This window comes from Stenotrophomonas sp. BIO128-Bstrain (genome assembly GCF_030128875.1).
GTDB lineage: Bacteria > Pseudomonadota > Gammaproteobacteria > Xanthomonadales > Xanthomonadaceae > Stenotrophomonas > Stenotrophomonas bentonitica_A.
In genome coordinates this window covers 3,358,875-3,415,096 of record NZ_CP124620.1, presented here as the reverse complement: position 1 = coordinate 3,415,096, position 56,222 = coordinate 3,358,875, and the positions used below count along the sequence as shown (strand labels likewise).

General features: G+C 66.3%; 51 protein-coding genes and 1 riboswitch (1 of these 52 only partly in view). Of the genes, 35 read left to right on the top strand and 16 right to left on the bottom strand.

Annotation, left to right across the window (positions count from 1 at the left end):
* Positions 1-183: 183 nt before the first annotated feature.
* On the top strand, positions 184-2,169 hold the full coding sequence (locus tag POS15_RS15605; RefSeq protein ID WP_284128440.1) for a PAS domain-containing sensor histidine kinase: 1,986 nt from the start codon (positions 184-186) through the stop codon (positions 2,167-2,169).
* 81 nt (positions 2,170-2,250) lie between these two features.
* The gene (locus POS15_RS15600) at positions 2,251-2,541 is read left to right on the top strand and encodes a DUF3247 family protein (protein ID WP_284128439.1); all 291 of its coding nucleotides are present in this window, start codon (positions 2,251-2,253) and stop codon (positions 2,539-2,541) included.
* 28 nt (positions 2,542-2,569) lie between these two features.
* Here the strand turns inward: POS15_RS15600 and POS15_RS15595 are convergent, their stop codons facing one another.
* On the bottom strand, positions 2,570-2,833 hold the full coding sequence (locus tag POS15_RS15595) for a hypothetical protein (RefSeq protein WP_019185760.1): 264 nt from the start codon (positions 2,831-2,833) through the stop codon (positions 2,570-2,572).
* 142 nt (positions 2,834-2,975) lie between these two features.
* Here POS15_RS15595 and POS15_RS15590 point away from each other — a divergent pair, with 142 nt between their 5' ends.
* From POS15_RS15590 to POS15_RS15580, 3 genes are read left to right on the top strand one after another with little or no spacing between them, the layout of a single operon-like run.
* Entirely contained in the window at positions 2,976-4,097 is a 1,122-nt protein-coding gene (locus tag POS15_RS15590) for a class I SAM-dependent methyltransferase (RefSeq protein WP_266086246.1), read from the top strand.
* On the top strand, positions 4,094-4,798 hold the full coding sequence (locus POS15_RS15585) for a pseudouridine synthase (RefSeq protein WP_046272915.1): 705 nt from the start codon (positions 4,094-4,096) through the stop codon (positions 4,796-4,798). Before POS15_RS15590 ends, POS15_RS15585 begins: the two co-directional genes overlap by 4 nt.
* The gene (locus POS15_RS15580; protein ID WP_046272916.1) at positions 4,795-5,478 is read left to right on the top strand and encodes an HAD family phosphatase; all 684 of its coding nucleotides are present in this window, start codon (positions 4,795-4,797) and stop codon (positions 5,476-5,478) included. Before POS15_RS15585 ends, POS15_RS15580 begins: the two co-directional genes overlap by 4 nt.
* Positions 5,479-5,584: 106 nt before the next feature.
* Here the strand turns inward: POS15_RS15580 and fabB are convergent, their stop codons facing one another.
* Together fabB and fabA are read right to left on the bottom strand one after the other, a co-directional pair.
* Positions 5,585-6,793 carry a beta-ketoacyl-ACP synthase I gene (gene fabB / locus POS15_RS15575; RefSeq protein ID WP_019185764.1) on the bottom strand — a complete coding sequence of 403 codons (1,209 nt, stop codon included), beginning with the start codon at positions 6,791-6,793 and terminating at the stop codon, positions 5,585-5,587.
* Positions 6,793-7,308, bottom strand: a complete 516-nt coding sequence (fabA, locus tag POS15_RS15570) for a 3-hydroxyacyl-[acyl-carrier-protein] dehydratase FabA (RefSeq protein WP_019185765.1) — start codon at positions 7,306-7,308, stop codon at positions 6,793-6,795. Before fabA ends, fabB begins: the two co-directional genes overlap by 1 nt.
* 231 nt (positions 7,309-7,539) lie before the next feature.
* Between fabA and dinB the strand changes: the two genes are divergently transcribed.
* The gene (gene dinB, locus POS15_RS15565) at positions 7,540-8,622 is read left to right on the top strand and encodes a DNA polymerase IV (protein ID WP_284128438.1); all 1,083 of its coding nucleotides are present in this window, start codon (positions 7,540-7,542) and stop codon (positions 8,620-8,622) included.
* A 301-nt stretch (positions 8,623-8,923) separates the two neighbouring features.
* Here dinB and POS15_RS15560 read toward each other — a convergent pair whose 3' ends face one another.
* Positions 8,924-9,838 (bottom strand): MBL fold metallo-hydrolase, encoded by a 915-nt coding sequence (locus POS15_RS15560; RefSeq protein WP_284128437.1) that lies wholly within the window; start codon positions 9,836-9,838, stop codon positions 8,924-8,926.
* A gap of 143 nt (positions 9,839-9,981) precedes the next feature.
* Positions 9,982-10,620, bottom strand: a complete 639-nt coding sequence (locus tag POS15_RS15555) for an NAD(P)H-binding protein (protein ID WP_046273807.1) — start codon at positions 10,618-10,620, stop codon at positions 9,982-9,984.
* 96 nt (positions 10,621-10,716) lie between these two features.
* On the opposite strand from POS15_RS15555, the gene POS15_RS15550 reads away from it, so the two are divergent.
* The 3 genes from POS15_RS15550 to gph all read left to right on the top strand — a co-directional run bounded on the left by POS15_RS15550 (position 10,717) and on the right by gph (position 12,770).
* Positions 10,717-11,619, top strand: coding sequence for a LysR family transcriptional regulator (locus POS15_RS15550; RefSeq protein WP_284128436.1), 903 nt, complete (start codon positions 10,717-10,719; stop codon positions 11,617-11,619).
* An 11-nt stretch (positions 11,620-11,630) separates the two neighbouring features.
* A complete protein-coding gene (locus tag POS15_RS15545; RefSeq protein WP_284128435.1) occupies positions 11,631-12,032 on the top strand; it encodes a hypothetical protein in 402 nt (133 codons plus the stop codon).
* 87 nt (positions 12,033-12,119) lie between these two features.
* On the top strand, positions 12,120-12,770 hold the full coding sequence (gph, locus tag POS15_RS15540; RefSeq protein WP_284128434.1) for a phosphoglycolate phosphatase: 651 nt from the start codon (positions 12,120-12,122) through the stop codon (positions 12,768-12,770).
* A gap of 109 nt (positions 12,771-12,879) precedes the next feature.
* On the opposite strand, the gene btuB is transcribed toward gph, so the two are convergent.
* Positions 12,880-14,721 (bottom strand): TonB-dependent vitamin B12 receptor, encoded by a 1,842-nt coding sequence (gene btuB, locus POS15_RS15535; protein ID WP_284128433.1) that lies wholly within the window; start codon positions 14,719-14,721, stop codon positions 12,880-12,882.
* A gap of 122 nt (positions 14,722-14,843) precedes the next feature.
* A riboswitch (cobalamin riboswitch) is annotated at positions 14,844-15,076 on the bottom strand.
* Positions 15,077-15,228: 152 nt separating this feature from the next.
* Between btuB and POS15_RS15530 the strand changes: the two genes are divergently transcribed.
* Positions 15,229-15,807: a histidine phosphatase family protein gene (locus tag POS15_RS15530; protein ID WP_284128432.1), complete on the top strand. Its 579-nt coding sequence runs from the start codon at positions 15,229-15,231 to the stop codon at positions 15,805-15,807.
* A gap of 36 nt (positions 15,808-15,843) precedes the next feature.
* Here the strand turns inward: POS15_RS15530 and POS15_RS15525 are convergent, their stop codons facing one another.
* Both POS15_RS15525 and POS15_RS15520 read right to left on the bottom strand, forming a co-directional pair.
* Positions 15,844-16,215 (bottom strand): TfoX/Sxy family protein, encoded by a 372-nt coding sequence (locus tag POS15_RS15525; RefSeq protein ID WP_284128431.1) that lies wholly within the window; start codon positions 16,213-16,215, stop codon positions 15,844-15,846.
* The gene (locus POS15_RS15520; RefSeq protein WP_046273812.1) at positions 16,212-16,694 is read right to left on the bottom strand and encodes a GAF domain-containing protein; all 483 of its coding nucleotides are present in this window, start codon (positions 16,692-16,694) and stop codon (positions 16,212-16,214) included. Before POS15_RS15520 ends, POS15_RS15525 begins: the two co-directional genes overlap by 4 nt.
* A 119-nt stretch (positions 16,695-16,813) precedes the next feature.
* On the opposite strand from POS15_RS15520, the gene bioD reads away from it, so the two are divergent.
* The gene (gene bioD / locus POS15_RS15515) at positions 16,814-17,497 is read left to right on the top strand and encodes a dethiobiotin synthase (RefSeq protein ID WP_046273813.1); all 684 of its coding nucleotides are present in this window, start codon (positions 16,814-16,816) and stop codon (positions 17,495-17,497) included.
* 3 nt (positions 17,498-17,500) lie between these two features.
* Here bioD and POS15_RS15510 read toward each other — a convergent pair whose 3' ends face one another.
* The 4 genes from POS15_RS15510 to msrB form a co-directional block, all read right to left on the bottom strand.
* Positions 17,501-18,931 carry a PLP-dependent aminotransferase family protein gene (locus POS15_RS15510; RefSeq protein ID WP_284128430.1) on the bottom strand — a complete coding sequence of 477 codons (1,431 nt, stop codon included), beginning with the start codon at positions 18,929-18,931 and terminating at the stop codon, positions 17,501-17,503.
* Positions 18,932-19,085: 154 nt separating this feature from the next.
* Entirely contained in the window at positions 19,086-19,829 is a 744-nt protein-coding gene (gene msrA, locus POS15_RS15505; protein WP_284128429.1) for a peptide-methionine (S)-S-oxide reductase MsrA, read from the bottom strand.
* An 11-nt stretch (positions 19,830-19,840) separates the two neighbouring features.
* Positions 19,841-21,598 (bottom strand): cytochrome c biogenesis protein DipZ, encoded by a 1,758-nt coding sequence (locus POS15_RS15500; protein ID WP_284128428.1) that lies wholly within the window; start codon positions 21,596-21,598, stop codon positions 19,841-19,843.
* Between the two features lie 35 nt (positions 21,599-21,633).
* Positions 21,634-22,140: a peptide-methionine (R)-S-oxide reductase MsrB gene (msrB, locus tag POS15_RS15495; protein WP_046273816.1), complete on the bottom strand. Its 507-nt coding sequence runs from the start codon at positions 22,138-22,140 to the stop codon at positions 21,634-21,636.
* Between the two features lie 145 nt (positions 22,141-22,285).
* Here msrB and POS15_RS15490 point away from each other — a divergent pair, with 145 nt between their 5' ends.
* Entirely contained in the window at positions 22,286-23,008 is a 723-nt protein-coding gene (locus POS15_RS15490; protein WP_046273817.1) for a response regulator transcription factor, read from the top strand.
* The gene (locus POS15_RS15485; protein WP_284128427.1) at positions 23,005-24,471 is read left to right on the top strand and encodes a HAMP domain-containing sensor histidine kinase; all 1,467 of its coding nucleotides are present in this window, start codon (positions 23,005-23,007) and stop codon (positions 24,469-24,471) included. The genes POS15_RS15490 and POS15_RS15485 overlap by 4 nt, the downstream gene beginning before the upstream one ends.
* Before the next feature lie 94 nt (positions 24,472-24,565).
* Here the strand turns inward: POS15_RS15485 and POS15_RS15480 are convergent, their stop codons facing one another.
* Positions 24,566-24,931 (bottom strand): phasin family protein, encoded by a 366-nt coding sequence (locus POS15_RS15480; protein WP_046273819.1) that lies wholly within the window; start codon positions 24,929-24,931, stop codon positions 24,566-24,568.
* A gap of 129 nt (positions 24,932-25,060) precedes the next feature.
* Positions 25,061-25,414 (bottom strand): 6-carboxytetrahydropterin synthase QueD, encoded by a 354-nt coding sequence (queD, locus tag POS15_RS15475; RefSeq protein ID WP_046273820.1) that lies wholly within the window; start codon positions 25,412-25,414, stop codon positions 25,061-25,063.
* 188 nt (positions 25,415-25,602) lie between these two features.
* Between queD and POS15_RS15470 the strand changes: the two genes are divergently transcribed.
* From POS15_RS15470 to POS15_RS15455, 4 genes are all read left to right on the top strand, one after another.
* Positions 25,603-28,248, top strand: a complete 2,646-nt coding sequence (locus tag POS15_RS15470) for a TonB-dependent receptor (RefSeq protein ID WP_284129657.1) — start codon at positions 25,603-25,605, stop codon at positions 28,246-28,248.
* 124 nt (positions 28,249-28,372) lie between these two features.
* The gene (locus tag POS15_RS15465) at positions 28,373-30,937 is read left to right on the top strand and encodes a M14 family zinc carboxypeptidase (RefSeq protein WP_284128426.1); all 2,565 of its coding nucleotides are present in this window, start codon (positions 28,373-28,375) and stop codon (positions 30,935-30,937) included.
* A gap of 288 nt (positions 30,938-31,225) precedes the next feature.
* Entirely contained in the window at positions 31,226-32,077 is an 852-nt protein-coding gene (locus tag POS15_RS15460) for an EF-hand domain-containing protein (protein ID WP_284128425.1), read from the top strand.
* A gap of 174 nt (positions 32,078-32,251) precedes the next feature.
* Positions 32,252-34,555, top strand: a complete 2,304-nt coding sequence (locus POS15_RS15455) for a TonB-dependent hemoglobin/transferrin/lactoferrin family receptor (protein WP_284128424.1) — start codon at positions 32,252-32,254, stop codon at positions 34,553-34,555.
* Positions 34,556-34,695: 140 nt separating this feature from the next.
* Here the strand turns inward: POS15_RS15455 and POS15_RS15450 are convergent, their stop codons facing one another.
* Complete coding sequence (locus POS15_RS15450) at positions 34,696-36,084, bottom strand: DEAD/DEAH box helicase (protein WP_070426556.1); 1,389 nt, start codon at positions 36,082-36,084, stop codon at positions 34,696-34,698.
* Positions 36,085-36,528: 444 nt separating this feature from the next.
* On the opposite strand from POS15_RS15450, the gene POS15_RS15445 reads away from it, so the two are divergent.
* Together POS15_RS15445 and maiA are read left to right on the top strand one after the other, a co-directional pair.
* Complete coding sequence (locus tag POS15_RS15445; RefSeq protein WP_284128423.1) at positions 36,529-37,518, top strand: fumarylacetoacetate hydrolase family protein; 990 nt, start codon at positions 36,529-36,531, stop codon at positions 37,516-37,518.
* A gap of 20 nt (positions 37,519-37,538) precedes the next feature.
* Positions 37,539-38,192, top strand: coding sequence for a maleylacetoacetate isomerase (gene maiA / locus POS15_RS15440; RefSeq protein WP_284128422.1), 654 nt, complete (start codon positions 37,539-37,541; stop codon positions 38,190-38,192).
* Between the two features lie 95 nt (positions 38,193-38,287).
* Here the strand turns inward: maiA and POS15_RS15435 are convergent, their stop codons facing one another.
* Positions 38,288-39,415 carry a PilT/PilU family type 4a pilus ATPase gene (locus POS15_RS15435; RefSeq protein ID WP_046273783.1) on the bottom strand — a complete coding sequence of 376 codons (1,128 nt, stop codon included), beginning with the start codon at positions 39,413-39,415 and terminating at the stop codon, positions 38,288-38,290.
* Positions 39,416-39,512: 97 nt separating this feature from the next.
* On the opposite strand from POS15_RS15435, the gene POS15_RS15430 reads away from it, so the two are divergent.
* The 16 genes from POS15_RS15430 to POS15_RS15355 all read left to right on the top strand — a co-directional run.
* The gene (locus POS15_RS15430; RefSeq protein ID WP_037553012.1) at positions 39,513-39,896 is read left to right on the top strand and encodes a DUF4398 domain-containing protein; all 384 of its coding nucleotides are present in this window, start codon (positions 39,513-39,515) and stop codon (positions 39,894-39,896) included.
* Positions 39,897-39,958: 62 nt separating this feature from the next.
* Complete coding sequence (locus POS15_RS15425) at positions 39,959-40,792, top strand: hypothetical protein (protein WP_237393598.1); 834 nt, start codon at positions 39,959-39,961, stop codon at positions 40,790-40,792.
* Between the two features lie 364 nt (positions 40,793-41,156).
* A complete protein-coding gene (locus POS15_RS15420) occupies positions 41,157-41,375 on the top strand; it encodes a YdcH family protein (RefSeq protein WP_019182593.1) in 219 nt (72 codons plus the stop codon).
* Positions 41,376-41,566: 191 nt separating this feature from the next.
* Positions 41,567-42,937, top strand: coding sequence for a pyridoxal-phosphate dependent enzyme (locus POS15_RS15415; protein WP_019182592.1), 1,371 nt, complete (start codon positions 41,567-41,569; stop codon positions 42,935-42,937).
* 119 nt (positions 42,938-43,056) lie between these two features.
* Positions 43,057-44,247: a cystathionine gamma-synthase gene (locus tag POS15_RS15410; protein ID WP_284128421.1), complete on the top strand. Its 1,191-nt coding sequence runs from the start codon at positions 43,057-43,059 to the stop codon at positions 44,245-44,247.
* A complete protein-coding gene (locus POS15_RS15405) occupies positions 44,240-45,670 on the top strand; it encodes a glycosyltransferase family 4 protein (protein ID WP_284128420.1) in 1,431 nt (476 codons plus the stop codon). The genes POS15_RS15410 and POS15_RS15405 overlap by 8 nt, the downstream gene beginning before the upstream one ends.
* Positions 45,667-46,461 carry an ABC transporter permease gene (locus POS15_RS15400; RefSeq protein ID WP_284128419.1) on the top strand — a complete coding sequence of 265 codons (795 nt, stop codon included), beginning with the start codon at positions 45,667-45,669 and terminating at the stop codon, positions 46,459-46,461. The genes POS15_RS15405 and POS15_RS15400 overlap by 4 nt, the downstream gene beginning before the upstream one ends.
* Positions 46,458-47,702 carry an ABC transporter ATP-binding protein gene (locus POS15_RS15395; protein WP_284128418.1) on the top strand — a complete coding sequence of 415 codons (1,245 nt, stop codon included), beginning with the start codon at positions 46,458-46,460 and terminating at the stop codon, positions 47,700-47,702. The genes POS15_RS15400 and POS15_RS15395 overlap by 4 nt, the downstream gene beginning before the upstream one ends.
* A gap of 17 nt (positions 47,703-47,719) precedes the next feature.
* The gene (locus POS15_RS15390; RefSeq protein ID WP_284128417.1) at positions 47,720-49,162 is read left to right on the top strand and encodes an FkbM family methyltransferase; all 1,443 of its coding nucleotides are present in this window, start codon (positions 47,720-47,722) and stop codon (positions 49,160-49,162) included.
* A gap of 2 nt (positions 49,163-49,164) precedes the next feature.
* Entirely contained in the window at positions 49,165-51,684 is a 2,520-nt protein-coding gene (locus POS15_RS15385) for a glycosyltransferase family 1 protein (RefSeq protein WP_284128416.1), read from the top strand.
* A 113-nt stretch (positions 51,685-51,797) separates the two neighbouring features.
* Positions 51,798-52,838 (top strand): GDP-mannose 4,6-dehydratase, encoded by a 1,041-nt coding sequence (gene gmd, locus POS15_RS15380; protein ID WP_284128415.1) that lies wholly within the window; start codon positions 51,798-51,800, stop codon positions 52,836-52,838.
* Positions 52,816-53,769, top strand: coding sequence for an NAD-dependent epimerase/dehydratase family protein (locus POS15_RS15375; protein ID WP_284128414.1), 954 nt, complete (start codon positions 52,816-52,818; stop codon positions 53,767-53,769). The genes gmd and POS15_RS15375 overlap by 23 nt, the downstream gene beginning before the upstream one ends.
* Positions 53,770-53,893: 124 nt before the next feature.
* Positions 53,894-54,844 (top strand): UDP-glucuronic acid decarboxylase family protein, encoded by a 951-nt coding sequence (locus POS15_RS15370; RefSeq protein ID WP_284128413.1) that lies wholly within the window; start codon positions 53,894-53,896, stop codon positions 54,842-54,844.
* Positions 54,845-54,855: 11 nt separating this feature from the next.
* Positions 54,856-55,794, top strand: coding sequence for a glycosyltransferase (locus POS15_RS15365; protein WP_284128412.1), 939 nt, complete (start codon positions 54,856-54,858; stop codon positions 55,792-55,794).
* Positions 55,778-56,176 (top strand): GtrA family protein, encoded by a 399-nt coding sequence (locus POS15_RS15360; protein ID WP_284128411.1) that lies wholly within the window; start codon positions 55,778-55,780, stop codon positions 56,174-56,176. The genes POS15_RS15365 and POS15_RS15360 overlap by 17 nt, the downstream gene beginning before the upstream one ends.
* A protein-coding gene (locus POS15_RS15355) for a hypothetical protein (RefSeq protein ID WP_284128410.1) crosses the window boundary here: on the top strand, positions 56,173-56,222 show its 5' portion. Its footprint extends 550 nt past the window's final position; only the first 50 of its 600 coding nucleotides appear in the window; its start codon is at positions 56,173-56,175; the stop codon falls past the right edge of the window. The genes POS15_RS15360 and POS15_RS15355 overlap by 4 nt, the downstream gene beginning before the upstream one ends.

The window sequence follows — 56,222 nt, the reverse complement described above, 5'->3', positions numbered from 1 at the left end:
CCGATCCGGGTGGCGGACAATCCACGCGTGTATGCTCCGCGTCTGCGGTTGGCGCCAATTCACCCAGGCCCGCCCCAGACCCCCGGCGCTTGACGCTGCGAATACGCGCGTTGGCCGATCCTGTCCTCCTCTGTTTCGCCAGTTGCCTCATTGAAGCCCTTGCCCAGCCTGCCCACTTCGACGTTGGAACGCGCCTCTTTCCTGGCTTCATCGCCGGATCCGGCCCTGTATCGCACGGTCCTTGAGCGCCTGAATGCGGGGTTCTGCATCATCGAGGTGATCTTCGACGATGCCGGGGTGGGCGTGGATTACCGGTTCGTGGAGGTCAACGAGGCGTTTTCGCGCAATACCGGCTTGAGCAATGTCTGCGGGCAGCGGATGACCAGCCTGCAGCCCGGCCATGAGACGGACTGGTACAGCACCTATGGCGAGGTGGCACTGAGCGGCCAGGCCCGGCAGTTCGAGATGGAAGCACGCGCGCTGAACCGGTGGTATTCGGTCGAGGCGGTCAGCGTTGGCGAACCGGACGAGCATCTGGTGGCCGTGGTGTTCTTCGACATCACCAACCGCAAGCACATCGAGGTGGAGCTGGCCGAAAGCGAGGCGCGCTTCAGTGCGCTGGCCGATGGCCTGCCGATGCCGGTGTGGGTCCTGGATGAGCGCGGGCATTCGCGCTTCGTCAACAGTGCCTTCAGCGAGTTCTTCGGCGGCGACGAGCAGCGCGTACCGGACGATGTCTGGTGTGGCCTGGTGCATCCCGACGATGCTTCCGTGTTCGATTACGAACTGCAGGAGGCACTGAAGTCGCAGCGCTCCATGCATGCGCTGGTGCGCGGTCGTCGCGCCGATGGCCAATGGCGCTGGCTGGAAATGAACGCGCGGCCCCGCTTTTCCAGGATGGGCCGTTTCATCGGCCTGGCCGGCAGCAGCCCGGATGTGACCGAGCGTCGCGAAATCGAAATGGCGCGCGAAGAACTGCTGCAGTCCGAGCGTGCCGCGCGCAGCGCCGCCGAGAACATGGCGCGGCTCAAGGACGAGTTCCTGGCCACGCTGTCGCACGAACTGCGCACCCCGCTGACCACCATCCTGGGCTGGAGCGAACTGCTGCTGCAGCGCATCGACAACACCAGCCCGATGTACAAGGGGCTGGGCGTGATCGCCAACAGTGCGATGGCGCAGAAGCGGCTGATCTCGGACATGCTGGACCTGAGCAGCATGCTGCTGGGCAAGGTCCAGCTGGAAGTGGAAATGCTGGATCTGCGTGCGCAGCTGGAAGAGGCCATGCGTGCACAGGAGCTGGTCGCCGAAGGCAAAGCGCTCTCGATGGAACTGGTGATGCCCGACGAGCCGTGCCTGGTGCTCGGCGATGCCACGCGCCTGCAGCAGGTGCTGTGGAACCTGCTGTCCAACGCCATCAAATTCACCCCGGCCGAAGGGCGCGTGGTGCTCACCCTGGCCGCCGATGGCGGGCACTGGTCGATCACCGTGACCGACTCCGGCGACGGCATCGCGCCGGAGTTCCTGCGCCATCTGTTCAGCCGCTTCCGCCAGGCCGACGGCACCACCACGCGTCGCCATGGCGGCCTGGGGCTGGGGCTGGCGATCGTCCAGCAGCTGGTGGAACTGCATGGTGGCGTGGTTGCGGCCAGCAGCGAAGGCCACGGCCAGGGCGCCAGCTTCAACGTGCGCCTGCCGCGCTATCAGCCGCAGGCCGATGGCCGCCCGCTGCGCGAAGTGTTCAGTGGGCCGATCACCGAACAGATCATCGAGCCGTATCCGCTCAAGGGCCTGCACCTGCTGGCCGTGGAAGACCAGCCCGAAGTGCTGGAGTACCTGCGGCGGCTGTTGGAAGAGCAGGGCGCTTCGGTCACCACGGCATCCTCCGCCGGCGAAGCACTGGCACTGCTCAACGAAAACGGCCACAGCGGTATCGATGCCCTGCTGACCGACATCGGCATGCCGGGCATGGATGGGTACGGCCTGGTACGCACATTGCGCGACAACATGGGCGTCGAGCCAGAGGCGTTGCCGGCGGTGGCGGTGACCGCGCTGGCACGTGCGGACGACCGCAAGCGCGCATTGGCGTCAGGCTTCCAGGAGCATGTGGCCAAGCCGTATTCGGTCGCCCAGCTGGTGGCCGCGGTGCGGGGCGTACTCGCCAGCCGCTGAGCCGGCGCCGCTGCGGGCAGCCGTTGGCAATGTGTTGACGCCGCGGCGGGCACACTGAGGGCGTACGCCACAGGAGTTGCCATGTCACGTTACGCCCCCCGCATCCACACCGATCCGGCCGCCATCGCGGCCTTGGAAGCGCTGCTGCCGCAGCTGCACGGCCAGACCCAGGTCGAGCTTACGCTTGATGACGGCAGCCGCCTGCTGGGCACCGTGGCAGTGCAGCCGACGCTGCAGCAGTACCGCGATGCCGACGAACATGAAGGCAGCAACGGCCAGTTGCGATTGGACGATCTGGATACGCCGGTCCAGCAGCACCTCATCTGGCTCGATCAGATCAGGGCCATCCGGCAGCTGCCCTACCACGAGTGATCGCGGCGGGCAGCGCCTTGGCGTCGGCTCAGTGGGTGAATTCGCTGGGCTCGGCTTCGAAGCGACGCGCGTAGGCTCGCTCATCGGCGATGCGCGCCACCTCTTCATCGGCCATGTCCGGCGCCCCATAGACCGCATAGGCCACGTTGCCATCGGAGGTCTTGCCGATCTGGTGCAGGCGGTAGCGCGAATGGCCGCCGCCGGTGTCTTCGGGGTAGTGCACCGGTGGTTGGCTGCCCTCCATGTCCATTTCGCTGTTGTCGACTACGCCACCGACGAACAATGCACGCATGAGCCATCTCCACGGGAAGTGAGGCTCCACCCTGCCGGTTTGGATGTTGTCAGGGCATCAACAGGACGTTGAATAAACGCAAATCCGGGTCCGGCGGGGCGAACCGGTAGAATGGCGGCCTCTTTTCAAGATGTGCCCCCGCATGGCTGCCCAGCACGACGCTCCCCTGGAAACCCTGTTCCTGCCCTTCGCCAGTGGCGCACTGTCCTGGCCGGCCGGCCCCGTGCTGTTCCTGCGCGCCCGCGACGGCGCGCCGCTGCGCGAGCACGCCCAGCCGGCCCAGCTGGTCTGCGAGCAGAGCTTCCGCCCGTTCGCCGATGCGCTGGAAGCCAGTGGCTGGACCGTACGCGACGAGCAGCAGCTGGCCAGCGACGCCACCCGCTACGCCGTGGTGCTGGTCCTGCCGCCGCGCCAGCGCGAGGAGGCCAAGGCCCTGTTCGCCCGTGCGCTGGCGCTGGCCGCGCCCGGCGGCATCGTGGTGGCCTGCCAGCACAACAACGAAGGTGCCCGCTCCGGCGAAGGCGACCTGCAGCAGTTGGCCGGCCTGGGCGGCAAGCTGACCAAGAACCACTGCCGCGCCTACTGGACCGCGCCGCTCAATGGCCAGCACGACGCCGCGCTGGCGCAGCGCTGGGCGTCGCTGGACGCGCCGCGCGCGATTCTGGGCGGCCGCTTCCAGAGCCGCCCCGGCATCTTCGCCTGGGACCGCATCGACCCGGCCTCGGCGCTGCTGGTGGAGCAGCTGCCGGCCGACCTGGCCGGCCGTGGCGCTGACCTGGGGGCCGGCTTCGGCTACCTGTCCGCTGAAGTGCTGGCCCGCTGCCCGAACGTGAGCGCGCTGGACCTGTACGAGGCCGAAGGCCGCGCCCTGGCCCTGGCCCGCGAGAACCTTGCCGCGCTGGGCAAGCCGGCGGCGCTGGGCTTCCACTGGCAGGACGTCACCGCCGGGATCGAGGGCGAGTACGACTTCATCGTGACCAACCCGCCGTTCCACACGCCCTCGCGTGCCGACCGTCCCGACATCGGCCAGCGCTTCATCGCCGTGGCCGCGCAGGCGCTGCGCCCGGGCGGGCGGATGTGGCTGGTGGCCAACCGCCATCTGCCGTACGAGCAGATCCTCAACGAAAGCTTCGGCCAGGTCCGCGTGGCCGCCGAGCGCGATGGCTTCAAGCTGATCGAAGCGACCAAGGCGAGCAAGAGCGCCACCCCGGCCCGTGCCCCGCGCAGCACCGAGCCGAAGTGGGGCCGCGGAGGCCGCGCATGAAGCTGGTCAAGCTGTTGGCCAACCTGGGCTATGGCAGCCGCAAGCAGGTGCAGGGGATGTTCCGCGCTGGCCTGATCACCGATGCCGACGGCGAGGTGCTGTACGCCGACGACGCGGTCGCGCATGAGGCGATCCGGGTCGAGGGCGAGCCGCTGGACCCGCCGCAGGGGCTGACCCTGATGCTGCACAAGCCGCGCGGCTACACCTGTTCGACCAAGGACAAAGGCCGGCTGATCTACGACCTGCTGCCGCCGCGTTACCGCGAGCGTGCGCCGGTGCTGTCCTCGGTGGGCCGCCTGGACCGCGACACCAGCGGCCTGCTGCTGATGACCGATGACGGCGCGCTGCTGCACCGGATCGTGTCGCCGAAATCGCGCCTGGACAAGGCCTACGAGGTCACCCTGGCCGAGGACCTGCGCGGCGATGAAACCGCGCGTTTCGCCAGCGGCGGGCTGCTGCTGGAATCGGACGACAAGCCGTTGCTGCCGGCCGAGCTGCACGTGAACGGCCCGCGCCAGGCGCAGCTGGTCCTGCACGAGGGCCGCTACCACCAGGCGCGCCGGATGTTCGCGGCGGTCGGCAACCACGTCGAGGCGCTGCACCGCAGCCGCATCGGCGGGCTCTCGCTGGGCGATCTGCCGGAAGGCGAGTGGCGCACGCTGGACGCGGCCGATCTCGAGACACTGTTCAACGTCCCATGAGTGCTTTCGCCGCGCTGCCGTTCCTGCCCGATGCCGTCATCTTCGACATGGACGGCCTGATGATCGACAGCGAGCGGGTCTCGATCGCGTGCTGGTCGCAGGCGGCGCAGGAACTGGCGCTGCCGTTCCCGGAGGGGTTCTGGCTGCGCATGGTGGGCCTGGGTGACCGCGACTGCGAGCGCCTGCTGCTGCAGACGGTGAATGCCGAGCAGGTCGCTGCGCTGTTCGCGCGCTGCCATGACCTGTATGAAGCGCGCACGCAGCAGGGCCTGCCGCTGCGCCCGGGCATCCTGGAGATCCTGCAGCTGCTGCACGATCACGGTGTGCCGCGCGCGGTCGCAACCTCCACGCGCCAGCCGCGCGCCTCGCGCAAGTTGGCCGCCGCCGGCCTGCTGCCGTTCTTCGAGGTGGTGGTGACCAGCAGTGACGTGTCGCGTCCCAAGCCGGCGCCGGACATCTACCTGCTCGCGGCGCAGAAGCTGGGCAAGGACCCGGCGCGCTGCCTGGCGCTGGAAGATTCCCCGGCCGGCATCCGCGCGGCGGTGGGTGCGGGCATGACCGCGATCCAGGTGCCGGACCTGGTGCACCCGGATGAGGAACTGCGTGCGCTGGGGCATCGCATCGTGGGTTCGCTGCTGGATGCGCGGGCGTTGTTGATGCCGTTGCTGCCTCCTCCTTGAGTTTGCCCAACGGCCTGCCAGCGGCAGCGGGGCTCGGCTCGCCGATACACCGGCATAAAAAAGCCCGGCACATGGCCGGGCTTTTTCGTGTACGTCGCCGCTGCAATCAGATGCGGCTGAACACCAGCGCTGCGTTCGTGCCACCAAAGCCGAAGCTGTTGGACATCACGGTGTTCAGCTGTGCCGGCTGCGTCTCGCGCACGATCGGGAAGCCTTCCACCAGCGGGTCCAGCTCGCCGATGTTGGCCGAGCCGGCGATGAAGCCGTCACGCATCATCAGCAGGCAGTAGATCGCTTCGTGCACGCTTGCCGCGCCCAGCGAGTGGCCGGACAGCGCCTTGGTCGAGGACAGCGGCGGGATGGTCTCGCCGAACACTTCACGGACCGCCTTCAGCTCGGTGACATCGCCCAGTGGGGTCGAGGTGCCGTGCGTGTTGAGGTAGTCGATCGGGCCGGTGAGGTGCTCCATCGCCATGTTCATGCAGCGCACCGCGCCTTCACCGGACGGGGCGACCATGTCGGCACCGTCGGAGGTGACGCCGTAGCCGACCAGTTCGGCGTAGATGCGCGCGCCACGGGCCACGGCGTGGTCGTAGTCTTCCAGCACCAGCATGCCGCCGCCACCGGCGATGACGAAACCGTCGCGGTCCTTGTCGTACGGGCGCGACGCCGAGGCCGGGGTCTCGTTGAAACGGGTCGACAGCGCGCCCATCGCATCGAACATCACGCTCATCGACCAGTGCAGGTCTTCACCACCACCGGCAAACATCACGTCCTGTGCGCCGTGGCGGATCAGGTCGGCGGCGGCGCCGATGCAGTGCGCCGAGGTAGCGCAGGCGGCCGACAGCGAGTAGCTCAGGCCCTTGATCTGGAACGCGGTGGCCAGGCAGGCCGACACGGTGGAGCACATCGTGCGCGGCACCATGTACGGGCCGACCTTGCGCACGCCACGGGCGCGCAGGATGTCGGCCGATTCCACCTGCCACTGGCTGGAGCCGCCACCGGAGCCGGCGATCAGGCCGGTACGCGGGTTGGCGACCTGCGCCTCGTCCAGGCCGGCATCGGCGATGGCGTCGCGCATGGCGATGTAGGCGTAGGCCGAGGCATCGCTCATGAAGCGCTTCACCTTGCGGTCGATCTGCGCATCCAGGTCCAGTTCGATGTTGCCGCCGACGTGGCTGCGCAGGCCGGCTTCGGCGTGGTCCGGCAGGTGGCGGATGCCGGCGCGGCCTTCACGCAGTGCCGAGGACACGGTGTCCAGATCGTTGCCCAGGCACGAGGTGATGCCCATTCCGGTAATGACTACGCGACGCATCAGAAGTTCTCAGTGGAAGTGAACAGACCTACACGCAGGTCTTTGGCAGCGTAGATTTCGCGGCCATCGACGAGCATGCGGGCGTCGGACTGGGCCATCACCAGCTTGCGGTTGATGACGCGGGAGATATCGATTTCGTAAGTGACCAGCTTGGCGTTCGGCAGCACCTGCCCGGTGAACTTCACTTCACCGCAACCCAGGGCGCGGCCACGGCCGGGCGCACCGATCCAGGTCAGGAAGAAGCCGGTCAGCTGCCACATGGCATCCAGGCCGAGGCAGCCGGGCATGACCGGGTCGCCGAGGAAATGGCAGTCGAAGAACCACAGGTCAGGGCGGATATCCAGTTCGGCGCGTACCATGCCTTTGCCGTGCGGGCCGCCGTCCTCGCGGATATCGGTGATGCGATCGAACATCAGCATCGGATCATTGGGCAGGCGACCGCTGCCCGGGCCGAACAGTTCACCGCGGGCGCTGGCCAGCAGCTGGTCGCGCGAGAACGCGTTGAGACGAGTCATGGAAAACGCAATCCTGAAGAAGTTGTCGTCGGGGTGAGCCGACCACAGGTCGACTGCTCTTGCATGAAGCAAGTGCTCAAGAGTGCATGAGAAAAAGTGATTCAATCAAACGTTTTAACCGTACGCCGCCGTAGTGTTTTCAGGTTCAAAAACGCATGTTGTTGTTATCCAACAACCATACTGCGGCGTGTGGCTGTAATCTTGTTCATCTGAATCCGAGTGCCCACGCCCGTGTCCCGCCCCCGCAAGATCATTCACGTCGACATGGATGCGTTTTACGCGTCCGTGGAGCAGCGCGACGATCCCTCGTTGCGGGGCAAACCGGTGGTGGTGGCGTGGCGCGGCATGCGCTCGGTGGTGTGCGCGGCCTCCTACGAAGCGCGCGTGTTCGGCGTGCGCTCGGCGATGCCCGCGGTACGCGCGGAGCGGCTGTGTCCGGATGCGGTGTTCGTGCCCCCGGATTTCGTCCGTTACAAGGCGGTGTCCCGCCAGGTGCGCGAGATTTTCCTGCGGCATACGGAGCTGGTGGAGCCGTTGTCGCTGGATGAGGCGTATCTCGATGTGACCGAGCACAAGGGCGGCATGACGGTGGCGACGGAGATTGCACAGATCATCCGCGCGCAGATCCGCGAGGAGACGCAGCTGACGGCGTCGGCGGGGATCGCGCCGAACAAGTTTCTGGCCAAGATCGCCTCGGATTGGCGCAAGCCGGATGGGCAGTTCGTGGTGCCGCCGCATCGCATCGAGCAGTTCCTGACGCCGTTGCCGGTGAACCGCGTGCCGGGCGTGGGCAAGGTGATGGCGGCCAAGCTGGCCGAGCTGGGCATCGCCACGGTGGGCGATCTGCGTTCGCTGCCGCTGGAGGAACTGGAGGCGCGCTTCGGGACGTTCGGCGGGCGCTTGTTCAATCGTGCGCGCGGCATCGATGAGCGACCGGTGGAGCCGGATCAGCCGGTGCAGTCGATTTCGTCGGAAGACACGTTCGCGGAGGATCTGCTGCTGGAGGATCTGGCGCCGGCGATCGTGCAGCTGGCGGAGAAGACGTGGCAGGCGACGCGCAAGACCGACCGGGTGGGGCATACGGTGGTGCTGAAGTTGAAGACCTCGCAGTTCCGGATCATTACGCGCAGTTTCACGCCGGAGTCGCCGCCGGATTCGATGGAGGAACTGCGGGATATTGCGCTGGGGTTGCGGGCGCGGGTGGAGCTGCCGCTGGAGACGCGGTATCGGTTGGTGGGGGTGGGGTTGGGGGGATTCCGGGAGCGGGAGGTGGTGCGCCAGCCGGGGTTGTTTGATCATCTGGGCGATGTGTAGTTGGTCGTTTTTTTGGCCTTTTTCAAGATCGATATCAGCGTTGACCCCAACGCTAACGCTAACGCCAACGTCAACGGCGGATGCGCTGGTGTTCGGGTGATGAGGGTTTGGGACGACGCGGGTGGGGTAGCGGGACCCGCTGCAAGTACGTCCCTGTAAGCTCGTGTGTTGCCATCCATGGCAACACACGGTCCCGATACCCCACCCGCGCCGTCCCTCCGACACTGGGTCGGTGCGCAGAGAGGAAACGCGTCGCGCTTTTCAATGTGCGCAATGACGTTGGGCTTCTACGAATGCGCCCTTACGGCCACTGCATTTCACCCTTGGCTACTTTCGCGCTCAGTTCCAGTGAGCTCTCGCCCGCCAGGTTCGGATAGCGTTTTTTCATCGCGGCAATCAGTGCGTTGGCGTCGTTGCTGCGTGCCGTTTCTTCGTCGAAGGCGCGGATGTAGTCGGCGGTGAAATCCACGGCGCTGATGTCCAGGGCGGCACCCGTTGCGTAGTGGCCCGGGATGACGCGCGTCGGCTTCAGGGCCTTGATGGTGGCCAGGGTCTGCAGCCAGTGCGCGTGCGATTGGGCGCTTTGGGTGTCGGCCATCCAGACGTGTTCGCCGGCGACGATCGGGATGCCGCCGAGGATGGTGCGCAGGGCGGGGATCCACAGGACGGTGCGGTCCGGGGTGGGACCGGTGAGGCCGATGATCTTGATCGGTTGGCCTTCGAGGGTGAGGGTGTCGCGGTCGAGGGGTTCGGGGATGACGATGCGGGTGGGTTTGCCTGCACCCATCTGCGGGCCCCAGTACGCGAGTTTGGCGGCCTGGGTGGCGTTGATGTGGGCAACGGTTGCGGGGGTGGCGAGGACTTGGGCGTCGGGGAAGGCGTCCTGCAGGGTGGCCAGGCCGAAGTAGTAGTCGGGGTCGCCGTGGCTGATGTAGATCGTGGTCAGCCGTTTGCCGGAGGCGCGGATGCGCTGCACCAGCTGGGCGGCGTCGGATGCGGCGAACTGGGCGTCGACCAGGATGGCGTCGTGGCGGCCGGTGATCAGGGTGGACGCGACCGAGAACAGCGCCTCGTCGCCGGGGTGGTAGGGCTGCACCTGCAGCACGTGGGCTTCGGCGGTGGCCGCAGCGGCGTGGCTGATGGCCGGTGGGCTGACGGTGAGCGCGGTACCGAGCGCCAACGCCAGGGCCAGGGTGGTGCGGGAAACGTTCGGCATTTCAAGAAGTCCTGTGCAGTGCGGCCCCGGCATCGCACCGGGGCGATACGGCCCCGACATGACCCCGGGGCGGGACGGCCCCGGCATCACCCCGGGGCCGGTAGAGCCGACCGTTGGTCGGCTGCTTCACATCGGCGGCTTGGTCAGTACGCAACCGTGGCGATCTGCCGCACGTACTGCGGGGTTTCGATCTCGCTGACGAAGGCGTCGGCGTAGTCGGCGTAGCTGATCCGGCTGTGTCCGTCGGCACCGACCAGGAAATTCTTAGCCTGGGTGCGGAAGCCGCCGCGCTGCGGGCCGGGGCCGATCTCGGCGGCGGGCGAGTAGAAGGTCCAGTCCAGGTCGTCGACGGCCTGCAGCTGCTTCAGCGTCTCGCGCGCGGCCAGGGCGACCGGCTTGTAGGCATCCGGGAAGCCCTCGGTGTCCACCAGTTGCACGCCCGGGGCGACTTCCAGGCTACCCGCACCGCCGACCATGATGAAGCGCGGTACGCCGGCCTGGCGGGCTGCCTTGACCAGCGCGGCGCTGGTGGTGGTCACGGTGCTCGGCGCATCACCCGGGCGCGGGCCGAAGGCGCTGGCCAGCACGTCGTGGCCGGCGATCACGGCTGCCAGGGCATCGGTATCGTCCAGCGCGGCGACGGCCAGCTGGGCGCCCTCCAGTTCGGCCGGCAGGTCGGTCTCGCGGCGCACGATGGCGGTGACCTGATGGCCGCGGGCGAGGGCCTGGCGGGTGATTTCACGGCCGATATTGCCGGTGGCACCAACAAGCGCGATTTTCATGGGGCAGGTCCGTTGAGGAAGGAAGGCCAGCGTATGCCTCTGGAATCGAACGAAAAACCGCGTATAACGGCCTAATTTGTTGCACGGATCGATCAAATGGACCGGATGACCGCCATGAACGTGTTCGTCGAGGTCGCCGAGCGCGGCAGCCTGACCGCAGCGGCCGAGGCACTGGAGATGTCGCGGGCGATGGTGACCCGTTATCTGGCCGAGGTGGAGCGCTGGCTGGGCGCGCGGCTGTTGCACCGGACCACGCGCCGGATCAGCCTGACCGGGCCGGGCGAAGCCGCGCTGCTGCGGTTCCGTCAGATGCTGGCGATCGGTGATGAGCTGCGCGGTGAGCTGGCCGCGGACAACCCCGAGCCGCACGGGCTGCTGCGGGTCACCGCGAGTGTCTCCTTCGGGCAGATCCACCTGGCGGCGGCGGTGGCGGCGTTCGTCAAGCGGCATCCGCTCACCCGCGTGGAACTGCTGCTGGTGGATCGGGTGGTGAATCTGGTCGAAGAGCGCGTGGACATCGCGGTGCGCATTTCGCGCGCGATCGATCCGAGTCTGATCGCGCGGCCGTTGGCGCCGTGCCGTTCGGTGCTGTGCGCGGCGCCGTCGTACCTGGCCGAGCACGGCACGCCGACCACCGCCGACGCACTGGCCGCGCACAACTGCCTGACGCACCACTATGTCGGCAAGAGCGTGTGGCACCTGCAACGCGACGGACGGAAGATCGCGGTGGCGGTGGGCGGCAACATCAGTGCCAATGAAGCGTCGCTGCTGCTCGAAGCGGTGCGCGCCGGCGCCGGCATCGCGATGTTGCCGACGTACCAGATCGCCCCATTGCTCCGCAGTGGCGAGCTGATCGAGGTGCTGCCTAATTACGAAGTGGAAGGCTTGGGTATCCACGCGGTGTATGCGTCACGCCGGCAGCTGCCGACGATCATGCGCAGCTTCCTGGATTTCCTGGTGGAACGTTTTGCCAGCCCGGCATTCCTGGCGCAGATCTGAGTACGAGCAGTATGCTGGCAGTGAAGATATGGCGGAGAGAAAAGGTGGATGTAAGTAATGAGCAGAGCTACGCACTGACGTCGTCTTTCATCCAGGCGCTCAGGGATGGGGATACGCACTTGCTGCAGGCGGCGTTCGGGATTTCGCCTGCTGTGTTGGAGGAGATGCTCGAGTGCCTCGGCGAGTTTGACATTGCCTTGTCATCTGTGGATATCGCACCGGCGGCTACAGCATTCACCGATTATCGCTTCAGTCATCCGTTGATGGAGGTCTACGCATTCGAGCAGCCTTATTGTTACGGCGTGGACTGCATTCTCTTTGCAGACGGGCGTGCGACGGAAGCCATGCTTCACGGTGAGATTCAGGTTGGTCCAGAGGGACTGCGCTGGCGATATCGCTACATCGGGTCCTGAGCCGCAGCTCTACGAGGTTGGATGCACAGTATGTGTCTGGCCGCCACGTACAATGACCCTCCCCACGTCGTACAAGCGAGTTGAGTTGTGTCGTACCCGTATCCGTTGGTGGTGTTCGATCTGGATGGCACGCTGGTGGACAGCGCCGCCGATATCGCCGAGGCGTTGAACCGCACGCTGGAGGACTGGCAGTTGCCGCGCGTGCCCGAGGCCACCGTGCTGACCTGGATCGGCGATGGTGTGCGCCGGTTGGTGGAGCAGGCATTCGATGCGGCTGGCAGCGCCGTCGAACTGGACAAGGTGATGCCCGGTTTCATGCGGCACTACGAGGCGTGCCTGTTGCGCAGCCCACGTCTGTTTGATGGTGTGACCGACACGTTGGCCGCATTGCGCGAACGCGCGGTGACGCTGGCGATCTGCACCAACAAGCCGTCGGCGCTGGTGGCGCCGTTGCTGCAGCATTTCGGGTTGCAGGATCAGTTCGCGCTGGTGCTGGGCGGAGATTCGCTGCCGGAACGCAAGCCCAGTGGTGCGCCGTTGCGGCATATCGCGGCGCGCTTCGAGGTGGCCGTCGAGGCGGCCCTGATGGTGGGTGATTCGATCACCGATTACCGCGCCGCGGTGGATGCAGGCATGCCGGTGGCGCTGGTGCGCTATGGCTATCCTCGCGGGCTGGATCTGGACAATGTCGAGGCAGTGGCCGTGATGGACGATCTGCGGGAATTGTTGGCGCTCTAATACGCGTGTGCCGACCAACGGTCGGCACCTACCAGGTTCAATGGTTGTGCCGACCAATGGTCGGCAGCTGCTGAGGGCGGGACGGCAGCGGTGCCGCCGTCCCGTGCGCTTATTTCGGCTGGTAACGCACGCTCAGGCGGTACTCGCGGCCCGGCTGGTTGTACCAGGCAACGGTTTCGTAATCGCGGTCGAACACATTGCTGACGCGGCCCAGCACCGACCAGTCGCGGCTCAGCGCGTATTCCAGGCGCAGATCCACGGTGCCATAGCCACCCAGGCGCACGGTGTTGGCCGCATCGTCGTAACGCTTGCCGGCGCCGTTGGCGGTGAGGCCGGCACGGAAGTCACCGAAGCGGCGATCCACGTCCAGGCGCGCGGTGTTCTGGGCGCGGCGGGCCAGCCAGTTGTCGAACTGCGGGCTGCCGTCGGTGCGGTTGCGCGGGTCGGTGTGGCTGAGCTGTGCATTGAGGTCGAACCCGGCCACGGTGATCGCACCGGTCAGTTCGGCGCCGCGGATGCGGGCCTTCTCGACCTGCGACATCATGAAGGTCGTCGCGTCGTACGTGATCAGATCATCGATGCGCGTTTCGTACACATCCAGGCCCCAGCGCCAGCCGTCGCCCTGCTGGGCAATGCCGACGTTCGCGCTCTTGGATTTTTCCGGGTCCAGGGTCGGCACGCCGCTCCACGGGTCGTAGAGGTCGCTGAAGGTCGGGGCCTTGAACGCGGTGCCGTAGCTGGCGTTGAGGCGGAAGCCGCTGCCCAGCTCCAGGCCCCAGCCGAGGCTGCCGGTGGTGTGGTTGCCGAACTGCTCGTTGTCGTCGTTGCGCACGCTGGCCTGCAGGTGGTGCGCGCCGAAGCGGCCCTGGTACTGCACGAACACGCCGGTATTGTCGCGGCTGTCGACCAGATAGCCGGCGCTGCTGCCGTCCAGGTTGTCCTGGCTCCAGTCCACGCCGGCGCTCAGCAGCTGGCCGTCGGCGATGCCGATATCGGCCTGCACCGAGGCGCTGTCACGGTGGGTCTGCGCGTTGCCCAGCCAGGTATCACCGTTGAAGTTGTCCGATTCGTTGTCGGCACGGCCGACATTGACGGTCAGGTTGAAGCGCGCGCTGGGCGTGTAGCGCAGCTTGCCACCGAGCACCTGCTGCAGGGTCTCGGAGTAGTTGTAGTAGCCGTCGTAGTGGTTCTCGCCTTCGGCGCGCAGCGCCGTGCCTTCCAGGCTCAGCGTATCGGTCAGCGCATAGCCGCCGCGCAGGCTCATCGACAGGTTGCGGTAGCCATCGCGGTCGGGCTCATCGGCGCCACAGCCGGCGAACGGCGAGACGGAGCCGCGGCAGGCGTTGATGCCGTCGGTGTGCTGGTAGGCGATGTCGGTGCCGAACCAGCCACGCTCGCCACTGCCACCGAAGCCACCGCTGGCCTCGCGCAGGCCGTTGCTGCCGCCGCCGAGCTGCAGGTGCGGGGCGAACTGGCCAGCATTGCGGCGGGTGAAGATCTGGATCACGCCACCGATCGCGTCGGCGCCGTACAGGCTGGACTGCGGGCCACGCACGATCTCGATGCGCTCGATCTGCGCCAGCGGCAGGTCCTGGATCATGGCCAGGCCGAGGTCACCGGTGTTGATGCGCACGCCGTCGATCAGCACCAGGGTGTGGGCCGAGTTGGTGCCGCGCAGGAACAGCGAGCTCTGCTTGCCCAGGCCACCGCTGTTGTTGAGGTTGATGCCGGCCCGGCCGCGCAGCAGGTCCTGCAGCGACGGTGCCTGGCTGCGCTCGATCTCGGCGCGGTCGATCACCTGGGCCGGCGAGATGCTGTCCTGCAGGGCGATCGGGGTGCGGGTGGCGGTGACCAGTACCTGGTCCAGCGCGGTCGCCTCGTCCTGGGCCGACGCCAGCAGGGGCAGGGCCGACAACACGGCCAGGGAAAGGACTTGGATCTGCAGCTTCATCGATGACTCCATGCACCGCGCACGCCCGCGCGGCAAGGGGTGGGGATGATCGCGCTGCAGGGATGGATCGACGGTGGGCGGACGCGCACGGCGCCGCTTGCCGCCGCCATGCCCGCCGCATCGCAACCAGTCGTCTTCCAGGCCGGTCTCCGGGCTTGCGGGTCGATGGCGGTGCCATCGTGCCAGGCGCCTTCCCATGCCGGAGCACAGTGGCGTGTTGCCTGGTGTTTCCTCGCTTACCGTTGCGGGGGCAGCGCCGGAGTGGCGGCGGGGCACGAGGCCTGACGCGTCACCGGCTTCCCGTTTCAACCCGGCGGCATTGCAGCCCCGGGTCACCTGAAAGTGGGCGCAGTCTAAGCCATCGGCCGGGCCGGTGGAGCGCACCGGTTAGAATGCGCCTCGCTTTTTCGATGTGATCTCCATGACCCCGACGTGGTTGCAGCACCCCGGTACCGACGCCCGTGACCCTCACCGGCCGGCCGCAGCGGGCAGCAGAGGGGGCCCGGCATGATCCTCGACCTGATCCGCCACGCCAGCACCGGCCGCGACGACCATCTCGATGGCCGTACCGATCCACCGCTGCATGAGGGCGCCACCGATGCGCTGTGCGCGCGCTACGCGGCGCTGTCCTGGGAGCGCGTGCTGTGCTCGCCACGGCAGCGCGCCGTGCGCACGGCCGAAGCGCTGGCGGCCCCGCTCGGGCGGGGGGTGGACACTGACGAGGAATGGGAAGAGCTGGATTTCGGCGACTGGGATGGTGCCGCGCTGGAGGCGCTGCCGATGGACGCGCTGTCGGCGTTCCATCTGGACCCGCACGCCAACCCGCCGCCGCACGGCGAAAGCTGGGGCCACTTCGAGCGCCGCATCGCGCGTGGGCTGCATCGGCTGCTGGATGATCCGGACCCGGTGCCGACCCTGATCGTCAGTCATGGCGGGCCGCTGCGGATGGTGCTGTCGCAGGTCTGTGGGTTGCCGATGGAGATGTGCTGGGCGCTGCGCATCGACCACGGCACGCGGCTGCGGCTGCGCGTGGAGCGCCAAGACGATCAACTCTGGGGCGAGCTGCTGGAACTGCAGCAGGTATGAAGCGCGCAGGACCGACGATGCGTCGGTCCGTGCGGATCAGCGAGGCTCGTCGTCGCTCTCGAACGGCGGTGCGTCATCGCCCTCATGGTCGCGATGCTCGACCGTGCGGTCGTAGACCGGGCCGGACGCGGGCGGCGCCTTCTTCAGCGGCTGCTCGGCGATGATGGCCTCGTACTCGGCCACCAGCACGGTGCGGCGTGCTTCCGGCAGTTCCTGCCAGTGGCAGTCCTGCAGCGCGCCTTCCAGCGAATAGAGCAGGTTCAGGCTCGGCTTGAAGCCGGCACGGCGCACCTTGACGAAGGCACCCACGGCGCCGACCGCCACCAGGTCTTCCGGCGTACGCAGACCGACCTGGCGCAGCCATGCTGCGCTCTTCGGGCCGATGTTGCGCAGCTTGGCGCCACTCATCCCAGGGCCTCGACGAACACCGCGGCGATCGCTTCAAGGCCGGCCTGGTCCTCGGCGTCGAAGCGCGCCAGCGAGGGACTGTCCAGATCGAATACACCGACCAGGTTGCCGTTGTGGACCAGCGGCACCACCAGCTCCGAGCGCGAGGCCGAGTCGCAGGCGATGTGGCCCGGGAAGGCGTCCACATCTTCGATGCGCTGGGTAACCCGCTGCGAGGCGGCGGCGCCACACACGCCCTTGTCGAGCGGAATGCGCACGCAGGCGGGCAGGCCCTGGAACGGGCCGACGACCAGCTCCTTGCCATCGAAGAAGTAGAAGCCGACCCAGTTCAGGTGCGGCAGGGCGTGGTAGACCAGCGCCGACAGGTTGGCCGCATTGGCGATGCGGTCGCGCTCGCCATGCACCAGGGCACGGGCCTGGGCCAGCAGCTGGCCGTACTGTTCCGGCTTGCTGCCGGTAAGCGTGGAGGTATCGAACATGGCCGCAGTCTACCAAGCCGCACGCCCGCCTGCGCCGGGGCCGGCGGAACGCAGCAGACCGCACCGCGGCGTTGCCGGGACGGCGGATAATGACGCGCTTCCAGCCCTGGTCGTCTTTCATGTCCCTGCCTGCGCCGTTGCCCGCCGCTTTGTTCGTCACCGGTACCGATACCGGCATCGGCAAGACCTTCAGCAGCTGCGTGCTGCTGCATGCCCTGCGCCGGCATGGCGGCACGGCCGTGGGCATGAAACCGGTCGCCAGCGGCTGTGAGCGCACCCCGCAGGGCCTGCGCAACGAGGACGCCACCGCCCTGCTGGCTGCCAGCGTGCCGACGCCCGGGTACGACGACCTGAACCCCTTTGCGCTGGAGCAGCCGCTCGCGCCGGAGATCGCCGCGGCAGAAGCGGGCGTGCAACTGTCGCTGGCGCCGATCGAAGCTGCCTTCGCGCGCCTGCGTGCCAGCGCGGACACGGTGGTGGTGGAGGGCGTCGGCGGCTGGCTGGCGCCGCTGTCGGCCACGCTGGACCAGAGTGATCTGGTGCAGGCGCTGAAGCTGCCGGTGGTGATGGTGGTCGGGCTGCGGCTGGGTTGCCTCAACCACGCACGGCTGACCGCCGAGGCGATCGCGGCCCGCGGCGCGCACTGCATCGGTTGGATCGCCAACGAGGTGGACCCGGCGATGGCGCGCCGCGATGAGAATGTCGCGCTGCTCAAGGCGCGGTTGCCGATGCCGTGCTGGGGCCGCCTGCCGTATGCGCCGGGTGCGGATCCGGCGAGCCTGGCAGACCGCCTGGTGTTCTGAGCGTCAGCCCGCCGCGCGCGCCTGCAGCGCGTTGGCCAGCCGGCCGACGGTGGCGATGGCACCGACGAAGCGCGCATCCAGTTCCTGGCAGCACGACAGGCGCAGGCAATGACGGTATCGCGCACCGCGTGAGTACACCTGGCCGGGCATGAACACCACGCCCTCGGCCAGCGCTTGCTCGAACAGGTCCCCGGCATCGATCGCCGCGGGCAGTTCCACCCACAGCAGGAAGCCACCGGTCGGCTGGGTGGCCGAGGTGCCGGGCGGAAAATGCTGGGCGATCAGCCCACGCACGTGGCTCACCTGGTCGCTGTAGAGCCGGCGCAGCCCACGCAGGTGGTGTTCGTAGTTTCCGGCCTCCAGGAATGCCGCCACCGCATCGCCGAGCAGGCGTGATTCGGCGCCGGAAGAATGGAATTTCAGCAGCTGGATATCGGCAGCGAAGCGACCCCCGTCGAGCCAGCCGATCCGGTAATCCGGCGCCAGCGTCTTGGAGAAACCACTGCAGACCATGATCCAGCCATCGCGATCAAAGCTCTTGGCCAGCGGTTCCAGCGGCTCCTTGAACTGCAGTTCGGCGTAGACCGCGTCTTCGATCAACGGCACCTGGTAATGGTTCACCAGCGCGGCAAGGCGCTGTTTGTTCGGCACGGGCATGCTGCCGCCGAGCGGATTGTGCACGGTCGGCATGGCCATGATCGCGGCGATGCCACCGGCGGCGAGCAGGGCTTCCAGCGCATTCAGATCGAGCCCGTCGCGTGGATGGGTCGGCAGCTCGATCGCGCGCAGGCCCAAGCTGCGCAGCAGCGGGTAGATGTTGAAGTACGAGGGCGCTTCGATCGCCACCGCATCGCCGGGTTTTGTCACCACGCGCAGGGCCAGCTGCAGGGCTTCCATCGCGCCATGGGTCAGCACCAGCCGATCCACCGTGGTGTGCAGCCCCAGCCGCGGCCCACGTTGCACGATCTGCGCCAGCAGCCGCGCCGCACCGTTGGGACGTGCGTAGGTCTCCACCGTGGTGGCGGCACGACGCAGCACCTGCGCGGTACTGCGGGCCAGCTGCGCGCCGGGATAGAAGCGCTTGCCGCGCGGGCCGGCGAAGGCCAGATCGACGATGCCCGGCTGCTGCTGCGCGGCCAGCACGCGCGCCATCATCGCCTGCTGGGCGGGTGCGCTCGGCGGCGACGGTGCCTGCCGCAGCGTCTGCGTGGGTTCGGGCAGGCGTGGGCTGACCACGAAGCCGGCCTTGGGCCGCGGCAGCACCAGCCCGGCGTCTTCCAGCTGCCGATAGGCCGCGATCACCGTGTTGAGGCTGAGGCTGCGCTGCGTCGCCAGCCCGCGCAGCGAGGGCAGGCGGGCGCCGACCGGCAAGCGTCCGCTGCGGATCGCGTCGGCCATTTCATCGGCCAGGGATTGGTAGAGGTTGGTCGCCATCGGCAGCTGCATCCACAGAATCTGTAACCGTGCGGATGCCAGTCATCTGCATCTGTATCCGCGTCTGGCGCCAGCCTACCATGCGCTCTTGCGACTTCCCCCCGCGCACGGCAGGTCACTGTGTGCCGTGCTTTTTTCTCCTTCCCGAGCGCGCTCAGCGGGCCGAGATCGTGGTGCTCACCAGGCGCGGCTGCTCGCGGTACAGCGCCGGGTACTGTTGCTTCAGCGCGGCCACCTTGGGCAGGTCGTTGATGCGGATGTACAGCGATTCGGGGTGCAGCGTGAGGTAGTTCTGGTGGTAGCCCTCGGCGGCGAAGAACGGCTTGCCGCCGTCGACCTGGGTGACCACCGGCGCGGCGTAGGTCCTGGCCTGTTGCAGCTGGGCGATGTAGGCACGGGTGGCATCGCGCTGGGCGGCGTCGTCGGCATAGACCGCAGAGCGGTACTGGGTGCCGCGGTCCGGGCCCTGCCGGTTGAGCTGGGTCGGATCGTGCGCCACCGAGAAGAACACCTGCATCAACTGGCCGTAGCTCACCTGCGAGGGGTCGTAGGTCACCTGCACCGCCTCGGCATGGCCGGTACCGCCGCTGCCGACGCGCGGGTAGGTCGCGTTCGCCGCGCTGCCGCCGATGTAACCGGAGAGCGCACTGTCCACGCCCTTGATGTGCTGGAACACGCCCTGCACGCCCCAGAAGCAGCCGCCGGCGAATACCACCTGGGCGCGCTTCACGCCCGGCTGGCGCAGGTCCGCCTTGCCGGTCGGTGCAGGCACGGCCACCGTCGCAGCGGCCGCGGCAGCCTGTGCGGGCCGATCCAGGCCCACCACCACGCTGGCGGTGAGTGCCGCGATGGCAACGGCGATGCCGCCGGCAACGAGTTTGTCGAATGCGATCTTCATGCGATGGCTCCTCAACCAAACGTAAAGGCGTAGGCGCGCACGCCTGGATCGAGGAACTCGATCTCGAAGGTGCGCTCCTGCACGTCGCCGGACTGGCGGATCAGCTGATACAGGCGGTTTTCATCCACGACGCCGTCGCCGTCGGCGGAAACATCGCCACCGGCCGCGGCACCCGGCACGTGCCCATCGATGCGCACGCGGAACCGCACGGGCTTGCCGTCTTCGCCCGGGGCCAGCACCAGGTGCAGGTCGCGCGCATGGAAGCGGAAGGCGATGCGGCCGCCGCCCGTTTCCAGCCGGGCATCTTCGTTGCCCACGGTCCAACGCCCGGCCAGGGCCCACCGGTTGTGCTGCAGCGTCGCAGGCGCGGCGTAGTCGGCGGGTTGATCCTGGCGCTGGCCGCCGGGCGAGGCGAAGTTCTCGGCCCGTGCATGGCCGAGGTAGGTCTCCGGCGATTTGAGGTTGTCCATGTCGGCCTGACGCGCCACGCCGTCCAGCGTCATGGCCACCGGTGCATCGTCACCGGGCAGCGTGTTGCCGGCCTCGCGCAGCAGCTGGCGGATGATCTGCTCGGACTGTGCGTAGTTGCCCTCACCGAAGTGATGCGCACGGATCCGGCCCTGCGCGTCGATGAAGTAGTGGGCCGGCCAGTACTTGTTGTTGAAGCCGCGCCAGATGGCGAAGTCGTTGTCGATCGCCACCGGGTAGGTGACCTTCAGATCGTTCACCGCGCGCTGCACGTTGGCCAGGTTGCGCTCGAAGGCAAACTCCGGCGCATGCACGCCGATCACCACCAGCCCGTGGTCGCGGTAGCGCTCGGCCCACTCGCGCACGTAGGGCATGGCACGCAGGCAGTTGATGCAGGAGTAGGTCCAGAAATCGACCAGCACCACCTTGCCGCGCAGCGCCTGCGCATCCAACGGCGGGCTGTTGAGCCAGCCGGTCGCACCGGCCAGCGGGGGCAGGGTGCCTTCCACCGGCAGCGGCTGACCGGGGGCACTGGCCGCGCTCGTCATCGCGGCACCGGCAGCAGGCTGCTGTGCCGGCAGCACGTCAAGCAGGCCCTGTTCCAGCTTGGCGGTGCTGACCGTGGAGAGCCGGGTCAGCACGCCGGTATCCCAGCCCATCGCGATGGCGACCACCGCCAGCAATGCGGCGATGCCCAGCCCGCGGCGTACCCACTCCCCCACGCCGAGGCGACGCTTGAGCGCGGCGAACACACGCCCGCCGATCCAGATCGCCAGGGCCAGCGAGGTGGCCGCGCCCAGTGCATAGGCGAGCAGCAGCCCGCTGGTGCCGACACTGGCCCCCTGCAACGCCGCGCCGGTGAGGATCAGGCCGAGGATCGGACCCGCGCACGGTGCCCACAGCAGGCCGGTGGCGATGCCGATCAGCAGCGAGGTGCCAACGCCCCCGCGTCCGGCATCACTGGCCGCATCGGCCGAGGCGCTCAGCCGCGCGCCCAGCCGCTGGAACGGGGACAGCAGGCGGTCGGCCAGCGCCGGCCATAGCAGCGCCAGCGCAAACACCGCCATCACCACCAGCGCGATCCAGCGTCCGATCTGGTTGGCCTGCGCCACCCACTGGCTGCTCACCGCCGCCAGGCTGGCGACCACGGCGAACATCAGCGCCATGCCGATCAGCAGCGGCAGCCCACTGCGCAGGAAAGGGCGGTCGGACCGTGCGAACACGAACGGCAGCACCGGCAGGATGCAGGGGCTGAGGATGGTGAGCACGCCACCGAGGTAGGCCAGCACGAGCAGAAGCATGGAGAGGTCCTTCTATGACGCAGGGAGTGCGGCGCTCAGGCCGCGACGAAATTCATGGCCACGCCGTTCATGCAATAGCGCAGTCCGGTCGGGCGCGGGCCGTCATCGAAGACGTGGCCGAGGTGGCCACCGCAACGCCGGCAGTGCGCCTCGACCCGGACCATGCCCAGCGTGGTGTCGCGGTCTTCGCCGACGGCATCGTGCAGCGGCGCCCAGAAGCTGGGCCAGCCGGTACCGCTGTCGAACTTGGTGGAGGAGGAGAACAGCGGCAGCGCGCACCCTGCACAGGTGAAGGTGCCGCGCCGGTGTTCCTTGTTGAGGGGGCTGCTGAACGGCCGCTCGGTGCCCTGCCGGCGCAGCACGCTGTACTGGGCCGGGGTGAGCTGCTCGCGCCACTGCGCATCGCTGCGCATGACCTCGAACTGGCGCGCAGGCGCGGCAGGGGCCGCCGGGGCAGGGCCGCTGCAGGCGGTCAGGCCGAACAGACCGGCGGCGGCCGCCATGCCACCCATTCCAAGCACAGTGCGACGTGTGTAGCGCATGGCCGATCTCCGGGTACGGGAACGATGCGGCCATGCTGCGCCCGGCCCGGTCAACGAATCCTCACGCGGGGTTAAATTTTCCGTGACACATTCCGGTCGCGATCCGCCGACAATGCCTCATGCCCTCCTGCCGCCCCCCGAGCCGATGAGCAGCGCCAAGCGTGTCCTGATCGTCGAAGACGATGTCCACATCGCCAACCTGCTGCGCATGCACCTGCGCGATGAGGGCTATGAGGTCACCCATGCCGCCACCGGCGATGAAGGCCTGGCCCTGCTCGAAGCGCAGCCGTGGAGCGCACTGGTGCTGGACCTGATGCTGCCCGGCGTGGACGGCCTGGAGATCTGCAAGCGCGCCCGCGCGATGACGCGCTACACCCCGATCATCATCACCAGTGCCCGCGCCAGCGAAGTGCACCGCATCCTCGGGCTGGAGCTGGGTGCGGATGACTACCTGGCCAAACCGTTCTCGATGCTGGAACTGGTCGCACGCGTGAAAGCACTGCTGCGCCGCGTGGAAGCGATGGCGCAGAACGCGCGCATCGATGCCGGTGAAACCGAGGTGGCCGGGCTGCGCATCGACCCGGTCGCACGCACGGCGCAGGTGGAGGGCAGGCCACTGGAACTGACCCCGCGCGAATTCGACCTGCTCTACTTCTTCGCCCGTCACCCAGGCCAGGTGTATTCGCGCATGGACCTGCTCAACCAGGTCTGGGGCTACCAGCACGACGGCTACGAACACACCGTCAACACCCACATCAACCGGCTGCGCAACAAGATCGAGCGCGATGCGGCCAATCCGCAGCGCATCCAGACGGTCTGGGGACGGGGCTACAAACTGGTCGATGGCAACGAAGGGGGCGGCGCATGATCCGGCTCACGTTGTCGCAGCGCCTGTCCGCGGTGTTCTTCGCGCTGCTGCTGTTGTGCTGTGGCGCGCTGGTGTGGATCCAGATGCGCAGCACCACGGTGCATGAGCAGGAAACCGTACAGCGCCTCTCGCGCGGGCTGGCCGAACACATCGCGCGCAGTGGCGAGTTGATGGATGGCCGCGGCATGCGCAACGGCGAAGTGCGCGCGCTGTTCGGCAAGCTGATGGCGGTCAACCCGAGCGTGGAGGTATACCTGCTCGACGACCAGGGCCGCATCCTCGGCCACGATGCTCCGGACGGTCATCTCAAGCGCAGCCGGGTCGATCTGGCACCGGTAAAGGCGCTGCTGCGCGACGAGCCGCTGCCGATCCTCGGCGATGACCCGCGCAGCGCCACCGGCCGCAAGGTGTTCAACGCGGCGCCGCTGTGGGTGCAGGGGCATCAGGCCGGCTACATCTACGTGGTGCTGGTCGGTGAACAGCGAGAAGCACTGGCGGCCAACATCGCCGCAAACAGTACGCTGCGCACCACGCTGTGGTCGTTGGCGATCGTCGCGGTGGTGGGCCTGCTGGCCGGCCTGGTCGCGTTCCGTTGGGTCACCCGCCCGCTGCGCCAGCTGACCCGGCGCATCCAGTCCTTCGATGTCGATGCCGCCACTCCCGATGCCGCCCCGCCGCCGGCGCCGCTGCGCAGCGGCGAGCGCGATGAACTGGCCATCCTGCAGCACAGCTTTGGTCACATGGCCCAGCGCCTGGGCGAGCAATGGCAACAGTTGCGCCAACAGGACCTGCAGCGGCGCGAGCTGGTGGCCAATATCTCCCACGACCTGCGCACGCCGCTGTCCTCGCTGCACGGGTATCTGGAAACGCTGGCCCTCAAAGACGCCACGCTGGGCGCCGACGAGCGCCAGCGCTATCTCTCGATCGCGCTGTCGCAGAGCCACAAGGTCGGGCGCCTGGCCCAGGCGTTGTTCGAGCTGGCCCGGCTCGAACACGGCGGTGTCGTACTGGACCGCCAGGCGTTCTCGCTGCCGGATCTGATCCAGGATGTGTTCCAGAAATTCGAGCTGGCGGGCGAGTCCCGCCGGCAGACACTCAGCGCCGACATTCCGCCGGGTATCCCGCCGGTGATCGCGGACCTGGCATTGATCGAGCGGGTGCTGACCAACCTGCTCGACAACGCGATCCGCCATACGCCGGAAGGCGGGCGCATCACGGTCACCCTGCGCGCGGCCGATGGCCAGGTGCAGGTCAGCGTGGCCGATACCGGCCCGGGCATTGCCGCCGAACGCCGCGCCACCCTGTTTACCGCGATGCCGGCGTTGAGCAGCCAGCGGCCGGACAGCGGTGGGCTGGGCCTGCTGATCGTGCATCGCATCGTGCAGCTGCACGGGCGTGAGATCCGCCTGCTGGAGAGCCGGGAAGGGGCGTTGTTCGTGTTCTCGTTGCCGGCAGCGCGGTAACAGCGCCCAAAAAAAAGACCCGACAGAGGGAGGGTTCTGTCGGGTCTGGGATTGCGTGGGGGGAGGGACCCACGCAAATTCGATGTTGTCCGGCTCAGCCGCGGGTCTTGCCTGCGCTGGGCGTGGCGGCCGCGAACGGCTGCCGGGCGAGTTCGCTGAAGGCTTCGGAGGCCTTCAACCCCAGGCCGGCCACTTCCTGGCTGGCGCTGGTCCAACGGGCGAGGTTGTCACGCGCCAGTTGCGCGCCCTTGGGCAGCAGCGACTGCAGCGTGCCGGAATCCTGTGACTGCACGATTTCACCGAAGAACCCGCTGGTGGCGGTGATGTTCTTCTCCAGCGTCTTCAACTGCACCCCGAACATGCTTTCGGCATTTTCAAGCGCGAGCCGGTTGGCGCGCGTGGCCCTGGCGGCCAGCTGGCGGGTGTAGTCGCTGAAGGAATCGGTGAACGCGGACGCCATGGTCAGGACGGCTCGAGAACGTTGATGCAATGCAGCATACGCCGAAAATATTGCATTGCAACATTTCGTTGCCAGTTGTGGTCCGGTTTTGGTTAAACCGGTTTCCAATCAATGGGTTGCGCTTCCGGGTCAACCGCGATAGCGGCAGCCGGAGGTGCAGGTTTCGTGCACGGTGACTTCGCTCAGCTCGGGCAGGGCCGGCTTGAGTTCGTTCCAGATCCAGACCGCCAGCCGCTCGCTGGTCGGGTTCTCCAGGCCGGGGATGTCATTGAGGTAGTGGTGGTCCAGGCGGTCATAGATCGGCTGGAAGGCGGCTTTGACGTCGCCGAAATCCATGATCCAGCCGGTCTGCTCACCTGGCTCGCCCTCCACTTTCAGTTCCACCCGAAACGAGTGGCCGTGCAGGCGCGCGCACTTGTGGCCCGGCGGCACATTGGGGAGGTGGTGAGCGGCCTCGAGGGTAAAGACTTTGAAGATTTCCATGGCCGCATTGTAGCGGTGGCCCGGGGGCGCGGCAGCGCCAGGCCGTTAATTGTTGCTAACGAAAACATTTCCATCCGGATGAAGAGATGTTAGTTTCTCTTATATCCGTATGAAGAGATGTTATTGGCCGTGGTTCAGCCAGACATGGACTACTGCGGAACTTGTCGTCCACCACCCCACTGAAGTTCATGCCCAAGCCCACTCTTCTTGTAGCGGCGTTGTCCGTCGCTCTGGCAACGCCTTTGACCGCGTTCGCCGACGCCGCCCCCGATGCCGCCGCCGCCGGCGACAGCAAGACCCTCGCCGCCGTGCGGGTCACCGGGTCCAACATCAAGCGCACCGATACCGAGTCGGCCAACCCGGTGCAGGTGATCGAGCGCCAGCAGTTGGAGGAGACCGGCAAGGCCACCGTCGCCGACCTGCTGCGCTCGATCTCGGCCAACACCGGCAACGCCAACAACGAGACCACCAACAACGGCTGGGCCTCCGGTTCGGCCGGCATCGGCCTGCGCGGCCTGTCGCAGAAGAACACGCTGGTGCTGCTCAACGGCCGTCGCCTGGCCAACTACGGCTTCCCGGCCGGCGGCCTGTCGGACACCTTCGTCAACCTCAACGCGCTGCCGCTGGTCGCCGTGGAGCGCATCGAAGTGCTCAAGGACGGCGCGTCGGCCGTGTACGGCTCCGATGCGGTGGCCGGCGTGGTCAACATCATCACCCGGCAGAATTTCGAAGGCGCCGAACTCGGTGGCAGCCTCGGCACCGCCGACCAGGGCGGGCTGGACGAGCAGAACCTGAAGTTCATCGGCGGCATCGGTGATCTGGACACGGATGGCTACAACATCCTGGTCAGCCTGGAAGGCTACAACCGCGAGCGCCTGGACCAGGACCAGCGCGACCTGACCAAGTCGGGCATCTACACCGACAAGCCCGGCGGCCGCTGGAACGGCTGGTCGGCCAAGGGCGCGCGGTATCTGGTCAACGGCACCTCGGTGCCGATGCTCGATGCCAACGGCAACTGCCCGGAGGGCACCACCCTGGTCGCCAGCGCGCCGATCGATGGCCTGGCCGGCAACACCTGCGGCTTCAACCAGGCGCCGTACACCACGCTGATCCCCTCGACCAAGCGTTACCAGGCCTACGTCAACGGCACCTTCCGGGTGAACGACAACGTCGAAGCCTTCGGTGAAGTGCTCTACAGCGAGATCAAGGGCGTCTCCTGGTTCGGCAGCAGCCCGTTCTTCACCCTGGAAAGCGGCCGCTTCGCGCTCAACGCCGATACCGGGCTGGCCGAGCCGGTCTCCTCCAATCTGCCGGCGAGCAGCCCGTACAACCCCTACGGCCGCGCCGTACCGATCGAGTACACCTTCTTCAACCTCGGCGCGACCATCAAGACCAACCGCTCGCAGGCTTACCGCGGCCTGGTCGGGCTGCGCGGCAGTCTGCAGAACTGGGACTGGGAAGTGGGTGCATTCGGTGCGCGCAGCAGTGAGCGCGAGACCGTCTCCGGTGGCTTCGCCAACCGCTATGCGCTGGCCGATGCGCTGGCCACCGGCAGCTACAACCTGCTCAATCCCGCGGCCACCCCGCAGGACGTGCTCAACGCGATCAACATCAGCACGCTGCGCCCGGCCGAGTCGGTGCTGCAGGGCGTGGATGCCAAGATCTCCGGTGCGATCGGCCACACCTGGGCCGGCGAGATCGGCTTTGCCGCCGGTGCCGAGTGGCGCCGCGAGAAACTCGATTCCAACAACCCCTGGCAGATCGATGCGGGCCTGCAGATCCGCCCGGCGATCGCCGAGGTGCACGGTGAGCGCAAGGTGACCGCGGCCTATGCCGAAGTGAACGTGCCGCTGGCCGAGCGCCTGGAGCTGCAGGCCGCTGCGCGCGCCGATCACTACAGCGATTTTGGCGATGCCTTCTCGCCCAAGCTGAGCCTGCGCTGGCAGCCGTGGGACATCCTGCTGGTGCGCGCGGCCGCCTCCAAGGGCTTCCGTGCGCCGTCGCTGTCGGAGAATTCCAACAGCACCAGCATCGCCTACGGCAGCGTGATCGATCCGCGCGATCCGGATGTGCCGGGCTCGCGGCAGAACCCGACCTTCTTCACCGTGGGCAACAACGACCTCAAGCCCGAGCGCACCAAGAGCTTCAACGCCGGCATCGTGCTCTCGCCGTGGTCCAACACCAGCCTGAGCGTGGACTACTACCGCATCGAGCTGGAGAACCTGGTGGGCACCAACAACACCCAGACCCTGGTCACCGACGACGTACCCGGTGCGGTGCTGCGCGATGAGCGCGGCAAGCTGCTGGCGGTCTACAACCGCTATCAGAACCTGAGCGAGCTGAAGACCTCCGGCTTCGATGTCGAACTGCGCCAGCGCTTCCCGACCGAGCGTGCCGGCGACTTCGGCCTGAGCACCGCCTTCACCCACGTGCGCGACTACAGCCGCCCCACCGTGGTCGGTGGTCCGCTGGTGGATTACGCCGGCAGCAACCTCGGCGCCACCCTGCCCAAGAACAAGGCGACCACCACCTTCGACTGGAGCTATGGCGATTTCCGCACCGCGCTGACCTGGTACTACACCAGCGGCTACGACCAGAAGGCCAGCGCCGCGGCCACCGCCGTGCAGGACCGCGTGGATGGCTACAACCAGTTCGACCTGTACCTGGGCTACACCGGCATCGACAAGCTGACCCTGTACGCGAAGATCCAGAACCTGGCCGATGAGGAACCGCCGTACGACGCCTCGTTCCCGGGTATCCGCGCGCCGTACGACTTCAGTCAGTACGACCTGCGCGGCCGCTACTTCACGGTCGGCTTCGACTACCGCTTCTGAACCTGCGGGCCGGTCGCCTTCGCGCCGGCCCGGCACCTGGCTGCACCGGAGCGTGCGCATCCAACGGGGCCGGCGGAGATGCCGGCCCGCTTCATGGGGAACTGCTGTGTCTTTGCATCGTGTCGTGTCACGTCCCATCACCTGGCTGGTGGGCGCGTTGTGGTTGCTGGCCGCGCCAGCGTTCGCGCAGAGCGCGTACTTCTTCCCGCAGGGCGGCGAGTTCGATCCGTCCATTCCCACCCCGCAGCAGTTCCTCGGCTATGAGATCGGCAGCCGCTACACGCGGCACGATCAGCTGGTGGCGTATTTCAACGAACTGGCCAAACACTCCGACAAGATCAAGGTCGAAGAGATCGGGCGCAGTTACGAGGGCCGCCCGCTGCTGATCGCCACGGTGACCTCGGCACAGAATCTGCAGAACCTGGAGGCGCTGCGGCGCCAGCACGTCACCCTGGCCGATCCGGCGCAGCCGCTCTCGGCCGCCGGCAGCAGCCCGGTGGTGGTGTGGCTGGGCTACAGCGTGCACGGCAATGAAACCTCCAGCGGTGAAGCAGCGATGCTCACCGCCTACTACCTGGTCGCCAACCGCAGTGTGGAAACCGCGCAGTGGCTGCAGCACGCGGTGGTGCTGTTCGATCCGGCGCAGAACCCGGACGGGCGTGACCGCGCGGCGAGCTGGCACAATGCGTATGCGTCCTCGCCGGCCTCGGCCGACCCGGCCGACAAGGAACATGTCGAACCGTTCCCGCAGGGCCGCACCAATCACTACTTCACCGACCTCAACCGCGACTGGCTGGCGCTGACCCAGCAGGACACGCGGCCGAAGATCGCGTACTTCCACCAGTGGTATCCCAACGTCCAGATCGATTTCCACGAGATGGGCAAGGACAGCACCTACTACTTCGAACCGTCGCCGGCCAGCATGCACAGCCCGCTCATCCCGGCGTCGTCGTATGCGTTCAACAAGACCCTGGCCAAGTACCACGCACAGTCGCTGGATGCGCTGGGCTCGCTGTACTACACCGGGGAGAACTTCGATAACTTCTCGCCGGTCTATGGCTCGACCTACCCGGACTTCCACGGTGCGGTGGGGGTGACCGTGGAGCAGGCCAGCTCGCGAGGCCGCGTGCAGGAATCGGTCAACGGCCTGCTGACCTTCGGCTTCACCATCCGCAACCAGGTGGCCACTGGCCTGGGCACCGTGCGCGGCGCGGTCACCGAGCGCGACGGGCTGCTGAAGCTGCAGAAGGATTTCTTCCAGTCGGCCCTGAAGCAGGCCAACCATCAGCCGGTGAAGTCGTTCGTGTTCGGCGACGCGGGCGATCCGGGCCTGACCCGGCGCCTGCTGGATCTGCTGCTGCAGCACCAGATCACCGTGCAGGCATTGAGCGCCCCGGTGACGGTGGACGGCCAACGCTTCGAGCCGGGCAGTGCCTACGTGGTCCAGGCCGCGCAGCCGCAGTTCCGCCTCGTCCATTCGATCTTCGCCGACACCCCGCCGATCAAGGGCGATGTGTTCTACGGCAGCACCTCCTATGCGATCGCACCAGCCTACGGCGTCGCATTCGCCGCCAGCCGCAGCCGGATTGCCGGTGGCGAGCGCGTGGCCAGCGTGCCGGACGCGAACGGTAGAGTGGTCGGTGGCGAGGCGGGCTATGCCTACGTGTTTGACTGGCGCGATTACAACGCCAGCCGCGCGCTGTACGCGCTGCAGGCCAAGGGCCTGCTGACCCGCGCCGCGTTCCAGCCGTTCACGGCAGCCACCGCGCAGGGCGAGCAGTCGTTCGGCTACGGCAGCGTGGTGGTGCCGGTGGCGGGCCAGCCGCTGGCCGGTGCCGAACTGCTCGCGGCGGTCGACGCCGCGGCACGCAGCAGTGGCGTGCATATCCAGGCGCTGTCCAGTGGGCAGAGCCGTGGGGGTATCGATCTGGGCAGCGACAGTGTCAAGGCACTGCGCAAGCCGGCGGTCGCGCTGGTGATGGGCGAGGGCGTGAGTGCAACCGAGATCGGCTCGGCCTGGTTCCTGCTTGATCAGCATCTGCAACTGCCGGCCAGCAAGATCGATCCGGCCCAGCTCGGCAAGGTCGCTCTGGATCGCTACACCACCATTGTCCTGGCCGGGGGCACCTACGGTGGCGTCGATGCCACCGCCGTGGCCGCGCTCAAGCGCTGGATCAATGCTGGCGGCACGTTGATCACCTATGGCACCGCCGCGCGCTGGGCAATCGAGCAGAAGCTCAGCGACGAAGTGCTGGGGCCGGAGGAGAAGGAACCGGAGGCGGCACGACGCGCCTTTGGCGATCAGCGCGACATCGCCGCGATCGAACGCGTGAGCGGCAACATCCTCAGCGCCGACGTGGACACCACGCATCCGCTGGGCTTCGGCGTGCCGCGCCGGCAGCTGGCGGTGAACAAGGAAAACGGCCTGAGCTTCCAGCCCAGCCGCAACCCGTTCTCCACGGTGGTACGCATCGACGAAGCGCCCAAGGTCAACGGGTATCTGTCCGAGCGCAACCGCAGCCGCGTCGCTGGTGCGGCCTGGCTGCTGGTCTCGCCGCAGGGGCAGGGCAACGTGGTGCTGTTCGCCGATGACCCGGCGCATCGCAAGTACTGGCACGGCACCGAGCGCCTGCTGTTGAACGCGATCTTCTTCGGCAACCAGCTCAACCCGACCAAGCCGCGCGGCTGACGCCTTCGGCAGCGGTAGTGCCGGCCGCTGGCCGGCTCCCGACCACACCCGGGGTGACACGCCGGCCTCCCCCGCTATGTGTCCGACACAGCCGACCAACGTCGGCTGTTTTCGGTTGCTGGACACCCATCACACCCCATGTGAAAATTCCGTATTGCGAATCATTCGCAATAAGAATAGGATGGCGCCCGCCGGGATCGCCCGGCTGTTTCCGCGAGAAGCCGCCCGCCTGATCGCTGCGCGTCCACGTTGTCGAACCGTAACCGTCCTTTCTCCAGGGGAACCACCATGAAGATCGTCCCGCTCACCGCGGCCCTGCTGGCACTGGTGCTGGCGCCGGCCGCCCATGCACAACCGGCCACCAAGGCCACCCCTGTGTCCCCGACCGCGGCTGCCTTCCTGGCGCAGTTCGCCACCGAAGGGACCGACAGCGTCAGCTGGGCCCAGTTCGAGGCCTTCCGCAAGCAGCGTTACACCGACACCGACCGCAACCAGGACGGCCACGTCGACGAACAGGAATACGTCGATGAGTACCTGCAGCGCTTCGATGTGCGCCTGGCCGACGCGCGCGCTGGCCACCTGCGCCAGACCGACACCCGTTTCAAGGCACTGGATCGCGACGGGAACGGGGCGATCAGCCGCGCCGAGTACGATGCCGCCGGCGAACGCACCTGGGCCGGCTACGAGGCCTCGCAGAACGCCACGCAGGAGACGGCCGCGGCGTCTTCGCGCGATCCGCTGAAGATGCCGACCTCGCACACCGCCAACGGCATGCTGGAGCTGTACGACCGCAACCAGGATGGCGCGGTGGATCGCGACGAGTTCGACGCAGTGCGTGCCGCGGGCTTCGCCGCCACCGATGCCGACGGCAACGGTACGCTGTCGCTGGCCGAATACACCGCCGAGTTCAGCGGCCGCCTGGAGCAGCAGCGCCAGCGTGTCCGTGCCGATGCCGCGCGCCAGGCCCGCGTGCGCTTCGCCTCGCTGGACAAGGACACCGATGGCCGCATGACCTTTGCCGAGTACCAGCTCTCGGGCAAGCGCATGTTCGACCGCGCCGACAGCAATGGCGACGGCGTCGTCGATGCACGCGATCCCGAGCCGGTCGCCGGCGCGCATTCGGCCAACGGCAACCGCTAGCGGCCTGGACGTGCCCTGCACGTCGCACGCCTGCACCCACGGATGAACCCGGCGCGCGCCCCCTGCGCGCCCTTGCCCCCCAGCCCCGCTCGATCCACCGATCGCCGCAGCCAGGAACGGCCCGCCGCCACCGCGGCCTCACGCCATTTCTTTCCCCTCCTGCGGAGCTTGATCATGAAGTCGTCCCTCACCCTGCTGGCGCTGGCGGTTGGCGCCAGCCTGTCCGTCACCGTGCATGCTGAAACCGCTGCCGATGCCAGCACGCTCGATACCGTGCGCGTGCAGGCCGAGCGCGCCAAGAAAACCCGTTCGACCAACCAGAACGTCACCGTCCTTACCGCGGCCGATCTCGACAACGAGATGGCCAACACGATGGAAGAAGCGATCCGCTACATCCCCGGTGTCAGCATCGTGGACATGGGCCGATTCGGCGACAACGGCTTCAATATCCGCGGCCTGGAAAGCGACCGCGTCGCGATCACCGTCGATGGTCTGAGCCTGGGCGAATCGGTGGAAACCGCGCGTTCCTACGAGTTCTTTCGCGGTGGCCGCGGCGATGTGGACATCGATACCCTCAAAAGCCTGGCCGTGATCAAGGGCGCCGACTCGATCAGCGCCGGCAGCGGTGCGCTGGGGGGTGCGGTGGTGTTCACCACCAAGGACCCGGCCGACTACCTCACGCGTACCGGCAACGATACCCACCTTGGGTTCAAGGCGGGGTACTCCGGTGCCAATGACGAAACCATGGGCACGCTGACCTTTGCCAACCGTACCGGCATCGTCGAATCGATGCTGGTCTACACCCGCCGCGAAGGCCATGAATCCGAGTCGTGGTATGACACCACCAACGACCGCATCGGGGTCGGTCGCCGCACGCCGGATCCGGTGGACAGCACCCGCGACAATCTGCTGGGCAAGTTCGACCTGCAGCTCGACGAGGCCAACACGCTGGGCTTCCTCTACGAGCGTGGCCGCGCCACCAACGACGTGGACAACCTCTCGCGCGTCTACGCGCCGGGTTACCTGTCGCGCAAAGGTCATGACACCAACGACCGTGACCGCTACGGGGTGAACTACCAGTGGCGCGCTGACAACGCGCTGTTCGATACGCTGGATGCACAGCTGGACCGCCAGGTCACCGACAGCCGTGGCATCACCACCATCGTGGCCGGCAGCGGCTGCCCCGGCGGCACGACGCCATGCCTGCGCAGCGAGAACCGCTCGACCAAGCAGACCCTGGACCGCGCCGCGGCCGACTTCAGCAAGGTCTTCGCCACTGCCGGCGCGCGCCATGACGTGGTCTACGGCCTGGCCTGGCAGCAGCGCGACATCGATTTCACTGCGGTTGATACGCGCTGGAACGCGGCCGGCGCGGTCGCCTCGGTGGAGATCGACCCGCGGCAGGTGCCCAAGACCGACGTGACCGCCTGGAACCTGTACCTGCGCGACAGCGTGCAGCTGCTGGACGAACGGCTGACGCTCAGCGCCGGTGCGCGCTACGACCGTTACGATTACTCACCGCAGGTGGATGCCACCTTCGTGGACCGCACCGGCACCGTGCGCGATGTGAGCTTCGCTTCGCCGAGCTGGCAGCTGGGCGCCGAGTACCGCTTCCTGCCCGATCACGCGCTGTGGGCGCAGGTGGGGCGTGGCTTCCGCGCACCGACCGTGGCGGACATGTATTCGCCGACCAGCGCCACCCAGGTCATCAACGCGCAGAACGGCCAGCCGCTGCTGCTCAACGACACCGTCTCCAACCCGGACCTGGAGGCGGAGAAGAGCCTGAATCTGGAGTTCGGCTACCGCTGGAGCACCGATCGCGCGCAGCTGGGCCTGTCGGTGTTCCGCGACCGCTACGAGAACTTCATCGAGTACACCAACCTGGTCCAGTCGGTACCCGGCGGCTTCCGCACCACCGCCACCGGCCCGGTGCTGTATTCGCGCAACTACACGATGCCGACCAACGCGGGCGAAGTGACGGTGAAGGGCGTGGAGCTGGAAGGGCGCTGGCAGATCAGCGACGCCTGGTCCTCGCGCCTGGCGGCCTCCTACAGCGAAGGCGAGAAGCGCAACGGCGACCCGCTGGAGAGCATCGTGCCGGCCAGTGCGGTACTGGGCGTGCGCTACGCGCCGTCGCCGGTGTGGAACCTCACCGCCAGCGTGACCCACGCCGTGGCCAAGAAAGCGAAGGACGCCTACACCACCGACGCCACCGGCAAGGTCATCACGCCCGCCTTCGTCGACAAGGCCGATGGCTACACCGTGCTGGATCTGTACGGCACCTGGAACGTCACCCCGCAGTGGAAGCTCAGCGCCGGTATCTACAACCTGACCAATGAGGAGTACTACCTCTGGCAGCGCGTGCGCAACATCAACAAGGGCACCAACACGCTGTACGGCTACGTCAACGATGAGGGCATCGGCCGCTACAGCGAGCCCGGCCGCAATGCGCGGATCACGGTGGCCTACAGTTTCTGAGTCGGGGCGCCGAGCCACTGCCGGACAGGCGCCAACGACCGGGCCGGTAGTGCCGGCCGCTGGCCGGCTCCCGAGACACACAAAAAAAAGGGCGACGCAGATGCGTCGCCCTTTTTGCGTTTCAGCGATGCCCGTAGGAATCAGCTGGCGCGACCGCCGCCGCCACCCTGGCTGCGACCGGCACCGCCACGGCGCTGGCCCTGCGGCTGGCCACCGCGCGGTGCACCGCGACCGGCGCCATCACGCTGGCCGCCACCGGCCTTCTTCGGGCCGGCATGGGCGTGGCGCGGGGCCTCGCTGTGCGGACGACGCGCATGCTTGCGCGGCGAACGATCGCCACCCGGCACTTCGGCCTTGCCCGGCGCACTGTTGCCCCAGCGGATCGGGGTCTGCGGCTCGAAGCCCGGCACGTCGCGGATGTCCATGTCCTTGTCGAGCAGGCGCACGATCTGGCGCAGCAGCTTGGCTTCGTCCTGGGCCACCAGCGAAATCGCCTGGCCGGTCGAACCGTTACGGCCGGTACGGCCGATGCGGTGCACGTAATCCTCGGCCACCATCGGCAGGTCGTAGTTGATGACCTTCGGCAGTTCGTTGATGTCGATACCGCGTGCGGCGATGTCGGTGGCCACCAGCACGGTCACGCGGCCGGCCTTGAAGTCACCCAGGGCACGCAGGCGCTGGCCCTGGCTCTTGTTGCCATGGATCGCCGCGGTCTTGATGCCGGACTTGTCCAGGAACATCGCCAGCTTGTCGCAGCCATGCTTGGTACGGCCGAACACCAGGGTCTGCTCACGGCTGTCCTGCGCCAGCAGGTGCAGCAGCAGTTCGCGCTTGCGCGCGCCATCGACCGGATGCACGCGGTGGGTGATGGTCTCGGCAACGGTGTTCTTCGGGGTCACCTGGATCTGCGCCGGATCGCGCATGAACTCCAGGGCCAGCTGCTTGATGCTCTCTTCGAAGGTGGCCGAGAACAGCAGGGTCTGGCGGTTCTGGCGCGGCAGCTTGGCGAGGATCTTCTTGATCGACGGCAGGAAGCCCATGTCGAGCATGCGGTCGGCTTCGTCCAGGACCAGGATTTCGATGCCGGACAGGTCGACGCTGCGACGCTCGATGTGATCGATCAGGCGGCCCGGGCAGGCGACCAGCAGGTCCACGCCACGGCGCAGCACGTCGAACTGGTTGCCCATGCCGACGCCGCCGTAGATGCAGGCGCTCGGGATACGCAGGTACTTGCTGTAGCCGCGCAGGCTGTCATGCACCTGGGTGGCCAGTTCGCGGGTGGGGGCGAGCACCAGTGCACGCGGCTTGCGCGGGCCATTGACGGCCTGCGGGTTGGTACCCAGGTGCTGCAGCAGCGGCAGGCCGAAGGCGGCGGTCTTGCCGGTACCGGTCTGTGCGCCGGCCAGCAGGTCGCGACCTTCCAGGGCGAGCGGGATGGCCTGCTCCTGGATCGGCGTGGGGGTATCGTAGCCCTGCTCGGTCAACGCGCGCAGCAGGAACGGGGCAAGGCCCAAGGATTCAAAAGACATCGGGTGGAAGCTCCAAAGACAAAGTAACGCCAGGCCGAATGGCCGGACGCGAGGCAGATCAATGTGATCGGCTGACTCGGAGCGTTCCCGTGAACCGCGCTGCGAGAATTGGGTGCAGTCGACGCGGTGCGAAGACTGGAATGCATGACGAATGGCGTCGGAGTGGGGGCGGGCGACGGATCGTTGATCCATATCGCCGGCGATCCCGAAGGGAAACGGACGGCCGCTGCAGACCCGGATAGTCTAACGGATGTTTGAGACCCATACCAAACTCCCCTGTTCAGCTTGGGAGGAGGAGGGCGGAACGGTCGAGCCACGCCATGCGGGGCTGCTCCTGCGCGTAGGCAATGCATTACGGTAAGGCGATGCGGCGGTGCAGCTGGTCGGCCCGCCAAGCATTTGATTACACTTGAAACCTATTTTCGCGATCCCGGATACCCACCCATGAAGCTTGGTTCTTTGAAGGAAGGCGGCCGCGACGGCACCCTGATCGTGGTCTCGCGCGACCTGCGCCAGGGCGTACGCGCCACCGGCATCGCCGCGACCCTGCAGCAGGCCCTGGAAGACTGGAGCCACCTGGCCCCGCGCCTGAATGCCCTGTACGAATCGCTGAACGATGGCGACGCCGACGGCGTGTTCGACATCGACCTGCAGGCGCTGGCCGCGCCGCTGCCGCGTGCCTATGAATTCGTCGATGGCAGCGCCTACCTGCCGCACGTGGCCCGCGTGCGCCGCGCCCGTGGCGCCGAAGTGCCGGAGAGCTTCTACACCGACCCGCTGATGTACCAGGCCACCAGTGCCGGTTTTTACGGCCCGCGCGACGCGGTCAAGGTGGTCAGCGAGGAGTACGGCATCGATCTGGAAGCCGAGCTGGTGGTGATCACCGACGACGTGCCCATGGCGGTGACGCCGGAGCAGGCTGCCGGCCATATCCAGCTGATCGGCCTGGTCAACGATGTCTCGCTGCGCAACCTGATCCCGGGCGAGCTGGCCAAGGGCTTCGGTTTCCTGCAGTCCAAGCCGCGCTCGGCGCTGTCACCGGTGTTCGTCACCCCCGATGAGCTGGGTGACGCCTGGCAGGACAGCAAGGTCCACCTGCCGCTGGCCACCCATATCAATGGGGAATGGTTCGGCGCGCCGGAAGCCGGCGTGGACATGCAGTTCAACTTCGCCCAGCTGGTCGCGCACGCCGCCAAGACCCGTCCGCTGGGCGCCGGTGCGATCGTCGGCTCGGGCACCATCGCCAACGAGGACACCAGCAAGGGTGCGTCCTGCTTCGCCGAACAGCGCACCGTGGAAACCCTGCGCGATGGCAAGCCGAGCACGCCGTTCATGTCCTTCGGCGATGTGGTGCGGATCGAGATGTTCGATGCGGCCGGCGAGAGCATCTTCGGTGCGATCGAACAGCGCATCGAGCAGGCGGCCAAGCCCTGAGCAACGGCCGGGAGACCGCCATGGAACCGATCGAGCTGTTCAGTTACTGGCGCTCCAGCGCAGCCTACCGCGTGCGCATCGGGCTGAATCTCAAGGGCCTGCCGCACCGGATCACCCCGGTGCACCTGGTCCGCGAGGGGGGCGAGCAGCACGGCGCGGCCTATGCCGCGCTCAACCCGCAGGAGCTGGTGCCGACCCTGCGCCATGGCGAGCGCGTGCTGCAGCAGTCGATGGCGATCCTGGAGTATCTGGACGAGGTGTTCCCGGCCCCGCCGTTGCTGCCCGCCGATGCGGAGGGCAGGGCACGGGTGCGTGCGCTGGCGCAGCTGGTGGCCTGCGACATCCACCCGCTCAACAACCTGCGGGTGATGCAGTATCTGGAGCGCACGCTGCAGGCCGGCGCCGAGGCACGCACCCAGTGGACGCTGCACTGGATGGCGGAGGGGTTCGCGGCGATGGAAACGCTGTTGGCCGGCGATGCCAGGACGGGCACGTTCTGCCAGGGCGACCAGCCCGGCCTGGCCGATGCCTGCCTGGTGCCGCAGCTGTACAACGCGCACCGGTTCGGGCTGGATCTGGCGCCGTACCCGACGCTGCAGCGGATCGAAGCCGCGTGCCTGGCCCTGCCGGCATTCGATGCAGCCAGGCCCGAGCATCAGATCGACGCAGGATGACGGTGGGCATCGACAGATCGACGCGGGGAGACGGGTAGGCATCGACCGTTGGTCGATGCGCCGTGTCAGATGCCCCCACCAACGGTGGGGAACCGCTAGAACCCGTGCGTGATCGCCGGTGCGGAGGCAGCCGAGTAATCTGCGTACGGATCGTGTTCGCTGCCGCCTTCGGACAGCCGGAATTTCAACGCCAGGCCATCGCGCGAGTCGGCCGCGCGCAGCGCCTCCTCCTGCTCGATGATGCCGTTCTTGGCCATCCGGAACAGGCACTGGTCGAAGCTCTCCATGCCTTCTTCCAGCGAGGCCTCCATCGCCGCCTTGATCTCGTGCACCTGGCCGCGGCGCAGCAGGTCGCGGATCATCGGCGTGTTGATCAGCACTTCGGTGGCCGGCAGGCGGCGCCCGTCCTTGCCCTTGACCAGGCGCTGGGAGACGACCGCACGCAGGTTCAGCGAGAGGTTCATCAGCACGTTGCGGTGCGCGCTCTCGGGGAAGAAGTTGAGGATGCGCTCGATGGTCTGGTCGGCGTTGTTGGAGTGCAGGGTGGCCAGGCACAGGTGCCCGGTTTCAGCGAAGGCGATGGCGGCCTCCATGGTTTCCGCATCCAGGATCTCGCCGATCAGGATCACGTCGGGCGCTTCACGCATCGCGTTCTTCAACGCGTCGTGGAAGGTGTGCGTGTCCAGCCCGACCTCGCGCTGGTTCACGATCGACATCTTGTGTTTGTGCAGGTACTCGATCGGATCCTCGATGGTGAGGATGTGCCCGGTCGTGGTGCTGTTGCGGTGGTCGATCATCGAGGCCAGCGAGGTCGACTTGCCCGAGCCGGTCGAGCCGACCACCAGCACCAGCCCGCGCGGGGTCATGATGACGTCCTTCAGGACCTGGGGCAGGTTGAGTTCTTCGATGCTGGGGATCTTGCTGCGGATCGCGCGGATCACCATGCCGACCTCGCCGCGCTGCTTGAACACGTTGACGCGGAAGCGCCCGGCGTCGGGCAGGGCAATGGCCATGTTGAGCTCGAGCTCGCGCTCGAACTGCGGGGCCTGGCCCTCATCCATCAGCGAGTAGGCGATCTTCTTGACCATCCCGGGCGGCAACCCGGTATTGCCCAGCGGATAGAGTTTCCCCTCGATCTTGATGTATACCGGTGCTCCGGTCGTCAAGAACATGTCCGACGCGTTCTTTTCGGTCATCAGCTTCAGGAAATAGCCGATATCCATGCGAAATGTTTCCCCAACAATCAGCGGCTTGCCATTGCAAGCGCACCGCAGGCTTCCGACAATGGCCGCGCACACAACTCTGGCGACGGCACCCCCAATGAAACCTAGCTTCGCACAAATACGACGGGCCCTGTATGTGACGGTGTGCGCATTCGCGCTCTCTGGTGCCGCACAGGCGCAGGATGGCGCGCTGGAACTGATGCAGGCCCGGCAGGCGGTCGACAAGGCCACCCAGGCCGATGCCGACCAGTACGCCCCGGACCTGATCGCCGTGGCCCGGCAGGGCCTGGAGCAGGCCCAGCGCGCCGCCGGTGACCGCCGCGAGCGCAAGAACGCGCCGATGCTGGCCGTTCGCGCCACGGTCGACGCCGACCTGGCCCGCGCCCGCAGCGAGGAAGCCACCGCTACGGCCCAGCTGCAGCTGCGCCGCAATGAAGTCACCCAGCTGCAGCGCCAGCTCGCCACCGGGGAAGACCGCTGATGATCTCCACCAAGATGCGCATGCCCTGCCTGCTGCTGGCCGCCAGCCTCAGCCTGCCGCTGATGGCCCAGGCCGCCGATGACCCGGCGGTGGCCCAGCTCACCCAGCGCCTGATGGCGATCCAGGCCAACCCGGATGCCGCCCAGCTGGCCGCCTTCGAGCGCCTGCAGGCCCAGCAGGCCGTGGCCGACCTGGCCAAGGCCAAGCGCCGCGATCTGGACCAGGCCCGTTACCTGGCCGAGCGCCGGGTCGAGATCGCCGAGACCAGCGTCCGTGCCGCGTTGGCCCAGCGTGAGGTCGACCAGCTCGAGCGCACCCGCAGCGAGTTGTTGATCGAAGCCAGCCGCCGCGATGCCCAGCGGGCGCGCCAGGAAGCCGAGCGCCTGCGCGTCCAGGCCCAGATCCAGGCCGAGGAAAGCGAGCGCCTGCGCCAGGCGGCCGAGCAGGAAGCGTTGGCCCGCCAGGACGCCGAAACCGCGCTGACCAGCGTGGCCGGCAAGCAGACCGCGCGCCTGAGTGCGGCCCAGCAGAATGCCGCCAAGCTGGCCCGTGAAGAAGCCGAGCTGGTGTCGGGCAGCAAGCTGCCGGGCTCGAAGTTCGAGTCCCGCGGGGAAGTGTTCACCTTCAGCGGCGACGCCTTTGCCGCCGGCAAGGGCAGCCTGTCCGGCGGGGCCAAGGGCCAGGCCAAGGCCCTGGCCGAGTACCTGAACATCGGCAAGAAGGGCCGGGTCCGGATCGAAGCCTATGACGCGGCCGCCGGCGTCGGCCAACAGCGCGCCGAGGCGCTGCGCGATGCACTCGTGGCCGCCGGTGTCAGTGCCAGCCGGCTGCAGGTCAGCGGCAAGAAGGCCGCGGCGACCAAGGCCCGTTCGGCGGAAGTCATCATCGCGCCCTGATGCCGGGCCGGTGTTGCGTCATGACCGCGGGTCATGACGCAACTGGTTGTTTTTGTTTAATTTCCGTTGTTCTGCGCGTTCAGCCTGAACCCTGCCTAGGCGCGGTCGACGATATCGTTTGAAAGGGTTGAACCGGTCCCGAAGCAAGCGTAGGGTCAGTTGTCCGGGTCGCCTTCCGCGGCCTGGACGATTGGAGGGCCGGCAATGCACCAGCGCCACGAACCACAGCAGTCGCAGGTCCAGTACGCACTGGACGCCGCCGCGGGTTCGCAGGTCACGGTTGCCCGGCACTCCGCCCCAAGCAGCGCCCCGTGCCGTCAGGCCGGGGCGTTCTTGTTTCTGCAGAAGCGATAGGAGGTTCATCATGTTTGAAGGTCAGCCCCAGAGCGATATCGACGCACGGCGCAAGCAGGATCCCGAATTCAAGGCGCTCTACGAACGGCACCAGAAGTTGAACAAGAAGTGCATGGATGCCGAGCTGGGTGTGCTCCCGATAGACAGCCTCACCCTGGGACAGATGAAGCGTGAAAAGCTGCTGGCCAAGCAGAAACTGGAACGGATGTACGCCTCCCCCGTGCACTGACCCCTCTTGCCACCCTACGTCGCGGGCGGTTCCGGTCTCCTCGTCGACCGGTGCCGTCCGCGCCGCTCCGGGTCCGTTCCCGCAGCGGCAATCCGGCCGCAGGGCCGATGAACGCGGCAACCTGACTTTCGCCGCCAACCGTCGGATAATCACCGGTCCGGCCGCATTGCGGCGCGAATCGATGTGAACCGATGGCAATCCACTCCTCCGTACTCGAACTCATTGGCCAGACCCCGATCGTCAAGGCCCAGCGCCTGGATACGGGGGTCTGCGAGCTTTACCTGAAGCTCGAGAGTGCCAATCCCGGAGGATCGATCAAGGACCGCATCGGCCTGTCGATGATCGAAGCCGCCGAGAAGCGTGGCGACCTCAAGCCGGGCGCGACCCTGGTCGAGGGCACCGCCGGCAACACCGGCCTGGGCCTGGCGCTGGTCGCCCAGCAGAAGGGCTACAAGCTGATCCTGGTCGTGCCGGACAAGATGAGCCGCGAGAAGATCTTCAACCTCAAGGCGATGGGCGCCGAAGTGCGCCTGACCCGTTCGGACGTGGCCAAGGGCCACCCGGAGTACTACCAGGACATGGCCAAGCGCGTGGCCGAGGAAACCCCCGGCGCGTACTTCATCAACCAGTTCGGCAACCCGGACAACCCGGCCGCGCACGAATTCGGCACCGGCCCGGAAATCCTGGCGCAGATGGACGGCGACCTGGACGCGATCGTGTTCGGCTGTGGCAGCTCGGGCACCATGACCGGCCTGTCGCGCGCCTTCGCCACCCTCTCGCCGAAGACCGAGCTGGTCCTGGCCGATCCGGTCGGCTCGATCCTGGCCGAGTACATCAATGATGGCGTGCTCAACGACAAGTCGGGCAGCTGGCTGGTGGAAGGCATCGGCGAAGACTTCCTGCCCTCGATCGCCGATTTCAGCCGCGTCACGAAGGCCTACGCGATCAGCGATGCCGAGAGCTTCCACACCGCCCGTGAACTGCTGGGCAAGGAAGGTATCCTCGGCGGTTCCTCCACCGGCACCCTGCTGGCCGCGGCGCTGAAGTACTGCAAGGAGCAGACCACCCCGAAGAAGGTCCTGGTGCTGGTCTGCGACACCGGCAACAAGTATCTGTCCAAGATGTACAACGACTACTGGATGCTGGACAACGGCTTCTTGGAGCGCCCGCAGTCGGGCGACCTGCGCGACCTGATCCTGCGCCCGTACGGCCAGCGCGACACTGTCGTGATCGGCCCGAACGACCTGCTGACCACCGCCTACCAGCGCATGAAGCTGTATGACGTGTCGCAGCTGCCGGTGATGGACGGCGACCAGCTGGTCGGCATCGTGGATGAAAGCGACGTGCTGCTGCATGTCTACGGCGATGAAGCCCGTTTCCGCGACCCGGTGGCCACCGCGATGGTCAGCAAGCTGGACCGCCTGGACGTGAAATCCCCGATCGAGGCCCTGCTGCCGGTGTTCGACCGTGGCCAGGTCGCCATCGTCATGGATGGCGCCAACTTCCTCGGCCTGATCACCCGCATCGACCTGCTGAACTACCTGCGCCGGCGCGTACAGTAAGCGTCTGTGTCGCAATGAACCCATGTTTATCCGCGTCAACGGCCGATTAAGCCACCGCTGATAGACTTCCGCTCCTTTTGCGGGGCCCCCCATGGGGGCTCCTCTTGCTGGGAAACAACATGTCCGATCACGCTTCTTCCGGGCACGGCGACCGCTCGCTCGCCCTGGCTACCCTGGCCATCCACGGCGGCCAATCGCCGGATCCGAGCACCGGCGCGGTGATGCCGCCGATCTATGCGACCTCCACCTACGCCCAGTCCAGCCCCGGCGAGCACCAGGGCTTCGAGTACTCGCGTACCCACAATCCCACCCGCTTCGCCTACGAACGTTGCGTGGCCTCCCTGGAAGGCGGCAGCCGCGGTTACGCGTTCGCCTCGGGCATGGCCGCCAGCTCCACGGTGATGGAGCTGCTGGATGCCGGCAGCCACGTGGTGGCGATGGACGATATCTATGGCGGCACCTTCCGCCTGTTCGAGCGCGTGCGTAAGCGCACCGCCGGCCTTCAGTTCAGCTTCGTCGACCTGACCGACCTGGCCGCGTTCGAGGCCTCGATCACCCCGCAGACGAAGATGGTCTGGATCGAGACCCCGACCAACCCGATGCTGAAGATCGTGGACATCGCCGCAGTCGCTGCGATCGCCAAGCGCCACAACCTGCTGGTGGTGGTTGACAACACCTTCGCCTCGCCGATGCTGCAGCGCCCGCTGGAGCAGGGCGCGGACCTGGTCCTGCACTCGGCCACCAAGTACCTCAACGGGCACTCGGACATGGTCGGCGGCATGGTGGTGGTCGGTGACAACGCCGAACTGGCCGAGCAGATGGCCTTCCTGCAGAACTCCATCGGCGCGGTGCAGGGGCCGTTCGACAGCTTCCTGGCCCTGCGCGGCCTGAAGACCCTGCCGCTGCGCATGAAGGCACACTGCGCCAACGCGCTGGCCCTGGCCCAGTGGCTGGAAAAGCACCCGGCCGTCGAGAAGGTTATCTACCCCGGCCTGACCTCGCACCCGCAGCATGAACTGGCGACCCGCCAGATGAATGGCTACGGCGGCATTGTTTCGATCGTGCTCAAGGGCGGTTTCGAGGCGGCCAAGCGTTTCTGCGAGAAGACCGAACTGTTCACCCTGGCCGAGTCGCTGGGGGGCGTGGAAAGCCTGGTCAACCATCCTGCGGTGATGACGCATGCCTCGATCCCGGTCGAGCGCCGCGAGAAGCTGGGCATCAGCGATGCGCTGGTGCGGCTGAGCGTGGGGGTTGAGGAGTTGGGGGATCTGCAGGTGGATCTGGAAGGGGCGCTTTCGAGCCATGAATGAGGGCGCAGAGCGTCCGCGCCACGGTGAGCAGCGGCGGGCCCCTTCGCTGGGGTTGCTGATGCTGAGCCTGTCAGCGTGGATCAGAGGGCAGCATTGGTTGCAGGCGATCTACCGCCATCGTCCGCAAGGTCTGCGCAATCGCGCTTCCTCGTTGCTGGCCGCGCGCGCCAGCGGCCGCGCGCGGTTTCCACGCACCCCCCGCTGGGCGCTGCAGCCCAGCGCCCACCACGGGACGCTCCGCGCGGAGAGATCTGCGGGCAGCGGTACCGGCGTGAACATCTTGGGTTACATACGGGGGCAGTTTGGCTTGGCCGAAAGTGCGCGCTTGTATGCGCGCGCGCTGATCGAAGCCGGGGCGGATGTTGCCCTGTACGACATCGACCTCGACCTGCCGCATGGCTGGGACGATCACAGCCTGGATGGCTGGATTGGCACTGAAACGCCCCACCCGGTCAGCATCCTCTTCGTCAACCCGGATTGCCTTCAGCCCGCCCTGGCGCAGATCGGTGCGGCACGGCTGCAGGGGCGATACCTGATCGCCTGCTGGTTCTGGGAGCTGGAGGCCATTCCCGAGGAATGGATAGAGGCGCTGGAGCACGTGGATGAGGTGATGGTCGCCAGTCAGTTCGTCGAGGATGCATTCCGGCGCGTGACCGACAAACCTGTGCTGCGTGTGCCGCTGCCCTTGAGCACGCTGCCCGACAGCGGCCTTGAGCGTGCGGATTTCGGCCTGGAGGAGGAGAAGTTCACGTTCCTGGTCACCTTCGACTTCAACTCCTGGATCGCCCGGAAGAATCCCTACGCTGTCTTGAATGCCTTCCGCGAGGCATTCCCTGCGGGTCGCGATGATGTCCGCCTGCTGATCAAATCAAGCAACGGTTTTCGCCACCCGGATCGCTTCCGGACCTTGTTGAAGGAGGTCGAGGCCGATGCCCGGGTCGTGGTCCGGGACGAGGTGATCGATCGCGCCCACGTCAATGCCCTTCAGCGCTGCTGCGATGTCTACGTTTCCCTGCATCGGTCCGAGGGCTTCGGCCTCGGTCTTGCCGAATGCATGGCGATGGGAAAACCGGTGATCGCGACCAACTGGTCCGGGAACCTGGACTTCATGGACGCCGACTGCGCGGCATTGGTGGGCTACCGGATGGTGGCGGTCCAGCCGGGCGAGTATCCGCACGGCGAAGGCCAGTACTGGGCCGAAGCGGATATCGCCGAAGCGGCCCTGTGGATGCGCAAGCTGGCCGATGATCCGCAGGCGGCGCGTGAACTGGGGCAGCGTGGGCGCGAGAACGTCACGCAGGTGCTTTCGCGCGAGCGGGCAGCCGAGCATATTCTTGCCCGCCTGGGTCAAATTGAACTGGACCGGTCGCGCCATGCCGGTAAGAACGATCTGGAAGAATCCGCCCGGAGGGGCACTCCATGAAAAACATGCTGCGAGCATTGTGGGCATATCGCTTCTTCATTCTTTCGTCCATCCGAAACGAGCTTCGGCTTCGTTTCATACGCAGCAGGCTCGGCGCGCTGTGGATGATCATCCACCCGCTCATGCAGGTGCTCATCTTCGCCACGATTCTGTCCGAGGTGCTGGCGGCAAAACTTCCCGGCATCGACAACAAATATGCATACGCGCTGTATTTGATGGCCGGTACCTTGTGCTGGACGATGTTCGCCGAGACGGTGGGCAAGTCAGTGAACCTGTTCGTCGACAGCGGCAATCTGATGAAAAAGATGGCGTTTCCGCGGATCTGCCTGCCGTTCATCGCCGGCGGAACGATGCTCGTCAACAACCTGCTGCTGCTGGTGGCGATCTTCGCGGTATTTGCCGTGCTCGGGCATTTCCCGGACATGCAGGCCTGGTGGCTGCCGGCGCTGATGGTGCTCACGCTGACGTTTGCGATGTCCATCGGGCTTCTGCTCGGGGTGCTCAACGTCTTCATGCGGGACATCGGCCAGGTCGTGCCGGTGGTGCTGCAGGCCCTGTTCTGGCTGACCCCCATCGTCTATCACATAAAGATCCTGCCCCCGAGCGTGCAGAAGGTCTTCAAGCTCAATCCGTTGTTCCCGCTTGTCACCAGTTACCAGAATGTCCTGGTGTTCAACAAGCCGCCCGTCTGGGCGGACCTGGTGTGGATGATTCTGACAACCCTTCTGATGGGAATGGCCGCCCTGATCGTGTTCCGGCGTGCCAGTCCTGAAATGGTGGATGCTCTATGAGCGGCGAGTTGAAGGTGGAGGGCGTAGGCAAGGCGTACCGTGTATGGCGCAGCGAGTGGCTGCGCGCTGCGCGCTGGTTCGGGATGCCCACCCGGCCACGCGAGGAGACCTGGGTGCTCAGGGATGTGTCCTTCTCCATTGCACCCGGTGAAGCGGTGGGTGTGATCGGACAGAACGGCGCGGGCAAGAGTACGTTGCTCAAACTCATCACCGGCACGGCGCAGCCCACCGAAGGCCAGGTGACACGGACAGGCCGGGTCGCGGCGATCCTCGAGCTCGGCATGGGCTTCAACCCCGACCTCACCGGGCGCCAGAACGCCTTCCATTCCGCTGGGCTCATGGGGTATTCCCAGGAGCAGATCGCGCAGGCGATGCAGGGAATCCAGGATTTCGCCGAAGTGGGTGACTATTTCGATCAGCCGGTCCGGACCTATTCCAGCGGCATGCAGGTGCGCGTGGCCTTCGCGGTGGCGACTGCATTCACGCCTGACCTGCTGATCGTCGACGAAGCACTGGCCGTGGGTGACAGCTACTTCCAGCACAAGAGCTTTGATCGCATGCGGCGTTTCCGCGAGGAAGGCACCTCGATCATGCTCGTGTCGCACAGCCCTGGCGACGTCAAGGCGCTGTGCGATCGGGTCATCCTTCTCGACAAGGGGCGCGTGCTCAGGGATGGCGCCCCGGATGAGGTCATCGATTACTACAACGCTCTGATTGCGCGAAAGGAAAACGAGCAGCTCACCGTAGAGCAGCGGCGCGACAAGTCCGGGTGGGTGATGACCCGCAGTGGGAGTGGCAAGGTGGTGGCGCGCAGGCTTCGGCTCGTGGATGCACACACGGGCGATGACGTCGCGCTCGCGACCGTGGGCCAGCGGTTGAGGCTGGTGCTGGAGGCCGAAGCGCATGATGCGATCCCCAGCTTGGTGCTGGGTTTCATGCTGCGCGACAAGCAGGGGCACGTGGTGTGGGGGAGCAACACATGGCATACCGGCCAGGTCCAGCGTGACATCGCGGCCGGCGAGTGCGTGCGTTACTCGCTGGATTTCACCTGCCGGCTCGGCCCGGGCTCATACTCGGTTTCCCCCGCATTGGTAAGCACCGAAACGCATCTGGTGGACAACTACGAATGGGTGGACAACCTCCTCGTGTTCGAAGTGATGAATGCTGGCCAACCCCTCTTTATCGGCAGTAACTGGCTCGACGCGTCGTTCGCGGTCGAGCGCGACGCCGTTGAACGCTGACGGAACCAGGAAAAAGCATGTTCAATCTGATTTCCTACGCCCAGAACTTTGAAGACGTCATCCTGTGGCGTGCTTTGGGCCATATCGAGCAGGGACGCTACATCGATGTCGGTGCACAGAGCCCCGATGAACATTCGGTCAGCCGACTCTTCTATGACAAGGGCTGGCGCGGCGTGCACGTCGAGCCGACCCAGCATTACTCCACCCTGCTGCGCGAGCGGCGGGCCGATGAGCAGGTCCTGCAGGCGGCCGTCAGTGATGCGCGGGGCGAGCTGCGCTTCTTCGACATCACGGATACCGGGCTGAGCACCACGGATGAGGCCATCGCGGCGTCGCGCCGTGAGGCGGGGTTCGACGTGCATGAAGTGCGCGTCCCGGCCATCACGCTGGATGACGTCATCGAGAAGGGAGGTCCCGGTGACGTGCACTGGCTCAAGATCGATGTGGAGGGCGCAGAGTTCCAGGTGGTAGCCGGTTGGCAGGGCGATCGCCGGCCGTGGCTGCTGGTGATCGAGAGCACACGACCGCTGAGCCCCGAGCCCAGCCACCAGCAATGGGAGCCGTTGGTCCTGCAGAAAGGCTATGAGTTTGCCTACTTCGATGGCCTCAACCGCTTCTATGTGAGCAATGAGCATCCGGAGCTGAAAGCCGCACTGACATGCGGGCCCAACGTGTTCGATGCGTTCGTGCTCTCGCCCGACTCGACCTTCTGCGCGGCCGCGAATGCCGTTGCGGCCGAGCGACAGGCTGCGATGCATGCCACGATCCACGGGCTTCACGGCAGTGTCCAGGAGATGGGCGCGCGCACGGCGGCGATCGAGGCTGAACGTGCGTCGGCGATCGAGGAAGCGCAAGGCCTGCGTGCGCAGGCCGAGGCGCTGCGCCAGGAGCTGGACGCGCAGACGGCCGAGGCCCAGGTTCTTCGTGGCGACGCCGCGGCGCTCCAGCATGAAGTGAGCGTTCTGTCAGAGGCGATGGAAGCCTACAAGGAAGACTTCGAGTGCGCGCGTGGGCAAACCCACTCCGAGCGTGGCGAGGTCGTGCGCCGGGATCACGAGCTGGCCGCCGAGCGTGAGCTCATCCAGCAACTGCTGAACAGCAAGTCGTGGCGCATCACCCGTCCGCTGCGCACGCTCTCCGGCTTCGCGCAGAGGTCCAGGACGTCGCCGAAGGATGTCCTGCGCGAGACGACCGTGGGCGCCATGCGCGCGGTGCTTGCACGTCCCCTGCTCGGGCGCTGGATAAACCAGTGCGTGAAGCTGGTTCCACCGCTTCACGAGCGGCTGAGGTTGCTCGCCAGCCACCGGGGCATAGTCGCCCCGTTGCCACAGGTGGCGATCGTTACCGCGCTTGGGCAGGTGACGAATTTTGATGGCCACGAAGATGATCAGCGCCTTTCCGCCCGCGCACGCTGGATCCACGCCCAGCTGCGCGCTGCACAGTCCAGACAGGAAGTTTGAGCATGCGTATCGTTATTGACCTGCAAGGCGCGCAGTCGGAGAGCCGCTACCGCGGTATCGGCAGATACAGCCTTTCGCTCGCCCTGGCTGTTGCACGCGACAATCGTGGCCACGACGTCCACATCGTGCTCAACGGTGCGTTTGCCGACACCATTGCGACCATTCGCAAGGCATTCGAGGGATTGCTTGCGCCGGGAAACATCCATGTATGGCACGTGCCTCTGCCCGTTCATGGCATGGATCGTTCAAACGTCGATCGCATCCGCGATGCCGAGATCATCCGCGAGGCGGCCATTGCGGCGCTGTCGCCGGATGTCGTGCATCTGTCGAGCCTCTTCGAAGGATACGGCGACAACTCCGTCACCAGCGTGGGCGTTGTGTCGGATGTTCCGACCGTGGTGACGCTTTACGATCTCATTCCGCTGATGAATCCAGCGACTTACCTGGATCCCGTTCCCCCGTATCGGATGTATTACGAGGAAAAGCTCGCTGATCTGCGCCGTGCGGATGCCCTGGTGGCCATTTCACAGAGCGCCGCGGATGAGGCCCGGGATGTACTGGGCTTCGATCGTGACAAGGTCTTCAATATCTCCGGCGCCTGCGACGACGTCTTCAAGCCGTTGCCGAAGGACTCCATCACGCTGCGCAGGGTGAAGGAGAAGTATGGCATTGCGACGGACTTCATCCTGTACACCGGCGGCTCGGACAACCGCAAGAACCTGGTGCGGCTGGTGCAGGCCTACGCGGGCCTCGAGCCCCGGCAGCGCAGCATGCTCAGGCTGGTGATGGCCGGCCGGATGCACGGTCCCCACATCGAGGAATTGATGGCACTGGGGGCCGCGTCCGGGCTGCGGACGGAAGAGCTGATCTTTACCGGCTATGTGTCCGACCGCGACCTGGTCGCACTCTACAACCGCTGCCGGTTCTTCGTGTTTCCCTCCTGGCACGAAGGCTTCGGCCTGCCCGTGCTGGAAGCCATGAACTGCGGGGCGGCAGTGCTCGCCTCCGATGCGTCGAGCATCCGGGAGATCGCCACGCGCAAGGACGCGATGTTCGATCCGATGGACGTGGCGTCCATCCGCGATTGCATGGCACGCCACCTAGATGATGAGGCGGCGCTGGTAGACCTGCGGGAATACGCGCTGACGCGTGGGGCGCAGTTCTCATGGCCCCTGGTGGCGGCTGCACTGCTGGATGCGTGCGAGACCGTGCATGCCGGACACAAGGCCAAGGTAGTATCTGCCGATCGGATCCTGTTGGATGCGACGACCGCGTTGGCCGCCAGGGCGGATCGGGAGCCGTCCAGCACGCTGGCACTGTCCGATGCGCTGGACAGATCCATTTCCCCGATGCAGCGCCAGTTGCTGGTGGACGTATCCGAGCTGGCCGCGCACGACCATCGAACCGGCATCCAACGCGTCACGCGCGCTGTCGTCTCGGAGTGGATGGCCAACCCGCCGGCCGGGTACCGGATCCAGCTCATCCGGATCGACCGCGCTTCACGTCAGTATGTGTGCGCGAACGAATACATGGGGCAGTTGACTGGCCAGCAGGGCCAGGATGGCCCCTTGGTCTGCCATGCCGGCGACGCCTTCCTCGGTCTTGACCTAGTAGGGGATACGGCATCGCTTATCCCGCACTGGTTCGAGTATTTCCGCGCCACCGGTGTCAGCATCGCCTTCGTCGTCTACGACATCCTGCCGGTCCGACACCCTGAGTGGTGGCCGTTGGACGGCGGGCGTTATCACGAGCGCTGGCTGCGCGCGGTGGCCGAGTATTCGGATCGGTTGATCTGCATTTCCGCGGCGGTTGCCGAAGACGTGCGCAGCTGGATGGACCAGAGCCTGCTCGAGCATCGGCCCGAACTCTCCTGGTTCCACCTGGGGGCGGACATCACCGGCAGCACCCCAAGCAAAGGCCTGCCGGCAGACGGTCCGTCCATCGTGCAGCGGATAAAGGCCGGAACCAGCTTCCTGATGGTCGGCACCCTGGAGCCGCGCAAAGGCCACGCGCAGGCGCTGGCGGCCTTCGAACGGCTGTGGTCGGACGGCGAGGACGCGATGTTGGTCATCGTGGGCAAGCGCGGGTGGCTGGTGGATGAGCTGTGCGACCTGATCGCCCGCCACCCCGAGCGCGGGCGACGCCTGTTCTGGCTGGAGGCCATCAGTGACGAGTATCTGGAGCAGATCTATGCTGCCTCGTCCTGCCTGCTCGCTGCATCCCAAGGCGAGGGGTTCGGCCTGCCCTTGATCGAAGCGGCCCAGCTTGGCATGCCGGTACTGGCACGCGACCTACCCGTATTCAGGGAGGTCGCGGGCGACCATTCCAGCTACTTCAGCGGTGTGGGCTTCGACGCCCTGGCCGACGCCGTGGTCGATTGGATGCGTGCAGAGAAGGCGGGCACGCTGCCCGACATCCAGAAGTTGCGGTGGCTGACCTGGAAAGAGAGTGCCAAGCAGCTCGAACAGGCCCTACTGGCGCCGCTGGCGGTGAAAGGGCGGGGAGGGTCCCGTAATGTATGATCCGGCCCTGTTGACAGGGACGGGGGCCCGCAGGGGACCAGTCATGGAACGGCCACCACGCGCCCGCGAGCCGCAGCATCGCGGCGTCATTATCAAACAAGAGTGAAGGAACTATGAGCAGCAAGAAGGCGATCATTACCGGTATCACCGGACAGGACGGTGCGTATTTGGCCCAGCTCCTGCTGGAGAAGGGCTATGAGGTCCATGGCGCCTATCGCCGCACGAGCTCGGTGAACTTCTGGCGCATGGACGAGTTGGGGGTCACCCGGCATCCGAACCTTCATCTGGTCGAGTACGACCTCACCGATCTTGGCACCACGATGGCGATGGTGCAGAAGATCCAGCCGGACGAGATCTACAACCTGGCCGCCCAGAGCTTCGTCGGCGTGAGCTTCGAGCAGCCCTCCACCACGGCGCAGATCACCGGCGTGGGTGCTCTGAACCTGCTCGAGGCGATCCGCCTGCTGAATCCGAAGATCCGCTTCTATCAGGCCTCGACCTCGGAAATGTTCGGGAAAGTCCAGGCAGTGCCGCAGAAGGAAGACACGCCGTTCTATCCGCGCAGCCCGTACGGTGTCGCCAAGCTCTACGCACATTGGATCACGGTCAACTACCGCGAGAGTTACAACATCTTCGGTTCCAGCGGCATCCTGTTCAACCACGAGAGCCCCCTTCGCGGTCGTGAGTTCGTGACGCGCAAGATCACCGACTCCGTCGCCAAGATCAAACTGGGCCAGCTTGATGTGCTGGAACTGGGCAATCTGGATGCAAAGCGCGACTGGGGTTTTGCCAAGGAGTATGTCGAGGGAATGTGGCGGATGCTGCAGGCCGACGAACCGGATACGTTCGTGCTCGCCACCAACCGCACCGAGACGGTCCGTGATTTTGTCACGATGGCGTTCAAGGGCGCCGGTATAGATGTCGAATTCCGCGGCAGCGACATCAATGAAACGGCGGTCGATACCGCGACGGGCAAAACGCTGGTTCGCATCAACGAGAAGTTCCACCGCCCGGCTGAAGTGGACCTGCTGATCGGTGATCCCGCCAAGGCAGAGCGCATTCTCGGCTGGAAGCCACAGACCACGCTGGAGGCACTGTGCCAGATGATGGTCGAAGCGGACCTCAAGAGGAATGAGCGTGGCTTCTCGTTCTGATCTCGCCCACAAGCGGGTCCTGGTGACGGGAGCGTCCGGTTTTACCGGGCGCTACATGGTGGCCGAGCTTCAGTCCCAGCAGTGCCATGTCATTGAGGTAGGCTCGCAGGGCGGCGTGCCTGGCGCGCATGAATCGCATCTCGCTGACCTGCGCGACGCGCAGGCGCTGACGGCACTGGTCCAGGCGACGCGGCCCGATGTCATCGTGCATCTGGCTGCGCTGGCCTTTGTCGGCCATGGCAGCGTGGAAGAGTTTTACAGCGTCAACCTGATGGGAACGCGAAACCTGCTTTCAGCGGTGGAGCAGGCTGGGCTGGCGCTGGATCGCGTATTGCTGGCAAGCAGCGCGAACGTCTACGGCAATGCTGCTGCGGGGGTGCTGGATGAAGGTACCCCGCCTGCACCGGCCAACGATTACGCGGTCAGCAAGCTGGCGATGGAGTATGTCGCCGGGCTGTGGAAGGAGCGGCTGCCGATAACAGTCGTGCGTCCGTTCAATTACACCGGCGTTGGCCAGGCAGAGCAGTTCCTTGTCCCGAAGATCGTGTCCCACTTTGCCCGTCGAGCGCCCCTGCTTGAGCTCGGCAATTTGGAGGTATCCCGGGATTTCGGCGACGTCCGCGCGGTGGTGTCCGCCTATCGGCAGTTGCTTGAGACACCTGAAGCGGCCGGCCAGGTGGTGAATGTGTGCTCCGGTCGCGGCCACACCCTGGCCGATATCCTGGCCATGTGTGAAACCCTCAGCGGCCACTCCCTGGACGTACGGGTAAACCCCGCGTTCGTGCGGGCCAATGAAGTCAAGGTCCTGCTCGGAGATAACCGCCGCCTGCTCGACCTGATCGGCAGTTGGAACAGCCCGCCATTGGAACAGACGCTTGCCTGGATGCTGCAGGCAGCGGCCCCCGGCACGCCGGTCGGCGGAGCCGGCTGAGCACCGGCTCCTCGCACGCTCGTGCGGCGAAACTCGCTTACAATTGCTTAACTAACAGGGGGCGGTTCCACGGCATGCCCACGGCATGCTGGCCGCTCACCGCTGATCCCGAGGATAGGGTTGCATGTCTGACAATCAACAACGCGTATTGGTGACTGGTGGCGCCGGCTTCCTGGGATCCCATCTCTGTGACCGTCTGATTGCAGCGGGCCACGACGTCCTCTGCGTGGACAATTTCTATACCGGCAGCAAGAACAACGTCGAAGGGCTGATCGGGCACAAGCATTTCGAACTGATGCGCCACGACGTCACGTTCCCACTCTACGTCGAGGTCGATCGCATCTTCAATCTGGCATGCCCGGCTTCGCCGGTTCATTACCAGTACGATCCGGTGCAGACGACCAAGACCAGCGTGCACGGCGCGATCAACATGCTCGGCTTGGCCAAGCGCGTGGGCGCCCGCATCCTGCAGGCGAGCACCAGCGAAGTCTACGGGGATCCCGAGATCCACCCACAGGTGGAAGGCTACTGGGGACGCGTGAATCCGATCGGTATCCGCAGCTGCTACGACGAAGGCAAGCGCTGCGCTGAAACCCTGTTCTTCGATTACTGGCGGCAGCACCAGCTGGAAATCAAGGTCATGCGTATCTTCAACACGTATGGTCCCCGCATGCATCCCAACGATGGCCGGGTGGTCAGCAATTTCATCGTGCAGGCACTGAAAGGCGAGCCGATCACCATCTATGGCGATGGTACGCAGACGCGCAGCTTCTGCTATGTCGATGACCTCATCGAAGGCATGCTGCGTTTGATGGATTCCCCAGCCGATTTCACCGGCCCGGTCAATATCGGCAATCCGGGCGAGTTCACCATGCTCGAGCTTGCCGAGACGGTGATCCGCTTGGTCGGGGGAAGCTCGAAGATCGAACACCGCCCCCTGCCTTCGGATGATCCGAAGCAGCGTCAGCCGGATATCAGCTTGGCAAAAACGACACTCGACTGGCAGCCGAAGGTCGCACTCGAGGATGGACTGAAGGAGACCATCTCCTACTTCCGCCATCGTCTGCAGGCCTGAGGGAAGCGAACATGCGCAAGATCGTAGTGATGCCGGTGTACGAGGACGTCGAGGCGTCCACCAAGCTGTTCCAGGAGTTGCGGCGCACCCAGGGTTCGGCAACCTACATCGTCGCCGTGGATGACGGCTCCGTCCGCCAGCCGGTGGATGTCGCTGCGATCTCTGCTGCCGGCCTGGAGGGTGTGGTCATCCGGCTACGACGCAATGTTGGCCATCAGCGCGCCATCGCGATCGGCCTGAGCTACGTCGCAGAGAATTTCGGCGACGATGCCGTCGTGATCGCGATGGATTCCGATGGTGAGGACACGCCGGAGAGCATCACCGAACTTATCGCCGGCCTGGATGCCGCCGATGTCGATGTGGTGGTCGCAACGCGCAAGAGCCGCGTGGAGTCGCTGAAGTTCAAGACGTTCTACATCGTCTACAAGATGCTGTTCTCGCTGCTGAGTGGTCGGCAGATCAGCTTCGGAAACTTCATGGCGGCCAAGATGCCTGCCGTGCGCCGCCTGGCGTCCATGCAGGAGTTGTGGACGCATGTGGCCGCGTCCGTGCTCGGCTCGAAGCTTCGCGTGCGGACCTGTGCGCTTGATCGCGGCCCGCGCTATGCGGGGCGAAGCAAAATGAACTTCGTCGGCCTGGCGCTGCATGGCTTCCGTGCGTTGATGGTCTTTGCGGAAGACGTGCTGGTGCGTGTGGGGATTGCGTGCGTCCTGGTGGCCGGGCTTTCGGTCGCAGGCGGTGTGATCGCCATGCTGCTCAAGGCCCTCGGATTTGCGACGCCGGGCTGGTTCTCGCTGGCATTCGGCATCCTGCTGCTGGTGTTCCTGCAGACGGCCGCGCTGACGCTGATCGTGCTCATGCTCTCGGGCATGATCCGCAGTGGCGGGGTACTCGCCACGAGTACCTATCGCGAGTTCATCCATGAGGTCCTGCATGCCCGCGCGCGGTGAGACCGGCCTGCGCGGGCAGCTGTTGCGTTACATCATCAATGGGCTGGTAGCTACGGCCGTCCATTACGCGGTGCTTCGCTTCAACATTGAAGTGCTTGAGATCCCGCTTGCCGGCGTGGCAAATGCGATCGCTGCCGTTTTCGGTATCGCCGTTTCCTTCATCGGCAGCCGCTACTTCGTATTCCGTGCCGTTGACAAGGGCATCGTCCGGCAGGGCGCGCTGTTCCTTGCAGTCTATGCGTGCATAGCCGTCCTGCACGGTCTGGTTCTCTATGTATGGACCGATCGGATGGGGTATGACTACACGATCGGCTTCATTCTTGCGACAGGCATGCAGATGGCGTGCAGCTTCGTGGCGAACAAACTCCTGGTGTTCAAATGAACCGCTACCTCCGTGCCGCTCTTGCCACTGCGGCATTCGTCGTTGT

What these genes read in the sequence shown, in the direction of transcription:
- POS15_RS15600 (WP_284128439.1), top strand. Translation starts at nt 2,251, where the DNA reads ATGTCACGTTACGCCCCCCGCATCCACACCGATCCGGCCGCCATCGCG.
- POS15_RS15595 (WP_019185760.1), bottom strand. Translation starts at nt 2,833, where the DNA reads ATGCGTGCATTGTTCGTCGGTGGCGTAGTCGACAACAGCGAAATGGAC.
- POS15_RS15590 (WP_266086246.1), top strand. Translation starts at nt 2,976, where the DNA reads ATGGCTGCCCAGCACGACGCTCCCCTGGAAACCCTGTTCCTGCCCTTC.
- POS15_RS15585 (WP_046272915.1), top strand. Translation starts at nt 4,094, where the DNA reads ATGAAGCTGGTCAAGCTGTTGGCCAACCTGGGCTATGGCAGCCGCAAG.
- POS15_RS15580 (WP_046272916.1), top strand. Translation starts at nt 4,795, where the DNA reads ATGAGTGCTTTCGCCGCGCTGCCGTTCCTGCCCGATGCCGTCATCTTC.
- fabB (WP_019185764.1), bottom strand. Translation starts at nt 6,793, where the DNA reads ATGCGTCGCGTAGTCATTACCGGAATGGGCATCACCTCGTGCCTGGGC.
- fabA (WP_019185765.1), bottom strand. Translation starts at nt 7,308, where the DNA reads ATGACTCGTCTCAACGCGTTCTCGCGCGACCAGCTGCTGGCCAGCGCC.
- POS15_RS15560 (WP_284128437.1), bottom strand. Translation starts at nt 9,838, where the DNA reads ATGCCGAACGTTTCCCGCACCACCCTGGCCCTGGCGTTGGCGCTCGGT.
- POS15_RS15555 (WP_046273807.1), bottom strand. Translation starts at nt 10,620, where the DNA reads ATGAAAATCGCGCTTGTTGGTGCCACCGGCAATATCGGCCGTGAAATC.
- POS15_RS15550 (WP_284128436.1), top strand. Translation starts at nt 10,717, where the DNA reads ATGGACCGGATGACCGCCATGAACGTGTTCGTCGAGGTCGCCGAGCGC.
- POS15_RS15545 (WP_284128435.1), top strand. Translation starts at nt 11,631, where the DNA reads ATGCTGGCAGTGAAGATATGGCGGAGAGAAAAGGTGGATGTAAGTAAT.
- btuB (WP_284128433.1), bottom strand. Translation starts at nt 14,721, where the DNA reads ATGAAGCTGCAGATCCAAGTCCTTTCCCTGGCCGTGTTGTCGGCCCTG.
- POS15_RS15530 (WP_284128432.1), top strand. Translation starts at nt 15,229, where the DNA reads ATGATCCTCGACCTGATCCGCCACGCCAGCACCGGCCGCGACGACCAT.
- POS15_RS15525 (WP_284128431.1), bottom strand. Translation starts at nt 16,215, where the DNA reads ATGAGTGGCGCCAAGCTGCGCAACATCGGCCCGAAGAGCGCAGCATGG.
- POS15_RS15520 (WP_046273812.1), bottom strand. Translation starts at nt 16,694, where the DNA reads ATGTTCGATACCTCCACGCTTACCGGCAGCAAGCCGGAACAGTACGGC.
- bioD (WP_046273813.1), top strand. Translation starts at nt 16,814, where the DNA reads ATGTCCCTGCCTGCGCCGTTGCCCGCCGCTTTGTTCGTCACCGGTACC.
- POS15_RS15510 (WP_284128430.1), bottom strand. Translation starts at nt 18,931, where the DNA reads ATGGCGACCAACCTCTACCAATCCCTGGCCGATGAAATGGCCGACGCG.
- msrA (WP_284128429.1), bottom strand. Translation starts at nt 19,829, where the DNA reads ATGAAGATCGCATTCGACAAACTCGTTGCCGGCGGCATCGCCGTTGCC.
- POS15_RS15500 (WP_284128428.1), bottom strand. Translation starts at nt 21,598, where the DNA reads ATGCTTCTGCTCGTGCTGGCCTACCTCGGTGGCGTGCTCACCATCCTC.
- msrB (WP_046273816.1), bottom strand. Translation starts at nt 22,140, where the DNA reads ATGCGCTACACACGTCGCACTGTGCTTGGAATGGGTGGCATGGCGGCC.
- POS15_RS15490 (WP_046273817.1), top strand. Translation starts at nt 22,286, where the DNA reads ATGAGCAGCGCCAAGCGTGTCCTGATCGTCGAAGACGATGTCCACATC.
- POS15_RS15485 (WP_284128427.1), top strand. Translation starts at nt 23,005, where the DNA reads ATGATCCGGCTCACGTTGTCGCAGCGCCTGTCCGCGGTGTTCTTCGCG.
- POS15_RS15480 (WP_046273819.1), bottom strand. Translation starts at nt 24,931, where the DNA reads ATGGCGTCCGCGTTCACCGATTCCTTCAGCGACTACACCCGCCAGCTG.
- queD (WP_046273820.1), bottom strand. Translation starts at nt 25,414, where the DNA reads ATGGAAATCTTCAAAGTCTTTACCCTCGAGGCCGCTCACCACCTCCCC.
- POS15_RS15470 (WP_284129657.1), top strand. Translation starts at nt 25,603, where the DNA reads ATGCCCAAGCCCACTCTTCTTGTAGCGGCGTTGTCCGTCGCTCTGGCA.
- POS15_RS15460 (WP_284128425.1), top strand. Translation starts at nt 31,226, where the DNA reads ATGAAGATCGTCCCGCTCACCGCGGCCCTGCTGGCACTGGTGCTGGCG.
- POS15_RS15455 (WP_284128424.1), top strand. Translation starts at nt 32,252, where the DNA reads ATGAAGTCGTCCCTCACCCTGCTGGCGCTGGCGGTTGGCGCCAGCCTG.
- POS15_RS15450 (WP_070426556.1), bottom strand. Translation starts at nt 36,084, where the DNA reads ATGTCTTTTGAATCCTTGGGCCTTGCCCCGTTCCTGCTGCGCGCGTTG.
- POS15_RS15445 (WP_284128423.1), top strand. Translation starts at nt 36,529, where the DNA reads ATGAAGCTTGGTTCTTTGAAGGAAGGCGGCCGCGACGGCACCCTGATC.
- maiA (WP_284128422.1), top strand. Translation starts at nt 37,539, where the DNA reads ATGGAACCGATCGAGCTGTTCAGTTACTGGCGCTCCAGCGCAGCCTAC.
- POS15_RS15435 (WP_046273783.1), bottom strand. Translation starts at nt 39,415, where the DNA reads ATGGATATCGGCTATTTCCTGAAGCTGATGACCGAAAAGAACGCGTCG.
- POS15_RS15430 (WP_037553012.1), top strand. Translation starts at nt 39,513, where the DNA reads ATGAAACCTAGCTTCGCACAAATACGACGGGCCCTGTATGTGACGGTG.
- POS15_RS15425 (WP_237393598.1), top strand. Translation starts at nt 39,959, where the DNA reads ATGGCCCAGGCCGCCGATGACCCGGCGGTGGCCCAGCTCACCCAGCGC.
- POS15_RS15420 (WP_019182593.1), top strand. Translation starts at nt 41,157, where the DNA reads ATGTTTGAAGGTCAGCCCCAGAGCGATATCGACGCACGGCGCAAGCAG.
- POS15_RS15415 (WP_019182592.1), top strand. Translation starts at nt 41,567, where the DNA reads ATGGCAATCCACTCCTCCGTACTCGAACTCATTGGCCAGACCCCGATC.
- POS15_RS15410 (WP_284128421.1), top strand. Translation starts at nt 43,057, where the DNA reads ATGTCCGATCACGCTTCTTCCGGGCACGGCGACCGCTCGCTCGCCCTG.
- POS15_RS15405 (WP_284128420.1), top strand. Translation starts at nt 44,240, where the DNA reads ATGAATGAGGGCGCAGAGCGTCCGCGCCACGGTGAGCAGCGGCGGGCC.
- POS15_RS15400 (WP_284128419.1), top strand. Translation starts at nt 45,667, where the DNA reads ATGAAAAACATGCTGCGAGCATTGTGGGCATATCGCTTCTTCATTCTT.
- POS15_RS15395 (WP_284128418.1), top strand. Translation starts at nt 46,458, where the DNA reads ATGAGCGGCGAGTTGAAGGTGGAGGGCGTAGGCAAGGCGTACCGTGTA.
- POS15_RS15390 (WP_284128417.1), top strand. Translation starts at nt 47,720, where the DNA reads ATGTTCAATCTGATTTCCTACGCCCAGAACTTTGAAGACGTCATCCTG.
- POS15_RS15385 (WP_284128416.1), top strand. Translation starts at nt 49,165, where the DNA reads ATGCGTATCGTTATTGACCTGCAAGGCGCGCAGTCGGAGAGCCGCTAC.
- gmd (WP_284128415.1), top strand. Translation starts at nt 51,798, where the DNA reads ATGAGCAGCAAGAAGGCGATCATTACCGGTATCACCGGACAGGACGGT.
- POS15_RS15375 (WP_284128414.1), top strand. Translation starts at nt 52,816, where the DNA reads ATGAGCGTGGCTTCTCGTTCTGATCTCGCCCACAAGCGGGTCCTGGTG.
- POS15_RS15370 (WP_284128413.1), top strand. Translation starts at nt 53,894, where the DNA reads ATGTCTGACAATCAACAACGCGTATTGGTGACTGGTGGCGCCGGCTTC.
- POS15_RS15365 (WP_284128412.1), top strand. Translation starts at nt 54,856, where the DNA reads ATGCGCAAGATCGTAGTGATGCCGGTGTACGAGGACGTCGAGGCGTCC.
- POS15_RS15360 (WP_284128411.1), top strand. Translation starts at nt 55,778, where the DNA reads ATGCCCGCGCGCGGTGAGACCGGCCTGCGCGGGCAGCTGTTGCGTTAC.